The sequence below is a fragment of the Algibacter ulvanivorans genome, from assembly GCF_048381495.1.
In the GTDB taxonomy this organism is placed as follows: Bacteria; Bacteroidota; Bacteroidia; order Flavobacteriales; family Flavobacteriaceae; genus Algibacter_B; species Algibacter_B ulvanivorans.
On the sequence record NZ_JBLWGD010000007.1, the window covers coordinates 1 to 57671 of the forward strand.

Sequence of the window (57671 nt, forward strand, 5' to 3'; positions counted from 1 at the left end):
TATACTTACTCTTATTATATAGTTTAAAACATGCCTCTAAACCGCGTTAGGGATTGAACGGCATGTTTGAGCTCCCCGACCTTAGGAGGGTGCGAGTAGTGAAAGCCCGACCCTCGAGGGAACGCCCTTAATTTATTTTATATAATATTACTTTAATATATTTTGACCTTGCTCTATAAAAAGAAATCCCATACCAATCCAAAACGGATTGAAAAATCGCGATATGGGTAATTTGGTGCTGAGTAATATTTATATCCTGTTAAAGCGGCATTAAAATGTTCTGCCTTTAAATAGATTCTTGTTTGACGGATTTTTGCATTTAAAAAGAAATCTAATCGAGAAAAGCTTCCGTATTCTTTTTCGTTTTGCACATAAAATTCTGCTAACAATGGACTGTAGGCATCCATATAATATTTATTAAAGTAATTTATGGTTATTCCTGTTTGTAAATAAAGGGCTTTTTTAAATAAATGACTAGAATAGTATATAGTGTTTCTGGTATTTAATTCTGGTACATTTAATGTGTTATTCTTATCGTCTACTTTTTGATATAGAAATGTGTTATTTAATGCAAATTTACCAAAGGTTATCTCGTTTTGTAGTTTTGCTCTTAAATAGGTTATGGTACTATTATTTTGAAATGGCTCTACTTGTAAGGTTGTTTCGTTTTCTTTAAAGTATACATAATTATTAATGGTAGAGTAATCGACCGTAATGTTTGCTAGTTTTTTATATTTTATTTTAAAGGCTATTTGCTGCGTTTCTATATTATTAAAAACATTTTGCCAGTTATAATTTGTATAATCGCTTTGGTATAATAATGTATTATAATTTGGAACTTTAGAACTGTGATTTATGGATGCCGAGGCTGCTATATCATTACTTAAATTAAAAACAGCATTTGCTTTAAGGTAATTACCATCAAAATTACCTGATATGTTTGCTCCTAGCTCTCCAAATAACCGAAAACCTTTATAGCGTTTACTATACTTACCGCCTACTGCAAAAACATTACCTTTTAATCTGTTAACTATAGTGTTTCCGTTTAAAACTACTAATTTATTATACCCGTAGTTGTAATTGGTATTATTTACATTTAATTGAAAGTTTCCTAGTACATTATTAAAATAATCGACTTGTACTTCATTATAAAAGTTTTCTAATGTTGTTCTATCTTTTAAACCACGGTTTCTAAATGCGTCGCCAAAAAAAGTTGTTGCTGCGGTGCTTTGGCTATATTCATAATATTTATCTTCGAAAGACATAATATGTTTTACACTTAACCTACTTTTTGATGTAGAGTCGTTTAGTGTTTGCGGCAGGTATTTTTCGACTACTTTATTATATATATTATAACCATGGTCTAAATAAAAGCGTTTTCCTTTTAAAATACTTTCGGCATTTTCAAAATTAACTTCTAGAATAGATCGGTCTATAAATTCATCATCACCAGACTCAAAATTTTCTACACTTATATCTTGTAACCCGCCATTTTCTTGATTTAATAAATCTTGTGTTACAATATGTCCTCTGGCTTGATAGCGTTTGTTTTTTGATATATAATTAGATGTAAACCTAAAATTACCTGAGCTTGTTAAAATATTTTGGTAATTACCTAAAGAACGCAAGCCTTTATAGGCAATTGAAAAATTAAACTGAGGTGTTGTATTTATTGTAAAAAAAGAATCGGCTAATTGCCCCTGCTCGAAGGCGGTTTTAAAAAACAACTCTGTTAATGGTGTTGGCACATGGTAATAATTAATATCTTCTATTTCCATATAATTAAAATGCCTTGCTCTTGCCCCAAACAATGGCATAGATGTAGTGTTTTCAAAATTATAAGTTAAACTATTATAGGTTTGGCCTAAGTTAGAAAACGGTATTAATCCAAAATTATCTTTACGTAAATAGTTAAACTTATATTCTTTTTGAATGGTTAATGTGGTATCTAAATACGTAGTATCTCTTTTATGAGAAATTATTAAATAGTCTTGAATTTTAGCATCTGGGTTTTTTAAGTTTTTTATACCTGTTGACTCTTTTGATTGTCTACGTAATGAATCTTGAGTACTGTTACTACCTAAACTCCCTGTTCTAAATTCTCTTTGAGGAAGCACTTGAGCCGATATATTTATAGCAAAAAGAAAAAGACTTATAAGTAAAAAGGTTAACGATGCCTTATTATTTTTGTTTCTTGTATTTATCTTAAAAGATTCTGTCATATTTAAACTGTAGGTAAATTGGGAATTTTAAACCATTATGTTTTCTGTGGCAAAAGTAATTATTTGAACGTAAAGTGTTATTAAATATTTTAAATAAAGAAAGTTTGATGAAAATTACCTATGTAATACTCCGTTAACACCAATAATACCAAAGTACTCTTTTAATTTAGCTAGTATTAACGCTAATACCTTTCTTAACTGCTACACATTACAACATAGATGTCTGTTATAAAAAAACATTTAACGACCTATACTGCTTTATTATTTATACCTTTTATATTTGTTTTTATTTATGTTAAAATTAAACTACTCGAACTACAAATTAGAATGCGGTACAGATGAAGCTGGCCGAGGTTGTTTAGCTGGGCCTGTTACAGCTGCTGCTGTTATTTTACCAGATGATTTTAAAAATTCTGTTTTAAACGACTCTAAACAAGTAAGCGAAAAAAAGAGAGCTTTTTTAAAACCTATTATTGAAAAACAAGCTTTATGCTTTGGTGTTGCTCATGTTTTTCAGGAAAAAATAGACGAAATTAATATTTTAAATGCCTCGATTTTAGCCATGCATCAATCTATAAATAATTTAAAAAAAACGCCCGAGTTTATAATTGTTGATGGTAATAAGTTTAAACCATATAATAATATTCCTTTTGAAACTATAATAAAAGGAGATGGTAAGTTTTTAAGTATTGCTGCTGCCTCTATTCTTGCCAAAACCTATAGAGATTTATACATGAATACCATACATGATGAATACCCAATGTATAATTGGAAAAAAAACAAAGGCTACCCAACAAAAGAACATAGAGCTGCTATTAAAAAATATGGCATAACAAAATACCACAGAAAATCGTTTAGACTATTACCTGAACAATTAAAGTTAGACTTATAGGTAGAAACCTGTAAGTTTTTATATTTGTATAAATTAATTCTATCCATGAGATTTTTTTGCTTTTCCCTCCTGCTTATATTTACATTTAGCTGTTCAAAATCTAAATACACTTACACCTCTCTTGTAGATTTTGTTCCTGAAAATACTTCGATAATTATTAAAACTTCTAACCTTGAAAGTTTTAAAAACAGTATTAACAATAATGATTTAATACAAAAACTACTAAAAACAACAACGTACCGCAATTTAGAAAAAAAGCTTTCGTTTTTAAAAACCTTAAAACCGACAAATCATGTTTTGTTATGTTTTTCTGAAGATAATAATGATAGCCTTCATTATACCATAATAGCAAAACTAAATACTAACTTGTTTAATACCGACTCGCTACCTAATTATACCGAAGAGTTACTTTCTTATAAAAACAAATCTATTATAAAATCTACCATTAATAATAACATATTATATAGCACAGTAATAGATAGTACATTTTTTGCATCATCATCTAAAAACATTGTTGATCATGCTTTTAATAACAAAACCAATACTGATGAACTAAAAAAAATTTATAAAACTTTAAACAACAGCAAAACTTTTTCGGTAATTACTAAACCTAACAATACCTTTATACACTCTGTTTTTATTGAAGATTCGCTTTCGCTTAACATGTTTTCTCAATACTTAGCCATTGATATTGAGTTAAACCAAAACGAAACTTACTTTAATGGTATTACCAAAGCAACAGACTCGACAGAAAGCCTTATTAATGTTTTTAAGAACACAACACCTCAAATTAATCAAATACAAAACATTACACCTTCTAATAGTGATGGCTTTTTAAGTTTTACGTTTAACAACTTTGCCGTTTTAAAAAACAACCTTTCTAATTTTAATAAAAAAAACACTCCGGTTAGTAATACCTCAATTTTTAATGATATAGTTGAAGTTGGTGTTATTTACGAAAACGAAAACCAAGCTATAGTTTTAAACTCTACCGATGTTATTGCTACTAAAGATGCTCTTATAGGCGAACAAACCATAAACGATACATATAGAGAAATTAATATATACAATTATAGCACGCCCTCTTTATTTGCCAAAACGTTTACACCTTTAATAACTTACAACAAAAGTAATTTATACTGTATTTTAGACCATTATTTTGTTTTTGCAAATAATAGTGAAATGCTTCAAAACATTATTGCCAACTACCAAAACAAAACCACATTAGGCAACAATTTATATTTTAACAATGTTAAGAAAAATTTAAGTGATGCTTCGTCTCTCTTACAAATTACTAATGCTTCGACATTAAAGTACATTTTAAATAAAAATATAGAAGCTAACACTAACTACAATTTAAAAGATTACAACACTTCGGCCATTCAATTTATTTACGACAATAATTTTTCTCATGTAAATGGAGTCATTAAAAAAAATAAAAAACAGGCTGCCTTAAATTCGGTTTCAGAAGAATTAAATATAAAGCTAGATAAAGACATTTTAAACACCCCACAATTTGTTAAAAACCATATTACAAATAAAAAGGAAATTGTTGTTCAAGACATTAACAACAACCTGTACTTAATTTCTAATAAAGGTAAAATACTATGGAAAAAACAGTTAAAAGGCCCAATATTAGGCAAAATTGAACAAATAGACATTTACAAAAACGGAAGACTACAATTAGCTTTCGCAACACCTAACCAAGTTTATGTTTTAGATAGAAATGGCAAAGAAGTTAAACCCTTTGCATTAAAATTTAACGATAAAATTACCCAACCACTTGCAGTTTTTGATTACGATAATCGTAAAAAATATAGATTTTTAGTCACTCAAGGAAAACACGTTTTAATGTACGATGTAAAAGGTAAAATAGTAAAAGGCTTTACTTTTAAAACAGCTAACAACACTATAATATCTCAACCAAAACATTTTAGAATTGGTAGCAAAGATTATATCACTATAAAAACAAGCAATAAACTTTATATTTTAGATCGATTAGGAAAAACTAGAGTTAAGCCAAAACAGACGTTTAAATATTCTAACCAACCTGTATTTTTATACAACAATACATTTACAACCACTACTGCTACTGGTAATTTGGTTTCAATAGATTCTAAAGGAAATATTTCTTCTAAAAACTTAAACCTAACCAATAATCATTACATAAAAACGACTAGCAAAACTTTAGTTACACAAAATGAAAACAAACTATCTATTAAAAACAAAACTACGCAGCTAGATTATGGAGGTTACACCGAACCTAAAATTTTCTACCTCAACAATAAAATTTATGTTACCACGACAGATTTACAGTCGCACAAAGTATATTTATTTGATAGTCAATCAAAGTTAATTCCAAACTTTCCTGTATACGGTAACTCAAGCATAGAGTTAAATAATATAGATCAAGATAAAAGCCTAGAATTTGTAACTAAAGGCGACAGCAATTCAATTATATTATACCAAATTAATTAGAAATAAACCTTGCAAGACCATACACTTAAAATTTATTTAATATTTTAATAGTACATTTTTGCCGATAAAAAAGTAATCTCTATCTTTAAGGCAGCTATTAATCAAACAATTACAAATGCACCCGTCTTTATATCGCAAAAAAAACCTAAGCTTTTGTATGGTTTTTAACTTCTATTTACTACTTATTATAATGCATCGTAAACAAGTCTAATTTTTAAATTTACTACCATGAAAACTAAAATACTACTTTTAATTATCACCTTATGTATTAGTTTATCATCTGTTAGTCAAAGCTTATGTAGTGCTTATTACCCGTTTGAAGAAGGCACAAAATTTGAAATTACCAACTACAACAAAAAAGGAAAAAAAGAAGGTGTTGTTAAATACGAAGTAACCCATATTACAAATAATGTTGCTACCGTAAAAACGGTAATTTACGATGAGAAAGACAAAGAAATAACAACGACAAATTACAAAATAACCTGCCAGGGCAATAGCATTTCAATTGATTTTAAATCATTAATGAATCCGGATATGTTTAAACAATATAAAGATATGAAAACGGATATAACAGGCACGAACATAGAACTACCAAATGATTTAGAAGTTGGGCAATCGTTAAAAGACGCTAACATGAAAATGGCCATAGATATGGGAGGCATAAAAATGAACACGACTATAGATATGCTAAACAGAAAGGTAAACAAACAAGAAACTATAACTACTCCTACTGGAACTTACAAGTGTTTTGTATTAAGCTACGATAGCCAAATGAAAATGGGCATGAAAATGTCTTTTAAATTTAAAGAATGGATAGCCAAAGGTATTGGCATGGTAAGAAACGAATCTTACAATAAAAACGGCAAACTTATGGGATACTCAGAGCTTACAAGCTTTACAAAATAAACCACAAAAAATTGGCTTTTAACCGCCAAACACAAGTCCTCGAATCTTATGAGCGTCAAAAATATAATATTTTGGCGCTCTATTTTTTTAGGATATTTTAAAAACAATTCAAGTTAATTTAATAGTATTGCAAACTTAATAAAACCAATATGATTTCAAGAAAAAACGCTTCTATTTCAAAATTCATTATTCATAAAGTTGGTAATAAATTTAACGACACCAAAAATGCTTTTTCAGAAAAACTAGTCGATTTTGATGAACCTAGTTACGATTTAATGCTACCCTTTTTATTAAGACCCTTTGGAAGCGTGGTACAAAGTTATAGGTTTAACCACCATGCCAACATAACTTTAAACGAAATTAATAGCTATTGCACACAAATGTTTAATGATGAAGAGGCTTTTGTAGATGTTTCTAAACATATAGTCATGCATTTATTCGAGCAATCTAACTCGGCGCAAATAAAAACTGGCGATGTATTAATAGTCATGTTTGAAGGCATTGAGTTTAGAGACATGACAACCAACGCTATTGGTATTTTTAAGATAGAAAGTAAAGTTAACTTTTTTCAAACCTATTTAGAAAATAATAGCTACGATGTTTTGGTGCAAAAGGGTATTAGCTCTAAAAAAGTAGACAAAGGCTGTTTAATTTTAAACCAAAGCGATACCGAAGGTCATATTATTTTAAGTGTAGATAATAATAGTTATGATGCCCAATACTGGATTAACCATTTTCTAAATATTAAATATGCCGATGATGCTAATAACCACACCCAACAATATATTGAGCTTTGTAAAGAATTCTCGACCGAGGTTTTAAAACCCAATTACGGCGCCAAAGAACAAAATACTTTTTTAGCACAAACCATCGATTTTTTTAAAGAAAACGAAATTGTTAATGTAGAGCGCTTTAAAGAAGAACTTTTTGAAGACGAAAAACACATTCGAGAATTTGAAAATTACAAAAAAGAATATGAAGGCGAACAAAACCTTGTTTTAAGAAACCAATTTGATGTTGCCGAAGCTGTTGTTACCAAAGCCAAACGTAAAATAAAAACAGATATTAAACTAGATACCAATATCCAGATTAAACTAGATATTGATGCTCCAGATGCTTCAAGCGAATATTTAGAACGCGGTTACGACGAAGAAAAGAAAATGCATTACTACAAAGTATTTTTTAATGAAGAAGATTAGTTTATTTACATAAAACAATTTATACTTTTCTATGTTAACCTAACAAACGTTTTATTTTGCCTTAATAATGGTTTGCTGAATTGCTTTTAAGTCTTTTTGATTTGGAACATGCTTTGATTGCTTTATTAAAACTCCTGCTTTTAATGATGGGAATATAAACTTTACCCTTCTAATCATTTTTTTACCAGGAAACATAATATCATTTTCGGCTGCAAAAATTGTTATTGGTGTTTGTATATTACTAGCTTTCTTTTTTGAGATAATGGGTAAAGGCGAAAAATCCATATTACAATACTTAAAAGTACTGGCTAAAAACGTTTTTGCAAAATGGTCGTATTCTGAAAAAAGAGCATCCATAACTTTTACTACCATTTTTGTATTATTTGTTTTTATAAACTTTTTTAATGGTATAAAAATTTTCCACAAATTTAAAAACGGATTGCCATTAACAATGTAAACAGGCGCTATTAAAAATGCTTGCTTTATTGGCGTTTCATTAAACTCTAGTGTTTTTAAACTTATTAATCCACCAAACGAAAACCCTACTAAAGTAACCTCTTTTAATCGCAATTTCACTATAAGCTCTATAAGCCATTTACCATAATCTAAAGTCTTCATATTAAGCCTGTTTTCGTCACTTTTATTAGGCTGTGCCAAAACATCTACAGCATAAACGCAATAGTGCTTAGATAAATCTGAAAACGACTCTAGAATAAGAGGCGCACACCCTCCTGTGCCATGTATTAATATTAAAGGTGGCAAATTGTTATTACCAGTTATAATAATATTTGTGTTACCAAATTTTGTTTCTATTAACCTTTCTGAATAGTTTATACCTAATGCTTCTAACTTTTTGTTATAAAAGTTTAATATTTCTTGTTTTCCTTCTTCTGATTTAAAAAACATAAAAGTTCGTTTTTTGATTGATAAAATATAACTAATTGATGATAACTACATTGCCACGTTTCCGTCCAGTTTCAATATAAGTATGTGCATTAATAATTTGCTGTATGGTATATGTTTTGTCTATAATAGTGCGTACATTCTTTAATTTAAATAAAACAACTAGCTCGTCTAACAACTTTTTTAAATCTTCTTGTTTACGAATTCCTGTTGCCGAAAACTTAACCTTTTTTGATGATACTATAGCATACCATAATACAGAACAACTTAATACTGGCGACATAAAAACACCATTAAATGTTAATATACTTTTACACTTTTTGTATGATGATTTCCCAACGGCATCAAAAATAAAATCATAATATTCACCCGATTTGGTAAAATCCTTTTTTTTGTAGTTTATTACAAAATCTGCACCTAACGATTTTACTAATTCTGTGTTTGAAGCACTACATACCCCTGTAACCTTAGCGCCTAGTACTTTTGCTAATTGAACCGCTGCAGTACCTAGACTTCCTGACGCTCCATTTATAAGTATATGTTGGCCTTCTTTCAGTTTTCCTACATCTTTAAAAAAACTATATGACGTTAAAAAACCATCGCAAATTGGGGCTGCCTCTTGGTGTGTAATATTATTTGGCTTTTTTGCTATTACAGCATCTTCTTGTATACAAACAAATTCTGCATTTGTACCATTAGCAAACAAAACCTCTCCAAAAACCTCATCGTTTACATTAAATTTAGAAACTTTATTGCCTACTCTTTCTACAATACCAGAAAATCCAGTTCCTAAAGTTTTATTTTTAGGCTTAAAAAGCCCTAAAAACAGTCTTCCAAACTTTGGTGTTCCCTTACGCATTAAAACATCTGCATGAGTAACCGAAGAGGCTTTTATTTTCACTAAAACTTCATTTGCTTTAGGTATTGGTTTTTTAGCATCGACAACTTTAATAACATTGGGCTTTCCATAAGTATTATATATTGCTGCTTTCATAATTATAAATATTTACAGCAAAGTTGGTTACAAACAAAAAACTATAAGTTCGTGTTTAATAATCAGAACTAATTTTCATTGCCATTTTTAGCTTTTAAAAAGGCATTAGCTCGTTTAATTTGTTCTTCTAAATCCCATTCAAAATTAAATCGAGGTTTTAATTTTTTATCTTTAACAGCTTGGCGCATCATGGGTAAATACTTTAGCCTAATATTATTAGATTTTTAAATGTAATAATATTTCTAATTAAATGGCGATCCAATTACATGAAAAACCAAATCGAAAATAACATGACATGCTATTGCAACCAAAAGCCCCCGCTTCCAAAAAACCCAACCAAATGTTATACCTGTAATTAAATTACCTACCATAGTTACGGTTATGGAAAACAAAGTAAGGTTAACAAAATTTTTAGAAAAAGGAATATGTATTAAACCAAAGCATATAGCCGATACCATAATGCCTACCCAAACCATTGCATTAGAAGGGGTGGCTGCTTTTTTTACAAACTGAATTACCGCAATTATTAACGACATTAAACCTAGTCTAAACATTATTTCTTCGGTAATTCCGGCCGAAAATGAAACAAATACATAAAAAGGTTTTGATGGTCTTGCCATTTTACCTGTAACTGGATAAAATGCTTTCTGTAACTCAAATAAACCTAATAATATTACAGCTACTACTATTGCTAATATTATACTAGACAAAAAAGGGTTTAAACCAATAAGTGTTCTTACCTTTTTTTGAGAAAATATTCTAGCAATTATTGGAGCTCCTAAGTTTGTTTTTGATGAAATCCATAAACCTACAATGACTAAAAAAACACCTAAAACTAAACTACTAACACCTGTATTAACTATGTCTGTAAATATCGAATTATTTAAATGCACATTGTTTACACCAGCTTCAACACTTAACCTTTTTACTTCTCTACTAAACGGAATGTTTAATACAGCCCCTATTATAAATAAAATAAGAATAGTTATGGCTACGTGCCAACGATACGCTTTCTTTTCTTTATTATTTTGCTTTATATGTGTTTTAAATAAGATGTTAAAAACATTCATTATATAAACAGGTGTTTATTCATTTTAATTTACTCGCAATTCGTATTTAACTCTTGATAATTGGCCACATAGGTTGTTGGTATATTTTGTACTTCATCAATTTTAATACATGTTAACTCTGGATTTCTATCGATTCTTAAATCTATAAGTTCTAAATTATTACTAACATCAAAACTTGTAAAGTTATTACTTGAAACATATAAATGCGATAGTTTACTATTATTTTCTAGGTTTAATGCTGTTAAATGGTTATCTGAAATTAATAAGGTTTCCAGCAAAGTATTTGCACTTATATCTATTGTTGTTAATAGGTTTGTTGTTAATAAAATATGCTGCAAGTTTATAGCCTGATTAATGTTTATAGATTTCAAATCGTTATTACTCATATGCAAAATTTCTAAACTCGCATTTGGAATATTAATGCTTTCTAGGAAATTTGACGATAAATCTAAGTCTTTTAAATGCGTAGCTTGCTCTAAACCAGTTATAGATGTAAGCAAGTTTGATTGAATATCGAAAAATATTAAATTAGAATTAGCACTAATATCTATATTTTTAATATTATTTCCTGTTAGGTACAAAGTATCTAACTTAGTATTTAAGCTTAAATCTACTTCTGTTATATTATGCATTACGGCCGATAAATAGGTAATATTAGTAAACCCTTCTACACCTGTTAAGTTTGAAATTTCTCCAGCAGTTGTACTTATATTTAAATTTAAACGCGATACGCTTTCGGCATCGGACCGTAACATTTTTTTATTTACAACACCATCTGTATCTATACCTTGTTCTATTAATATTGTTTCGAAATGAGCATCAGGAATACTCAAATAATCATTCTGGATTGGTGCTGAATTGTCGTCATTGTTTGAGCACGAAACAACTAACAGAGTTGCTGCTGTAAATACTGTACTTAAAATTTTAATATGTTTCATAATTATTATTTTATTAAATTATAACTAAATGTTTAATCCTTTTTACTAATACTTTTCGAATACTAATGCTTCCTTGTACTCTCCTACAAACGCTGCTCCTTCTCTAAAAAACACCATTCTGTTTTCAGACAATTCTGCTAAAGCAAAATACCTAATAGATACGCCTCCAGCTGTTCCTTCTTCATTAGAAAAACCTCTTGAAAACCTTAAATAAATGGTATATCCTTGAAAGCCATCCATGTATAGCAATTCGCCATCAAAAATTTCAGTATCGGCAGTAAAAACGCCATCATTATTGGTTCCAAAACAACGTTCTTCGCCTAAATTTACACTAAATTGATTGTTTGATTTATGAAAGGTATACAAATCGTCGGCTAGACATGGTAGTTCAATTTCTAAATGATAATTAGGGTCATGAAAGTCGTTAATAAACTCGGTAATACGCCATGATTTCTCTGAATCTCCATGAATTATTGAAAGGTTAGACTCTTCAAACAACGGAATACTAGCATTTTTAATATCATTATCATCAGAACTACAACTGGTATAGCCCAAAAAAATAATACATACAAAAAAGAGCTTTGTAATTAATTTGTGATTTTTCATTTGATTGATTGATTGATGAATTATAGTAATTTAATTATTATTCGTTTTTTTAGTTTTATACTCTAAAGCTGCTCCAATAGCTACACCTAAAACAAACCACAATTGTATATTTGATGTTAAATATCCAATAATACAGCCAAGAATAATTCCTAAACCTAATTTTGTTCCTTTTTTATTCATTTTTTAATGTTTTCAACAAAAGCTAGAATATTAAATCTACCATATAGGATAAAGCCCAAATAATTATTTTGATAATAAATTGATACATTGTAGTACTTCCTTTTTTATCAAAAATATTTTAATGCAGTTTAGTAATAGTTCTGCTTTTAAAATCGGAACTAATTATTATAATTTTTAAGGAAAGTATTTGGTGTTATGCCTTCTATCTTTTTAAAAAATGTATTAAAAACAGTTTTAGAGTTAAAACCACTATCATAAGCTACTGCCATAATGGTAAGCTCTTTATTTTCCTGTAAAACAACGCGTTTTTTAAATTCTTTTAACCTAAAAGTATTTATATACTCTGAAAAATTTTTATTAAAACCTTGGTTTAATAACTGCGACATATAATTGGTAGGAATTTCTAGGTACGATGCTAAATCTTTTAATGATAAATCTGGGTTTAAATATAACTTATAGTCTACCATTATTTTTTCTAATTCCTTTACGTACTTATTAATTTCTTCTGTTTTAAGTAAAGATTGCTTGTAGCGTTTTTGCGGTGTATAGCTATTATTATCACTAATAGCCTGAGTCATTATTTTTTTAAACCGTTTATGGTTTCTAATAGGTTTTAAAATGGGGTCTGTATTTAAAAGTAAGATTATAGGCAACCTATTATTAAAAGCTTGCTCTACATAATCTATTGCTTTTTCATGATTATCTAATAACACATGAATCAATATTAAAAACATTAAAGCTTTATCCATAACTTCAGAAGAAAGGTGTTCTTCTAGTTCTTTCAACTTAACATTATAAACAGAAGTATTTCCTAACATGGCGTAACTCATGGCTTCTCCCCCTAATTTTGTAAGATCTTTTATAGATGCACCTTTTAGGCTATTAAAGTGTTTTAATGCCTCATTGGGTTGGTTAGACATTAATAAACATTTGCCAATAAATATTTGCGGAAAAGGTAAGGTAGCATTTAACTCTAACGCTTTTTGTAAATAAGGTAGCGCTTTATTATAACTCTGTTGAAGATAATACAAATACCCTTTGTAATGATGATTCATTGCAGAAAAAGGATCTAATTCTAGGGCTTTATTCACATAATTATGGGCAGATTCTAGCTTGCCTTCTACCGTTAAATAATTTGAAATTGTTAAATAAATATCATCAGCTGGTTGAATATCTAAGGCTTTATTAGCGTGTTTATAGGCTTTTTTTAAATCCCAATTTTGCCAACAAGCAATCCAAGATAAGTTTAATTGACTTCTTGATGAGTTAGGGTCTAGCTCTAAACCTTTTTGCAAATAAGGTTGTGCCTTTTGGAATGCCTCATAGGCAGGTAACAAACTCATTCCGCCCATAAATGCATAGGCTTGATTAATATCTAAATAAGGATTAGGAAAGTTTGGTTCTTTTTCAATAATTGTTTTAAAAATTGAAATGGCTTTTAAAACACTTTCATAATCTAATTTCATTAAATAATACCTGCCTTTTAAGTAGGCTTTATAATTTTCTGTTGAAATATTTAATGGTTCTACAAGCTTATCCTCTATTTCTATATGACCAATGTGTTCGCGTAATTTTTCTGCTATAAAAAGACTAATTTCATCTTGAACAGCAAATACATCTTCAAGTTTCCTATCGAAAGTTTCAGACCAAAAATGAAAATCGGCTACAGTATCAATCATCTGTACTGTAATTCTCATTTTGTTGCGCGATAATCGTACACTTCCTTCAATAAAAATAGAAACCCCTAGTTTATCTTTAATTTCTTGTGGTTTTACTTTTCTATTCTTAAAATAAAATGAAGATGTACGAGAAGTAACCGATAGCTCTTTTATTTTTGCTAGCGCATTTATAACCTCTTCGGTTAATCCATCACAGAAATACTCAGTTTCAATATTACTGCTTATATTAACAAAGGGCAGTACGGCTATTGATTTAGAATTCATTTTTAATTATTTTATTTAATGATAAATAATAATTTAAATCATCAACAAAATTATAATCACAGAATAAATACGCCTTTTTACATATCAAAACAATGCTATTTAAAAAGGTATTTTTACTTTTACTTTAAAACATTTCTGCTTCAAAAAGATTAGTAAAATGTTTTATTAGCTTTTCTTTAACTTCGGTTTCGTTAACTTCCTTTTTTCCTAATTCTACATTTAAAGAAGTTACTGCTTTGCCCTTAATACCACAAGGTATCATTAAATCGAAATAACCTAAATCGGCATTTACATTTAAAGCAAACCCATGCATCGTTACCCAACGACTTGCCCGCACTCCCATAGCACATATTTTACGTGCAAACGGTGTTCCTACATCTAACCACACACCTGTTTCGCCAGGACTACGCTCGGCTTTTAAACCATATTCTGCCAGAGTTAAAATTATCATCTCTTCTAGAAAACGTAAGTACTTATGTATGTCTGTAAAAAAATTATCTAAATCTAAAATAGGATAGCCAACAATTTGTCCAGGCCCATGATATGTAATATCACCCCCTCGATTTACTTTATAAAACGTAGCATTTTTAGCTTTTAATTGTGTTTCGTCTACTAACAAATTTGTTATATCGCCACTTTTACCTAATGTATACACATGCGGATGCTCTACAAATAAAAAGTAGTTTTTAGTTTCTAAACCAGCAGCTTCTCTCCTGTTTTTAATTTTAGAATCTACTATAGCTTTAAACAAATTTTCTTGGTAATCCCACGTTTGCTTATAGTCTTTTAAGCCTAAATCTTGAAGTTCTATTTTTTTATTCATAGACAGCAAAATTACGACATTTTTAGGTTTTAATTTTTAGGGTTGTTAAGTATTACCAATGCAGCAATTACTCCTGGAACCCAACCACAAAGCCATAACAAAAAAACAATAACAATGGAGCCACACCCTTTATCTATAACAGCCAAAGGAGGACAAATAATAGAAAGCAAAACTCTAAAAAAACTCATGTATTTGATTTGATTTTAATTGATTGATGTAGTTATATGACGAAAAATTAATCCATTTGTTACACTTAGCATTAAATATTATAAATTAATACACTTTCCGTCTAATAACGCTTAAAAAAATCGTAAATCTATGGAGTAAAATAGGAAATCAAATGTTTATCTTTGTGCCTTAAAATTTCACATAGTATTTATAACATGTCACAATTATCTGAACAAGAACTTGTAAGAAGAGAAAAATTAGCAAAATTACGTAATTTAGGTATAAACCCTTACCCAGCAGATTTATATCCTGTTAAGGACACATCTAAATCTATAAAAAAAGACTTTAAGGAAGAAAAAAAAGTTGTAATTGCAGGTAGACTAATGTCTAGACGTATACAAGGTAGTGCTAGTTTTGCCGAGTTACAAGATGCCGAAGGCCGAATTCAAGTATATTTTAATAGAGATGAAATTTGTTCTGGAGACGACAAAAGCAAATACAATGATATTTATAAAAAACTACTAGATATTGGTGATTTTATTGGTGTTGAAGGCGAATTATTTACCACTAAAGTTGGCGAAAAAAGTGTTAGAGTTAAAAACTTTACTTTATTAAGCAAAGCTCTAAAACCACTACCATTACCAAGAACCGATGCCGAAGGTAAAGTACATGACGCTTTTACAGACCCAGAGCAACGTTACAGACAACGCTATGCCGATTTGGTTGTAAACCCTCAAGTTAAAGATGTATTTGTTAAACGTACTAAGTTGTTTAACGCTATGCGCCAGTTTTTTAACGACTCTGGTTATTTTGAAGTAGAAACACCTGTTTTACAACCTATTCCTGGTGGTGCAGCTGCTAGACCATTTATTACACACCACAACGCTTTAGATATACCGTTGTATATGAGAATTGCTAACGAATTATATCTTAAAAGACTAATTGTTGGTGGTTTTGATGGTGTTTACGAGTTTTCTAAAAACTTTAGAAACGAAGGGATGGACAGAACGCATAACCCAGAATTTACAGCCATGGAAATTTATGTGGCTTACAAAGATTACAACTGGATGATGGATTTCTGCGAACGTCTATTAGAACATTGTGCTATTGCAGTAAACGGCACTACTAAAGTTACTTTTGGCGAACATGAAATAGATTTTAAAGCGCCTTATGCCAGAGTTACCATGGCAGACTCTATAAAACATTTTACTGGGTTTGACATTACTGGAAAAACCGAAGATGAAATAAGACAAGCGGCTAAAGACTTAGGTATTGAAGTTGACGATACCATGGGCAAAGGAAAATTAATTGATGAAATTTTTGGTGAAAAATGCGAAGGTAACTACATACAACCTACTTACATAACAGATTACCCTAAAGAAATGAGTCCTTTATGTAAAGAGCACAGAGACAACCCAGAACTTACAGAACGTTTCGAGCTTATGGTTTGCGGTAAAGAAATTGCAAATGCGTATTCTGAACTTAACGACCCTATAGACCAACGCGAACGTTTTGAACACCAATTAAAACTCGCAGCTAAAGGTGATGACGAAGCTACAGAGTTTATAGACCATGATTTTTTACGTGCTTTAGAGTATGGCATGCCTCCAACATCGGGCATGGGTATAGGTATGGATAGATTAATTATGTTTTTAACCAACAACCAATCTATACAAGAAGTTTTATTTTTTCCGCAAATGCGACCAGAAAAAAAACCTTTAGCTATTAGTGATGATGCTAAAGCTGTTTTAGAAATTTTGAAAAAAGCAAAAAATTTAGAACTTGTAGATTTAAAAAGCCAATCTGGTTTATCTAATAAAAAATGGGATAAATCTATTAAAGAGTTAACTAAAAATACACTTGCAAAAGTGGAAAAAACAGACAATGGTTTGTTTGTTAGCGCTGTATAATTTTTATAAAAACACAAAACATTAAAAAGCCAGTAATTTAAAATTACTGGCTTTTTTTAAAACTAACCAAACTAAATTTATTAACTAAACTCGGTACAAATATCAGTTATTTAATAACTTAAATAATAGCTTTTGTGAATGTTTAACACTACACATTAATATTTTAAAATTTCTTTAAGAATTAAGGATACAAAATGTTAATTTTTTAAGGAAAGTAACATAAAACATTTTGGTTTATTTAAGTATACGGTTTAAATAATTATGGTATTCATCAAAGGTATTTAAGTTACCATGCCCGCCACCTTCCATGGTTACAAATGTTGTTTTACCTTTGGGCGAAGCTGCAAATAGCTTTTGTGCCGATGCGTATGGCACCACTTTATCATGAGTACCATGCAGCATTAAAACAGGGCATTTTACAGCCTTTATATATTTATAACTTAACAACTTATATTTTAATATTTTTTTTACAGGAAACACAGGAAACCTAGACTGCGCAACATCTAAAATACTGTAATAAGGTGTTTCTAAAATAAGGTGTTTGGGGTTGTTTTTATAACTTATATAAGTAGCAATTCCAGAACCTAAAGAACGGCCGTAAACCATAATATTTTTTTCGTTGTAATGATCCTTTAAATAATCGTAGCAATACTGCGCATCATGGTACAAGGCCTTTTCACTAAGTTTGCCTTTACTTTTTCCGTATGTTCTATAATCCATGACCAAAACATTATATTGCTTTTCAACAAAGTACTCGGCTAAATTGCCCCAACGCGATAAATTGCCTGCATTACCATGAAAAAATAAAATAACACCTTTAGGGTTTTCAATTTTAAAATGAATGGCATTTATAACCGTATCTGCATCCGTTTTAAAAAACAACTCTTCAAAAGGATATGTAAAATTATAAACATAATCTTGCTCTAATACCGTTGGTAAAAACAATAATTTTTCTTGAAAAGCATATAGTAAAGTTCCAACCATAAAATATAAAGTCATTAAAACAAAAACTGTTTTTTTAAGCTTTTGTTTTAATTGGTTTCGAGCTGTGTTTAACATGAATACTAGTTGTTGATAAATCGATTTTTTGAGGTTTGCTATTTAAAATATCATGAATCATTTTGTGGTACGATTCAAAATTATTTAAATCTTTATGCCCGCCTCCAATAACAGTATAAAGCTTAGTAAGTTTTGGATTTACTTTCGATAATTTAATACTGGTTTTGTAAGGAATTAATTTATCATTAGTACCATGAATAATATGAATAGGGCACTTTACATACTTTAACCATTTATAAGTTGGCAATGGGTATTTTATAAGTAAAGACAAAGGCATAAAAGGCGCATAACGCGCTGTAACCTTTGTTAAACTATAATATGGCGCATCTAAAATTAACATTTTAGGATTATTCATTGAAGCCAGTTTAGCTGCAAATCCAGAACCCAAAGAGCGCCCATACAAAACAATGTTTTCTTCAAGAGTCTGTTCCTTAATTTTATTATAAACAACCTGTAAATCTCGTTTTATAGCCTTTTGCGATCGTCTGCCAGTACTTTTTCCAAACCCTCTATAATCAACCATAAGTACATTATAACCATGCCTTGTAAAATCTACTGCAAATTTACCCCAACCTTTTATGCTTTTAGAGTTTCCTTTTAGGTACAATACAACACCTCTAGGCTTACTTTTAGGTTTAAACAAAACACCATTTATAGTAGCACCATCTCTAGTCTCTAAATTATGCTCAACAATATTTTGGTTTTCGTAATAAAACTCAAAATCTTTAGGTAGTTTTTCGGGCTTAAATAACATGTAATCTTGTAAATAATACAAGGCTATACTTATTACCACATAAGCAATTAATACAATAATTAAAATATGTATCCAATAAGACATAAGCTATAACTAATTACTAAATATACAATAATTGAAATAATTGTCTAAAAAAAATATACTATCAAAAAAAACAAACACTTGTATAATTAACAAATACATAATCAATAATTATTTAAACTTTACCTATTTTTACGCGATGCAAAAAAAAGGATTACTTATTTTACTATGTTTATTAAGTTTTAATATAAACGCTCAAGAAAAAGACAGTTTGCTTTATAAAAATGGCATAAACAACCCTAGTATCCTATCAACCCATCATTTTGGTATATTTAGCTCTAGAATAAACACCAATTTTAAATACACACCACCCCAAAAAACCACCTTAGCGCTAAATTACACTAGCGGAAATAATTTTCATCCATTTGTTGAAGCCTACTTTCCAAAAGACCCCGTAATTAGAGAACAACTAAGCCAAGTAAAATGGCACGATCGAAGGTTCGAGTTTATAGATCAAGAAATAACGCCGGCCAATTATTTAAACATTGTTATAGATGCCATTATAAAAGAGTTTAGAGCAACTATTAACATTCCCATAAATACTCAACACGAAATAGGCGTTACACTTAGGTCGTATTTAATAACCAAAGGCAAACACCCATTCTCGTTATTTACAAGCGACGAAAGTATAGAATGGTTTCACAGCAATGTTGCTGGTGGCGAAGACCCATTTGGCAGGCGATATTATGGCTTAAACCAAGTAAATTTTAAATATCAAGACCGTAATGGCAACACCTTAGAGCTAAACAATAACGATTTTTTTATAGGCGGTTTAGAGTTTAGCCACTATTACTACCCCAAACTATCAATAAATAAAACCAAAAACATATACTTAAACTTTGGCACCCATTTAGGCTGGAACACCTCTAAACACAATGCTTCTATAGATGTTGGTATATCTGCAAATGCCATTAAAAAGCTAACATTAAAAAACAATTACGAGCTCAATTTCGCTTTAGGCATTAACACCTTAGCAAAAAACACCATAAACTTTAAAAACGTAATAGACCTAGGAAACGCCCCATTTTTAACAAGTTTTGAAGGCGAAGCAGAAATTACCAAACGCACAAAAAAAGGCAATTATAATGCCTTTGGTATAAATTACCACATACAATCGCGTTACAATAAAAAAGCCGAAAGCGGCTACTACAAACTATTAGGCAAATGGCGCGAAATAAACGGCGGATGGCAAAACGGTGTATACACCCTATACGAACCATTATCTAGCTGGAATTTTATATACACATACGGCACACCAAAATACCTACTATCGCTTTTTGTAAAAGAAGATTTAGAGGTAAACAACGCACCAGATTTCCAAACAGGCATCAGTTTAAAAATACCAATTTCAAAATAATTTTTTGGGCGTTACCACAAGGGTCGGGCTTTCACTACTCGCTGCCTCCTAACGTCGGCGAGCTCAAACACACCGTTCAATCCCTAACGCAAAACCGTTTTCTATTATAAATTAAACAATGTTAATATGTCGTTAAAATTCATATCAACATTAAACCCTTTTTAAATTTCAAAGTCCAAGAAACAAACGCAACAAAAAAACAATTAAAAAATGAAAAAAATAATAGTAATCGCCTTAGCACTTGTAAGCCTACAAGCTATAGCACAAGAAAACAAAAAAGAAAAGCGCAACAAAAGAGAAATGGCAAATAAAATGATGTTGCTTCCTGCAGAAGATATTGCCGCCAATAAAACAAAAAAAATGACATTGCATTTAGATTTAAACGAATCTCAGCAAGCAAAAATTTACAAAATAAATTTAGAAAACGCCACCAAAATGAAAACCATAATGGCAGAGCGTAAAGCAAAAAAAGAAAGCGGAGAAGCTAAAAAACCCACACCAGAACAACGCTTAAAAATGCAAAATGCAAAGCTAGACCATAAAATTGCTATGAAAGCAAAAATGAAAGACATTTTAAATGCCGAGCAATTTGCAAAATGGGAAAAAATTCAACACAGAAAAGGCAAGCACAAAAAAAAGCGTATAGAAAAGGAAGGCAAAAAAAGGTTAGAAAAACATAAAGAATAAAAAAATTAGTTGGTTAATTTGATTATAGTTTAGTTGATTGGAAACGCATCCCAAAGTTTTGGGATGCGTTTTATTTTTACAAGGTTTTTGCAACCATATTAACAGCATTAATTGTAAAATCTAAATCTTCATAACTTAAAGCATCTGTAATAAACCAGGTTTCAAAAGCACTAGGCGCAATATACACACCAGCGTTAAGCATACCATGAAAGAATTTTTTAAAAGTATCGTTATTACCTTTAGCAGCAGTATCAAAATCTACAACCTCGGCCTCATCAAAATGAACCGAAATCATAGAACCAACTCTATTTATAGTATACGTAATATTATTATTGTTTAAAACCGTAGCAATTCCTTTATGTAAATAAGCGGTTTTCTCTTCCAATCTTTTAAACACATCTATATCTGTATTCAGTTCAGTAAGCATGGCTAAACCAGCAGCCATAGCCAAAGGGTTACCACTTAAAGTTCCTGCTTGATAAACAGGCCCTAAAGGCGCTAAAAAATTCATAATCTCGTTTCTAGCAGCAAAAGCCCCTACAGGCAAACCGCCACCAATAACTTTTCCAAAACAAACAATATCTGCATTAATATTAAATAGCTCTTGTGCTCCGCCTTTAGCTAAGCGAAACCCCGTCATAACCTCATCAAACACCAACAATATATTATGAGCATTACACACAGCTCTTAAGTCTTCTAAAAAATTATTTTTTGTAGGCACACACCCCATATTTCCAGCAACAGGCTCTATAATAATACAAGCTATTTCATCTTTATTAGCTTCTATTAAAGCCTTTACATTTTCAATATCATTATACTTAGCCAACAAAGTATCTTTTGCAGTTCCTTTAGTTACTCCTGGGCTATTAGGCGTTCCAAAAGTACTTGCTCCGCTTCCTGCCTGAATTAAAAACGAATCGGAATGCCCATGATAACAACCTGCAAACTTTATAATTTTATCTTTTCCTGTATATCCTCTAGCCAAACGTACAGCACTCATACAAGCTTCGGTTCCAGAGTTTACAAATCGTATTTTATCAATATTAGGCACCATAGAAACTGCTAACTCGGCTATTTGAGTTTCAATTTCGGTTGGCATACCAAACGATGTTCCTTTTTTAGCTTTGTCTACAACAGCATTAACAACAGGTTTATGGGCATGTCCTAAAATCATAGGTCCCCAAGAGTTTATATAGTCAATTAATCTATTTCCATCTTCATCATACAAATACGCTCCTTTTGCTTCTTTTACAAAAATTGGGGTTCCGCCTACGCCTTTAAACGCTCTAACAGGCGAATTTACGCCACCAGGAATTACTTTTTCTGCCTCAGCGAATAATGCGCTGCTTCTTTTATAAATCATATAAATTATTTTTTTGATGATGGTTTTACCACTAACTCTTGCCCTATACTTAAAGCTGTATCGTTTAAACCATTTAAATTTTGAAGTTCTTTTACTGTAATATTATACTTTCTTGAAATAGAATATAAAGTATCGCCTTTAACAACCGTATAGGTAGTTCGGGTTTTGGTTACCGCATCTTCATATTTAGTGTAACGATCTCCTAAAACCTCTTTATCGAACTTATACAACTTATAGCGTTCTATTAAACTAATAAGTTTTTGAGGGTATTTTTTATCGGTTGCATATCCGGCAGCTCTTAGCCCTTTTGCCCATCCTTTATAATCTTCTTGTTTAAGATTAAAAAGTTTTGAGTAGCGTTTACGTTCTGTTAAAAATAAAGAATGATCTCTAAACGAATACTTAGCATCTTTATATTTTCTAAAACATTCCTGTTTCTCATCGTCGTCATGATATATTTTTTTCCCAGTCCAGCCATGACATTTTATTCCAAAATGGTTATTAGCTTCTACCGATAATCTCCCCTTACCCGAGCCAGACTCTAGAATACCTTGAGCCAAGGTAATACTTGCTGGTATACCATACAAACTCATTTCTTGTTGTGCAGTAGCTTTATGCGTATCTATATAACGTTCTGTATTATTAGCATAAACTTTAGGTGTTGTTTTTTTATTTTCTACGCTTTCGGTTTTTGTTTGTGTTTTTTTAGTTACTACGCTTTTCTTTGCTTTACAGCTAAACATGAAAACCGATACACATAATATGATAATTATTCTATTCATTAACTTAAATAATTATTGGTAAATTTTTCTTTTTTAAAATCATATTCATACCCGAAATGCCCTGCAAACCTCCCGTATGAATAGCCAAAATTTTAGAACCTTCGGGAAAATATCCTTTTTCAATTAAATTTATAATTCCAAACATCATTTTACCTGTATAAACAGGATCTAGGGCCACTTGATATTGACTTTTAAACTGATTGATAAACGAGACAAGTTCTTCATTTATTTTAGCATATCCGCCAAAATGATAGTCTGTTATTAATTTCCAATTATTTTGTGTTGCAAATTTACTAATATCTTCTTGTAAAAAGTCACCTTTTAAAGCAGGAAAACCTAAAACTTGTTGACTGGGTTTTAAACAATTTATAAGACCAGAAATTGTGCCCCCAGTTCCTACGGGGCAACAAACATAATTAAAACTCTTATCGCTATCTGTTAAAATTTCTTCGCACCCCTTTACAGCAAAGGTATTGGTTCCGCCTTCTGGAATTAAATAAAATACGCCAAACTCTTTTTTTAAAGCATTTATAAAGATTTCTGACGCTTTATTTCTATATACTTGCCGTGATACAAATTTAAATTTCATACCACATTTTTTAGCAAAACTTAATGTTGAATTATTTGCTATTTCGCCCTCCAACTCCTCGCCACGAATAACACCAATAGTGTTAAAACCCATAATGTTACCAGCTGAAGCTACGGCTGCAATATGATTAGAAAATGCACCTCCAAAAGTTAATAATGTTTGCGCCTTATTTTTTTTAGCTTCAAGAATATTATATTTTAACTTTCTATATTTATTTCCAGATACAAATGGGTGTATTTTATCCTCTCTTTTAATAAAAAGTTCGACCGATTTATTAGTTAAATAAATTTTTTGATTAATACTATTTTCAAGCTTAAATTTCATAGTAGCGAAGATACTTTAAAAAAGCCCATATCGAACGGTTTTCTATATAATCTAAATTGGCTTGATTAGCATAAGCCTCTCTCTCAAACGAAATGTTTCTATATGCATTTTTCCAGTTTTTATACTGCAATAACCGTATTAAAAACTCTAATAAATAACAAAAATAAAACGGTATAATTAAAGTTTCTAACTGCTGCTTTAAATGAATTTTTTCATGATTAATTAAAACTTTATTTTCTTTTAAAGCTACTGTTTTTAAAAAAATAAAAGGAAATAAAGTCATTCCTGTATAACCTCTAGGCACAAAATATTTTGAAATAAAAATCATGTTAATAGCAACTCAAAAATCAATCCAAATTACATTATCTTTGCTTAAGATGAAAAAAAAGATACCTATTGAAGATGGCGATTACTATTTAACCCCCGAAGGTTATCGTTGTTTTACAGAACAATACCACCTAAAACGCGGATATTGTTGCGAAAGTGGTTGTAGACATTGCCCTTATGGATACAACAAAGCTACAAACTCAATAAAAAAATAGATTTACGCATACATGAATACTTTAACATACTTGGTATGATTATTGATGTTAAAACTACAAGCGGTAAGCTAAAAAAATAAGGCTGTTATAAAGAACTTATACAGCTAAACCATTAAAAAAATTGTACTATGAAAAAATTTTTAAATTCCCTGCCACTTTTAGCGCTTCTAATTATAGTATCCTCATGCAGCTCGGTTAGAGTTGCCGCAGACTACGACAAAGAAGCAACATTTAATAATTACAAAACCTTTGCTTTTTTTAAAACTGGCATTGATAAAGCCGAAATTAGCGATTTAGATAAACGTAGAATTCTTCGTGCTATAGAAACCGAACTTTTAGCTAAAGGTTTTACAAAATCTGAAAAGCCAGATATACTTGTTAGCTTATTTACAAAATCGCAGCAACGTGTAGATGTTTACAACAATTCCTGGGGCATGGGCGGCTGGGGTTGGGGTGGTTTTGGTCCTGGTTGGGGTTGGGGTTGGAATCAACAACCTAGTGTTTCAACCAGTACACAAGGTCATTTGTATATAGACTTAATTGATGCCAACAAAAAAGAATTAGTTTGGCAAGGCATGGGAACTGGTTATTTAAGCAAAAACATGGAAAAGAAAGAAGCTAGAATAAAGGAATTTGTATCTAAAATTATGGAAAAATACCCTCCTGGCGCTCAAAACTAATCGCCTCTAAAAATAGCTTTTAAGAAATTTAATAAAAACAGACAACTTAAATACGTTGTCTGTTTTTTTATACCCTCTTATCTTATTATACAAAACATTCAATATTAAAAATTAGCAGGTTTTATAATTGAATTAAAAAACTTTCCTCCATTATAATTTGAAAGAACCTTTAAAATATCTTTATTTTAATGAATTATTCGTATTTTTATTGAGGATTTATATAAAAAAATTATCAATGTCGGATTTATTTGAATCAAACGAAATACTACAAAAGCTACCTGAGCATCTAAAACAGTTTATAAAACCTCAAAACTACGAGGACTATTCTGCTATTGATCAAGCTGTTTGGCGCTACGTTATGCGAAAAAATGTCGATTTTTTAAGTAAAGTAGCTCACAGTTCTTATCTAGACGGCTTAAAACAAACAGGTATTTCTATTGACAATATTCCTAACATGTACGGCATGAACCGTATTTTAAAAGATATTGGTTGGGCTGCCGTTGCGGTTGATGGGTTTATTCCACCAAATGCCTTTATGGAATTTCAAGCTTATAATATTTTAGTAATTGCTAGCGATATTAGGCAACTAGAACATATTGAATATACACCTGCTCCAGATATTATACACGAAGGCGCAGGACATGCGCCAATTATTGCAAACCCAGAATATGCCGAATACCTAAGGCGATTTGGAGAAATTGGTTGCAAAGCCATATCCTCTTCTAAAGACTACCAACTTTACGAGGCTGTTAGGCATTTATCAATTATTAAAGAGGCACCAAACTCTTCTGAAAAAGATATTGCTTTAGCAGAAAAAGCGGTTGAAGATTTACAACAAAACATGGGAGCTCCTAGCGAAATGGCTTTAATTAGAAACTTACATTGGTGGACTGTCGAGTACGGACTAATTGGAACTATTGAAAACCCCAAAATATATGGAGCCGGCTTACTATCGTCCATAGGTGAAAGCGCTTGGTGTATGACAAATGAGGTTGAAAAACTACCTTACAATATTAATGCTACTTACAAAGATTTTGATATTACAAAACCTCAGCCTCAACTTTTTGTAACTCCTAATTTTGCTCATTTAAGTTTAATTCTAGAGGAGTTTGCTAATACTATGTCGTTACGCAAAGGTGGTTTATCTGGTGTAAACAAACTAATAGAATCTAACGCTCTAGGAACTATCGAGTTAAGCACAGGCTTACAAATTTCGGGCATTTTAAGTAATGTTATAGAACACGAGGGAAAACCCATTTACATACAAACTACTGGAAAAACAGCCCTTGCCTACCGCGAAAAAGAATTGGTTGGCCATGGTACATCTACGCATTTAGAAGGTTTTGGATCGCCCATTGGTAAACTTAAAGGCATAAATATAGCTATTGAAGATATGAGCCCTCGAGATTTGGCTGCATATCATATTTATGAAGAAAAAATTGTAACTCTAGAGTTTGAAGGTGGCATAGTTGTTTCTGGTGAAATTATTACGGGTAAACGTAACCTACAAGGAAAAATAATTTTAATTAGTTTTAAAAATTGTACAGTTACACATAATAATACCGTTTTATTTAAACCCGATTGGGGTAATTATGATATGGCTGTTGGTAAAGACATTGTTTCTGCTTTTTCTGGGGTTGCCGACTTAAATAGTTTTGATTTAATTACACACAAAACATCATCGAACACTATTCATGTTAAAAAATCTGAAAAACGTTTAGCTTTAGAAAGTTTATACCAACAAGTTAGAGATTATAGAGAAGGTACCAATAAAACTATTTCTAGAACTAAAGTTTTAGAAGAACTTATTGATAAACACACAAACGATTGGTTATTACCTGTAGAACTTTATGAGTTGGCGCATTTAGGCAACGAATTAGAGTTGTGCGAAAAAATACTATCTCATTTAGAAGGCATAAAACAAAACAATCCTAAATTAGGTCGTTTAATTGATGATGGATTAGAAATTATTCAATCTAAAATTAACATATAATTTTAAAATCATACTGTAACCTACAACAAAACTAATCGAGACTTTTAAACGGTTTTCGTATTCAAAATCTATTACCTAAACCGTTTTAAAGTCTTTTTTGTAAACTTACTTAAAACCAATTTACCGCTGGTTTCTGCACGTTCAGACAAAAGTTCGTCCCAATTATCGGTTCCTTTCCAGAATACTTTTTTCATTTCTTTTAAAGCATCAGCATTGTATCCTGCAAGCTTTTCAGCTAAAATTTTAACAGCTTCATCTAAAGCTTCAGTAGTTTCAAAAACCTCAGAGTACAAACCTTTTTCTTTGGCAAATTCAGTTGTAAAAAAAGTTTCGGCATCTATAGTCATTTGCGACATCGCCGTTACACCAATTTTTCTAGAAACTGCTGGCTCTATTACAAATGGGCCAATACCAATACTTAATTCGCTTAATCGTATAGAGGCATATTGCGTTGCCAAACAATAATCTGTAGCTGCAGCCAAGCCAACACCACCGCCAACGGTTTTACCTTGTACGCGCCCAATTATTAATTTAGGGCATTTACGCATGGCGTTAATAACATTTGCAAAACCCAAGAAAAATTGTTTTCCAGAAGTTTGGTTATCTATAGCTATTATTTCGTTAAAACTGGCTCCGGCACAAAAGGTTCTATTACCTCCACTTTTTAGTACAATAACTTTAACATCGTCATTTTTTCCTGCATCAGTAATAGTTTGTTCTAATTTTAATAAAACATCACTAGGCATGGAGTTTCTATTTGGATGAAAAAACTCTACAAAACCAACATTATTTTGAATAGTAAGTGATACGTAAGCTTCCATAAACTCTTTATTTTTTAAAAATGAAATATACACAAAAATTAATGTATTTAACCTTAAACACTAGGTTTAGTTCATTAAATAATGATTAATTTTAAAGAAAAACAACCCATGAGAATTTTAAGTTATTTTTTTAAAAGTCATAAAAATGAAATTAAAGATTTTATTAAAAGAGGCGCTGTTATTATTGATGTACGTACAGAACGCGAATGGAACAAAGGGCATTTACCCAATGCTATTCTTATTCCTTTAAGCGATTTAAAAAACCATATTGAAGAAATAAAACTAATTAAAAAGCCAGTTATTGCGTATTGTAAAAGTGGTGCCCGCTCTGCAAGAGCGACTAAACTTTTAAAGTTTTATAAAATTGAAGCCATTAATGGTGGTGGTTATGCCTATTTAAGTAGGCTTTTATAAGGCAATGTTTTGTAACGCATCATAACTTGTTATTGGTGTTTGGTTAAATTGTAAAGTCCATCCCATAGAATTTGTTAAAATATAAAATTTAGCCAACTCGCTAATAAGTCTGTTTTTAGCATTTGCTTTTAAATCTGATTTTTCAATTTTATTTAATAAAGATTTATTTATAGTTCTTTTAATCTCATTATAATCTTTAGCATCAAAAGGGTTTAAATAATCTGCTTGTATATCATAATACTCTAAATCTGGATTTATTTTAATGTCTTCATCAGGTATTTCTATAATTTTAAGTATTTTATTGGTTTGATCTATTTCAAATTTAATTTTACTTAAATCGTAAGCCACAGTAACCTCTGCATTAACAACAATTAGTGCCTTTTTTTCTGCAGAAAACAAATCGCCAAACATAGCTTTAGAATTTTTATAGTTAAAAACTTCGCTAAAATGCCCCTCTGTTACAATAAGTTTACCTACGTGGTTTATTTGTTCTTGAATTAGTGCCGAGTTTTCTTTAAGTAGGGTTTTATTGTTCTTTTTATCGCCACAATATTTAAAAGTGAATAATACAACCAAGGTAATTATTACACCGAATAGAATTTTTCGCATGTACTAATTTAAAAATTAAATAAGACTTTAGGTTGGTTAATTCGTTAAATTTAAAGCAAAAAAAAACATCAGTTTCCTTCGACATAAGAAGTCTAACCAATGTATTTTTACTAAACTAAACTAACACTACAAATATACACACAACCAGCAATACCTAGATTAACCAAAGGTTAAACAATGTTTAAATTAAGTTATTGCGTTTTGCTTTTTGTACAGCCTCTAATTTATTGTGTACTTGAAGTTTTTTATATATGTTTTCAATGTGTTTTCTTACTGTGCCTACAGAAAGAATTAAATTACTCGCAATTAAATTATAACTTAAGCCTTTACTTAAGTGCTCTAAAACCTCAACTTCTCTTGGCGTTAGCTTAATGTTTTCCTGTGCTTTAACATTATCTATACCTAACGGGTTTCTAAGTAGTTTTAAGGTTTTTAAAGCTATTGATGGGTGCATAGCTGCACCACCATTTAAAGTTTCTATTATGCCTTTATGCAAATTTCCAGCATTAACTTCTTTAAGTAAATAGCCATCTGCACCAGCTTTTATTGCATTAAAAATGTTCTCGTCGTTATCAAAAACAGTTAACATTATTATTTTAATATGCGGGTACTTTTGTTTTATAATTTGTGTTGTTTCAATACCATTTAAAACAGGCATTTCAATATCCATTAAAATTATATCTATATTATGGTTGCTTTGGAGTTTTTCTAATAAATCTGAACCATTTAGGGCAGAAATTCTAACCTTTAAGTCTTCAAAAAAAGATAATTTTTCTTCAACAGTTTTTATTAAAAAAGTATTATCGTCTGCAATGGCTATTTTTATTTTCATAAATACGTATTTACGCCTTTAATACTACAATAATCTTAGTGCCTTTATTTAAAACACTTTCTATATTAAAATTGGCATTAATATCTCTGGCTCTTTTTTTCATATTATTAAGTCCGTTACCGCTTTCTTCTGCTTCAACAAAACCCTTACCATTATCTTCTATTTCTATTTTAATTTGTGCCTTTGTTTTATAAATATTAACAGAAACCTTGTTTGCGTTTGAGTATTTTATAGCATTATTAATGGCTTCTTGTATTATTCTGTACACATTCATACCTATTAACGATGTAAACTCTAAATTTTTAGAGAGGCTTTTATCTATATTAAAACTAAAGGTAATGGTGTTTAAAGCTGCTCCTGCTTTATCAATAAAGTTTGAGATGCGAGTTTCTAAATCTTCTAAAGAAATAGCATTTTTATTCATGGCCCAAATGGTATCTCTAAGCTCGTAAATAGTATCTTTAGTAAAGGTGCTTATTCCGGAGAGTTTACTTGTTAGCTTTTCGTTTTTTATTTTAAAACCATATTGTAAATTTTCGATTGATGAGATAATAAAAGTGAGTTGTGCGCCTATATTATCATGCAAATCTCTAGATATTCTTAAGCGTTGGTCTTGCAATCTATTTTGAGTTTCTATTTTTATTAATGCTTCTTTAAGTTCGCTTTCCTTTTTTAATTGCTGATTTTTTAACTTTTGCTGCTTAAAAAACAAATATCCTAAAGCAGAAATAACTATTGCTAAAATGCACAAACCTAATATTTGGGTATTCTTTTTATTTAGACGAAGTTCTTTTTCGGCTATATCTGCCCGTTGAGATAATATTTGCTTTTCTTTCTTTTCTGTTTGATACTCAATTTCTAACTCTGCTACTTTACTGTTTGTTTGAATATTTAATACACTATCTTTAAATTTCGAATAATCTTTATAATATTTTAAAGCTTGTTTTGTATTATTTTTAGCTTCGTAATATTGCGAATAATTAAATAGTGCGGTTTCTATATCTACCGATGTTTTATATTGTTTGGCATAAAAATAGGCACTATCTATATATTTTTTTGATGCCAAAACTCTATTATTTTCTATTAAAACTTGGGCTATATTATTATAACTTGCTCCTAAACCAGCTAAATTTCCAATAGTTTTTTCTATTCTGGCAGACTTGTTAAAATAATACAATGCCGAGTCTATTTCTTGAAGATAATAATATACAGCGCCAACATTATTGGCAGACTCTGCAATTCCTTTTTTATCGTTTAGCTTTTCCTCTATATTTAAAGAATATTGAAAATAATTTAATGCTTTATCTAGGTTACCATCGTTAGCATAAATAATTGCTATATTATTATAAGCCTGAGACATTCCTTTATTATCGTTTAAAAGCTCAAATGTTTTTTTTGCGATTAAATGATACTCGATAGCCTTATCATTAATTCCTAAATAACTATATACAAGTCCAATATTATTAGTTACTGTTGCTATTTTATTTTCGTTAAAGACGGCCTCATAGATACTTAAGGCTTTTAAATATACTTTTAAGGCTTCCTCGTAAAGCCCTAATTGCCTATTACAAGCACCTATATTATTGTAGGCGCTTGCCATAATTATTGAGTCTTTGGTTATAGACAAGCTCTCTAATGAGTAAGTTTTTGCTTTATCAAACTTACCCAAATCTCTATAAACCAAACCCAGATAATTTTTAGCTAAGCTAACCTCTGGAGTGCTATTATTTTTAACAGCTATATTAAGTGCTTTTTCTAAAACAGCTATAGCCTTTTCGGGCTCTTGTTTATAACTATTAATAGCAGAATCTATAAGATTTTTTGCAGATTCTTGAGAATAAGAAAAACAACAAATAATAATGAACAAAATAGAAATAAACTTTTGCTTCATAAGAAAAATGATTACTTATCAAATATTAATTTTTGAATTAAAAGCAGCTCTTTATTTATTTTAAAAACTCTATGTATAAGTATTTGAAGAAAATTATCTGATAACACTATTCTTCCTTCTATAAATTTAGATTTACTTATTTCATGCTCGTAATTAAGCAATAGCCTCATGAAGCTTTCTTGACCCTTTTTCTTAATTAAATAAATACCAAAACATGCCTTTATAACTAACATACTAAGAGTAAATACGGTTAAAAAAATAATTATGCTAAAAATATCAAACACCATAATAGTAAAATTTAAAGGTTTGATGTGTAGGTGAAAATTGTTTATAAAAAAAACACCAATTACTAACTCCTTTTAAGATTAGAGAAATTGGTGCTTTTTGATATGAACTGATTAATAGCATTCTAAAACTACAATTAAATGTTTTATGTTATTAAAATTTTCGATTAAGTGTGATAAAAAAAGATTAAGCGTAATAATCTGATTACCACGCCTAATCAAACAAATCTCAACAACAAGATTTATTTTTTAAGATTGTAAGCGTATATATTATTGTTGTTTGCTAAGTAGTAAAGATAGCCTCCAAAATCATCAACTTCGTAGGTTGGTTTTTTATCTTTAAGCACAATTTCTTTTTCTACAGCACCAGAATCTTTATTAACTTTTACTAAACCAACACCATCATTTAATTTTGTTAAAATAAATTGTGCATGTTCTGTTGCTGCTGTTGCCGTAAATCGCTTTACCATTTCGTTAAACGATGCCGTACCAATAGCTGCAAACATATCGGCTTCGCGTTTTTTTTGTGCTCCATACTGGTTGTACTGTCCCAAATAGTTTTTATTGGCACCTGCTTTTGCGCTTGCATCCATTGCCATAGTTGTAGAAGCTACCGTCATTGCTGCCAATGCTACCACCGCAAATGCACTTTTACCTGGAGAACGGAAATATTCATGAAATTTTTGAGACCCATCAAAATCTAACATCATTAAGTTTTGACTGGATGATAATAACAAACCTCCATTTCTAACATCAATACTTGTTGGATATTCCTTTTCCTCTAATTTATAACTACCTAACGTACTTATGTCTCCAGAGTTTTCGTTTATTGCAATTATTTCGTTACCTGTACTTATTAAGTAACGGCTATGTGCTTCATCATAAGTACTTGTAACTGTTTTTGCCTTTTTGTACTTAATAGGCTTACTCCATATTGAAGCTCCTGTTTCTAGATTAATAATATCGGCATCGCTATCTGTAATATATATCATACCTTGTTTTGTTAATGCCATGGTGTGTATATTCTCGCCTGTTTTTAATGGTTTTTTAAATAATGGTTTTCCATCAAAAGACACTTTGTTTATTCCGCCTTCTCCTACTCCAAATAAAATACCATCGTCCATGATATAAAAATGCTGCACATACCCTTTTGTTTTTGGTGCTTTTTCCCATAAATCTTCGCCTGTAGCAGAAGACAAAAAAGAGATATTACTCTGCGCTTTAGCGGCTGCTAGTTTACCCAACCCTTTTTTTCCAGAATCTGCCACATCGCTAACTATAGCCAGCCCTTTATCTGTAACTTCAAAATTAGACACTACACCTTTAAGCTTTTTACCTTCACTCCAAACTTGGCTACCTGTAGCGCTAATTTTATGTATAACGTGATTTTTACCTTTACCCTGTACAGCATACATAGATTTACCATCTTTTGCAGGAATTACATAAGCTACATTTTTAATATCGACAACCCAACTTTCTGTTCCTGTATTAATATCTATTTTGTACACGCCTTTAAATGTTGGTAAAATAACACCATTATCTATAATAGTTGGGCTTCCTGTTAAGGTGTTGGTTCCTTTTAAATTAAAGCGCTTCACTTCGTTTCCTGTAGCCATATCGTATATACCTACAGCTTGAACAAATTTTTCTTTTGATGTGCGCTGTCCAGAAACAATAAGCTTGTTTTCTGGCAATAATAATGTTGGTCTGCCAGCGGCTTTCCATCCGTTTGCTTTAGTATCGAATAATCGTTTACCAGACACAATATCTATAACACTTTGTTTTGCTGCTATGCCTCCAAAACCTGCTTGCCCAACCATTACGTAAGGTGAATTTGGTACAATATAAATTTCTTCTTCTTTTACTTTTCCATAATCATCGAAATTAAACAATAAACCGTCTTTACCTGGTTTAATACCCGCAAGCCCCTTACCGTGAGTTATTAATAAAACTCCCGAGCTTGTTACTGTCATTTTTTCAATTTTACCACCAATTTCATAATTAAAATCTGGTGCTTCTGCTTTTTGCGCATTTAGCATTATAGTTGATGCTAAAAGGAAAACAAATATTTTTATATCTCTCATTGTTGAATATTGTTTTGTTAATAATAACAATAGAGTTGCATGAAAGAAACACACAACTCTATTAAAAAAAACTACAAGGTTTGTTTGGTTAAGTTAAATGATCCGTTGGCGATATCTTTAATAGATCCGTCTCCGTTTACATTTTTACACTTAAAACTAAAAGTGCCTTTAACTTTTGAGTCTGTTTCTTCAGAAATAGATATAGAACCTACTTTGGTATCATCATAAGGTGCTTGCCAAATTTCGGTTGTAGAAGCTGTTGGGTTATTTAAGTTCACATCGGTTTCGGTATAAGATGCCGTAACACCACCTAAATTAGCCCCTGTAATATCGTAAGTTCCTTCTCCTGTGTAGCCAAAAATGGTAATAGCAAAAGCATTTCCATCGCTATTTGAAGCAATTATAACTAAATTGTTAACACCGCCAGCTGTTGCTATTGTTGCTGAAGATGAAATTTCCATAGATTGATACGAGGTTCCATCCACACTCGACTTTAATGTACCTGAAGCAGCATCGCCTCCGCTACCTCCATCGTCGCTTTTTGAACACGAATTGAATGTTAATAATGATCCCACCATTACTAATACCATAAATTGTTTTAAATGTCTCATTGTTGAATTATTTATTGATTAATAGTTCAACAAAACTGCAACATTAACAAAGCGAAATCAATACGATGAATTACGTATATTTAAAATACAATATGCGAAAATTGGGCTTGAAGTGTTGCTTTTTTAACTTCAAGATTTTTAAGAAACCTTTGGTGTGCTTGAGATTTTGCATTAAATGGCTTATGCTGAAGTCCTTTTTGAATAGTCTCGATAGTTTCCATCATTTTAAATGCATGATTAGAAAGCCATACTAATTTAAAAGCATTCCAGATATAATTAATGGCTGTTGTGTTTGGATGAATCATATCTTGTTTATAAAAACGATAATCGCGAAGCTCGTCCATCATAATTTCGAACGAAGGAAAATAAAACGATTGCTTATTTAAAACCTGATGAATAGCCGTTATTAAATGCGACTTACTTTGTGTATTCTCTATAAACCCATCTTTAGTATGACGAATTGGAGATACCGTAAATATTACTGAAGCATTTTTATTTACACCACTAATTAAACTTAAAATGCTTTTTAACGATTTAGTAATTGCTTGTACTGTTAACAATTCTTTTTTAAATTGTTTTTGCGGCACCTTATGGCAGTTAGCAACAATATCTTGGGTTTGTGTATTGCGGTAAACCCAAGATGTTCCTAATGTTATAATAATATGCGAAGCTGTTTTTAATTTTAAAGCCAGCACATCTTTTTGTTTGTTTAAATGACTTACTAATTCTTTTTTTGAAGTATTGCTTAGTTTTGAATGTACCTTAAAACAATGCCATTTTTCGTTATGGTTAAACACATCTTTTTCAGAAAAACAATCTTCCTCAATAGCTTTTAAAATTAAATTTTCGATAGCTACCGGATGAAATAATATTCCAAAAGGGTTTATTGTATTTTTAAACTTAAAATAATTAAACTTACCGCCTATATTTTCAGAAAAACAAGACCCTAAAAACAAGATTTCAGAATTGTAATCTATAAGATTATTGTCTTGCTTTTTTAATGGTATTTTAGTGAGCAAATTCAATTATTATTGTGCATTAATTTTAATAACCCAATTAAGAAAATACAAGCTATATTTTATATTAAATTAGCTAATATAGTTTTTACTTTCGCTTAAAGCATTTTCTATACCATCAGGGTTTTTGCCTCCTGCGGTTGCAAAAAATGGTTGTCCGCCACCGCCGCCTTGAATATGTTTACCAAGTTCTCTAACAACTTGCCCTGCGTTTAATCCTTTACTAGACACGAGTTCTTTTGATATATAACACGACAATAAAGCTTTTCCGTTTTGTTCTGTAGCAAATAATAAAAATAGATTATCGAATTGGTTTCCTAGCTCGAAAGCTAAATCTTTTAACCCGCCAGCATCTAAATCTAGTTTTTTAGCTAAAAACTGCACTCCATTTATATTTTCTAACTCGCTTTTAAGTTCGCTTTTAATATGTTTTGCCTTATCTTTTAATAAGGTTTCTATTTGCTTTTTTAAATTTGTATTGTCTTCTTGTAAGTTTTTAAGTGCTTTAACAGGCTCTTTAGCGTTATTTAATAGCGATTTCATATCAAAATAAGCTTGATTATTATCTTGATAAAAATCTCTTACTGCTTTATTTGTTATAGCTTCTATTCTTCTTATACCTGCTGCTACAGCACCTTCAGATACAATTTTAAAATGCCAAATATCGGCTGTATTTTTTACGTGTATGCCGCCACAAAGCTCTATAGATTGCCCAAAACGAATGGTTCTAACCGTATCGCCATACTTTTCGCCAAATAACGCCATAGCGCCATCTGCAACTGCTTGTTCCATAGGAACTTTTCTATTTTCTTCTAACGGTAATTTACCTTCTATTCTAGCATTTACAAAATCTTCTACGTCTTTTAATTGATCGGCAGTAACTTTAGAAAAATGAGAAAAATCAAAACGCAACGCGTTTGGTTTTACTAAAGATCCTTTTTGTTCTACATGATTACCTAAAACAGTTCTTAAAGCTTGATGTAATAAGTGCGTAGCTGTATGGTTACTTGATGTTAACTCTCTGTGCTCATTACTTACTATCGCTTTAAAATTTTCGTTTAGGTGGTTTGGTAAGTTTTTAGCAAAATGAATAATTACGTTGTTTTCTTTTTTGGTATCTATTATGTATACCACATCGCCATGTGTATCCTCTAAAAATCCTTTATCGCCAATTTGCCCTCCTCCTTCTGGATAAAACGGAGTTAAATTAAACACTAATTGATACATGTCTCCATCTTTTTTAGAGGTTACCTTTCTGTATCTGGTTAGTTTTACGTTGGCTTCTAAAGTATCGTATCCTATAAATTCTTCTTCGGCATCTTCTATTAAAATAGTCCAATCGTCAGTAGACATTTCACTAGCTGCTCGAGATCGATTTTTTTGTTTCTGCAACTCTTCATTAAAACCTTTTTCATCTAGTTTTAACGTTTTTTCAGAAAGGATTAATGCTGTTAAATCTATTGGAAACCCGTAAGTATCATATAATTCAAAAGCTTTTTCTCCTGAAACGGTATCGCCTTTTGTTTCGTCTACAATTCTGTTTAGTAAAACCAAACCTTGATCTAGAGTTCTTAAAAAAGATTGTTCTTCTTCTTTTATAACGTTTTCAATTAATTGTTTTTGAGCTTTCAACTCTGGGAATGCTTGCCCCATTTGCTTACTCAATACATCTACCAGCCTATAAATAAAAGGTTCTTTTTTGTTTAAAAAGGTAAATCCATATCGAACAGCACGACGTAAAATTCTTCTAATTACATAGCCAGCTCCAGTATTGCTAGGCAATTGGCCATCGGCTATAGAAAATGCAACGGCTCGAACATGATCTGCAATAACACGTATAGCAATATCTGTTTTTTCGTTTTTACTGTAATTTGTATTTGTTATAGTTTCAATCTCTCGAATTAACGGTGTAAAAACATCGGTATCGTAATTAGATTGCACACCTTGAAGCACCATGCACAAACGCTCAAAGCCCATTCCTGTATCAATATGTTTATTTGGCAAAACTTCTAGCGTCCCATTTGCTTTTCGGTTGTATTGCATGAATACCAAGTTCCAAATTTCTACAACCTGTGGATGGTCTTCGTTTACCAAGGTTTTTCCAGAAACTTTAGCTTTTTCTTCTGCCGATCTAATATCTACATGTATTTCGCTACAAGGGCCACAAGGACCTTGATCGCCCATTTCCCAGAAATTATCTTTTTTATTACCCTTTAAAATACGGTCTTCAGAGATATACTGTTTCCAAATATCAAAGGCTTCGGTATCCATTTCAAGATTATCAGCATCATTACTTCCTTCAAAAACAGTTACATATAATATATCTTTATCAATACCAAAAACTTCGGTTAATAGCTCCCAAGCCCAAGCTATAGCTTCTTTTTTAAAGTAATCGCCAAAACTCCAGTTACCTAACATTTCAAATAATGTATGGTGATAAGTATCGTACCCTACCTCATCTAAATCGTTATGCTTACCAGAAACCCTTAAACATTTTTGCGAATCGGCAAGACGATTATTTTTTGGCGTTCCGTTACCTAAAAAATATTCTTTAAATGGCACCATACCTGCATTAACAAACATTAATGTAGGGTCGTCCTTTAAAACCATTGGCGAAGATGGCACTATGCTATGTTTCTTATCTTCAAAGAAACTTAAAAATTTTGATCGTACTTCTTGTGACTTCATGTATTGATATTGAGCATCTTGTTTCTTAAAAATTAATTTTAATAAGAAACATTTTTTTATATTTACTCTCCAAAATTATTTAAAATTAAGGAGTTCGAGCACCTATAATTAAATTAATAGCATATTTCTATTAAAATAATTTTGTAGGTTTGCTCGTTTACATAATTTATACAACACTTTTGGTTGTATAAATTTAGTTGCAAAAATAGTATAATTTAAGAAATGAGTAAGGTAAAATATTACTACGATAAAGAAACACTTTCTTATCGCAAAATAGAGCGTAAAAAACGAACTACATTTAAATATGCTAGTATTTTTATTTTAGCAGCTGCTTTTTTTGCTTTTATTTTTGTTTTTATTGCCAGCCAGTATGTTGAATCGCCCAAAGAACGCGCTTTAAAAAGAGAGCTACAAAACACCCAATTACAGTTTGAATTATTAAATAAAAAAATGGAACATGCTGAAACTGTTTTAGCTAATGTTGCAGATAGAGATAATAATATTTATCGCGTTTATTTTGAAGCAAATCCTATACCTGAAGAACAACGTAAAGCTGGTTTTGGAGGTATTAATAGATATAAAAACCTAGAAGGCTTTGATAATTCTAAACTAATTATAGAAAGCAACAAACGTTTAGATGTTTTACAGAAACAAATTGTAGTACAATCTAAATCGTTAGACGAAATAGCTATTCTTGCAGAAGAGAAAGAAAAATTACTAGCCGCTATTCCTGCTATACAACCTGTAAGCAATGAAGATTTAACGCGAATGGCCTCTGGTTATGGTATGCGATCGGATCCCTTTACTAAAGTTAGAAAAATGCATTGGGGCATGGATTTTACTGCGCCTAGAGGTACACCAATTTACGCTACTGGCGATGGTGTTGTAGAACGTGCAGATAGTAACTCTTCTGGTTACGGTAAACATATTAGAATAAACCACGGTTACGGCTATACAAGTTTATATGCCCATTTATATAAATATAATGTTAGAAAAAACCAAAAAGTAAAACGAGGCGACCTAATAGGCTTTGTTGGAAGTACTGGACGCTCGGAAGCCCCTCATTTACATTACGAAATATTTAAAGATGGAGACAGAATTAACCCTATAAACTTTTATTACGGTAGCTTAACAGCCGAAGAATTTAACAAACTATTGGAGCACGCTTCTTTAGAAAATCAATCTCTCGATTAATGCATATAGATTTACCAGAAAAAAGATATTATGGTATTGGCGAAGTAGCCAAAGCTTTTGGTGTAAATACCTCTTTAATACGTTTCTGGGAAAAAGAGTTCGATGTACTAAAGCCAAAAAAAAATGCGAAAGGTAACCGTAAGTTTACACCAGAAGACATAAAAAACCTTAAGTTTATATATCATCTTGTTAAAGAACGTGGCTTTACGCTAGAAGGCGCAAAAACGCATTTAAAAGAAGAAAAAAAGCAGGCGCTAAATAATTTTGAAATTATAAGTAAACTTGAAGACATTAAAAACCAACTTATAAAAATAAAGCAACATTTATAAAAGTTACAATGCCTTTTAATTTTTGAAACCATTTTTACAAAAAATCCTTCAATACCAGTAACTTTTGCACAAAACATGTGTCTTACCAATAAGAAATAAAACAAACCATTAAATAATATTATCATGAAAAAATTTTTACCATTAATAATTATAGCCATAATTGTTTTAGGAATTTATTCTTGGGCTAAAGGATTTAATAATACTGCTGTAGAATATGAAGCCGATGCAAAAACAGCGTGGTCTAATGTAGAGAGTGCTTACCAACGTCGTGCCGATTTAATACCAAACCTTGTTGCTACAGTTAAAGGTTATGCTGCTCATGAAAAAGAAACGCTAGAAGGTGTAATAAAAGCAAGATCTGAAGCCACAAAAACTACTATTGATGCAGGCAACTTAACACCAGAAAAAATGGCTCAATTTCAACAAGCACAACAAGGTTTAAGCGGTGCGCTATCTAAATTATTAGTAACTGTAGAGCGTTATCCAGATTTAAAAGCCGATAAAAGTTTCCTTGAATTACAATCGCAACTTGAAGGCACAGAAAACAGAATTAATGTTGAACGCAACCGTTATAACGAAGCCGTAAACAAATACGATATATTTACTACAAAATTTCCAGGAAAACTATTAGCTGGCTTATTTGGATTTGAAGAAATGGCAAGATTTAAAAGTGCTGCTGGTAGTGAAAACGCACCTAAAGTAGAGTTTTAAAAAATGTCTAAAGTAGAAGATTTTTTAACTGCTAAAGAAGAACAAGATATTGTTGAAGCCATTCGTATTGCAGAACTTAATACTTCTGGCGAAATTCGTGTACATATAGAAAAAACCTGCCAAGGCAATGCTACAAACCGTGCCCTAAATGTTTTTCACACACTAAAAATGGGCAATACTAAGCTTCAAAACGCAGTATTAATTTACTTAGCCATTCAAGATAAAACTTTTGTTATTTATGGAGATGAAGGTATAAATAATGTCGTTGAAAAAAACTTTTGGGACAGCACCAAAAACCTTATGCAATCGTATTTTAAACAAGGTAAATTTAAAGCAGGATTAGTTGAAGGTATTATAAAATCTGGAGAGCAACTTAAAACATATTTTCCATATACAGACTCTGACTCTAACGAGTTAACCAATGAAATTTCTAAAGGATAGCTTATTTAATATGCAGTTATTAGTATTCGGTATACAATCACTTTTTAACTCCAAAAAGTATTTTTATTTTTTAATACTTAGCTTGGTATTTAATGTTGTACACGCGCAATACAATATTCCTGAAAAACCAGAATTCCAAACAAGTGTTTACGATTATGTTAATTTGCTTTCCGCTTCACAAAAAAACAATTTAGAACGAAAACTTATAAAATATTCCGATACAACTTCTACTCAAATTGTTATTGCTATTATTAATTCTACTAACGGAGAAAACATAAGTTACTTAGGGGCTAAATGGGGGCAAAAATGGGGCATTGGGCAAGAAAAAAAAGATAACGGTATTTTAATTTTATTAGCTCACGCTGATAGAAAAATTGCTATAAATACAGGCTACGGCGTAGAACACCTGTTAACCGATGCCTTATCTAAACGTATTATAGAACGCGATATTATTCCTTATTTTAAACAAAATGATTATTCTGGTGGTTTAAACAGAGGTGCCGATGCTATTTTCGAGGTGATGAATGGTGAGTATAAAGGCTCGCGACAAGCTAACCAAGGCAATTTCCCTATTGGTTTAGTTATCATATTCTTATTTATATTCATCATTATACTTATATCTATTTCTAAAAACCGCCGAGGCGGTGGCGGAAATCATGGAAACCGCTCTGATAGTAGAGATATCCTTGAAGCCATTATTTTAAGCAATATGGGACGTGGTAGTTACAGACGTGGTTCTTCAAGCGGCTGGGGCAGTAGTTCTGGTGGCGGGTGGTCTTCTGGTGGCGGCGGCTTTGGCGGCGGCTTTGGTGGCGGTGGTTTTGGCGGTGGTGGTGCTTCCGGTGGCTGGTAATGTATAATAATTATAACTTACTAACACCCTTAACTACATATAGTGACTGCCGCTTCTAATTTCTCCTTTAGATCCTAAACTATTAAATTTCCAACTAAAATTTAGCATAAAATACTGGCGTAAAACAGTACTTTGTGTATCTTCTATATAATCTTGTGTGGCTCGGCGTCTTGCATTTGTATTCTGATTTAACAAATCGTATACTTTTAAAGTAATTATTCCTTTTTCTTTTAAAACCGAATACGCGACACTTGCATTCCAGAACCATGCACTTTTCTGAAATCCATCGGCAATATTAGAATTATAATTATATGTTATATCATTACGCCACTCGAACCCTTTAGGTAAAAAATATGCGGTTTTTAAATCTAGATTATGCGAGGTAAAATTTCTATCGTCAAAAGCTTCAATATCATATTTACTATTTGTAATAGATAGTCTGTATCTTGGTTTAAACTCTAAAATATCTTTCCATGTATAATCTACACCTATATTAGGGTTAAAAACTAAACTTTTACTTGCATATTTTACACCGTTATTAAAATTAATGTTTTTTGAAAAACTAGACCAATTACCAACCCTTAACCTTATAGAATTTATAGAGTCTAGCTTAATATTTTTACTATAATTAAAGCCAAAAGACCCATTATTATTTCCGTTTACATTACTGTAAGTTGTAGTACGTTTTAAAGTTTCTGGGTCTATTATTGTTTTAGAAACAACCGCATTATTATTAGCAGACATGTTTCCATATACGTAAATACCTGTGCGTTCTTTCCAATTATAAGCATTAAAGCCAAAATATAATCTGTTTTCTTTTGTAGGTTCTAAATTAGGGTTTCCTATAACTGTATTAAGCGGGTTTGATACATCTTCAAAAGCTTGCATTTGCCTTAAGGCGGGCGGTCTATTAGTTAATCTATAACTTGCATAAATCGAAGCTTTTTTGCTAAAACGATAATTAAAGTTAGACCTAACTTCTATTGCATTAAAGTCTCTTTCAACATTAAATTGAGGCCTTAATCCGTCTTGATTTTTTAAAGTCCTAAATACATAATCCATACCAAATCTTGCCGATAACTTTTCATCTCTATAGCTTAATTGAACACCTGGCACGCTTTTCATGTCGGTATATTCAAAGTCTGTACTTAAAGCTTCATTAAATGTATTATATGTATTGGTTGTTTCATCAAAATCGAAAGTGCTTTTCTTATTATTGTCTTTATTATATTGATATTCGTACTCAAAATTAACAAAAAACGTTTTGGCTTTTATTGGTAACCTATACCTTACGTTAGATGAAAAATCATTACTTTCTCTACTATCATCTGTAAATTGATTTCTTATAATGGTTTCTGGCGCTGTACCAAAAACCTCGGATGTTGAGTTTATAAAATCGTCGCTTTCACTTTTATTTATACGATTATTAATATTAAACCTTAAAAATGCACCTTTAGTTCCAAACTTTTTTGTGGCACTTATTCTATTAGAAAAATTATTTAAATTATTCTCTACAAATGAATTTAAAATAGATTGGTTGGTAAGTTCTAGATCTTGATTTAAAGTTTCGTCCTCGCTTTCATAGTCTGTCGTTGTTTTAGAAACAGAAAATGAAGGCTTAATATTAACCATGAATGTTGTATCTATTTTTATTTCAAAATCTGTATTAAACGTATGGCTTTGAGTTTCGTTATTAGAACTTGATTGAGAATTTGAAAAATATCTAGAATCTGATAAAATGGTTTCACGTTGTGCAGACTTATCGTTTACAGAGTTACTGTTTGAGTAAAAGTAATCGGCTGCTAGCTCTGTTTTTTCACCAATATTATCGGCATAATTAGCGCCACCTAATTTAGACGTTGTTATGCCTTGTCCGCCACCAAACTGGCGGCCATTAATACTAAAAGAGCCATTACTGTTAAACGATCGCCTTCCGCCACTACCAAACATTTTTTCTATTTCGCCAAAACTAAACCCTGGCGAATTTATATTATTGCCTCCTACTAAAACACTAATTCGCTGGTCGTTATCAAAACGGTTAAACATGCCTGCAAATTCATTTCTTTTATTAGTACCAATACCCGCTGCAACTCTACCAAAAACGCCTTTATTGTTTTCTTCTTTTATCGTTAAATTTATGGTTTTATTTTCTGTATCGCCTTCTTCTCCAGTAAATGCTTGGCTTTTCGTTTTTGTATCTACAACTTGAATTTTTTCAATGATATCTTTAGTTAAATTTTTTGTAGTAATAGAAGGATCGTTTCCAAAAAATGGTTTTCCGTTAACTAAAATTTTATTTACTTCTTTTCCGTTAACTTTTATGGCTCCATTATCATCAATTTCAACCCCTGGTAATTGTTTTAATAAATCTTCAACATTTGCGTCTTTTTTAGTTTTAAAAGAACTTACATTAAACTCTAAAGTATCCTTTTTAATAGTAACTGGCGCAGAGGTTTTAATAATTACTTCTTCTAGAGCATCGCTACTAATTTTAAGTTTAATATCTTCTAAAGATTTTGTTTTTTTATTAATAGCAATAGTTTTTTTATATGTTTGATATCCTACATAAGATACTAAAAGGTCTAGACTTTCGTCTGAAGTTGCATCTTCCAACTCAAAACCACCGTCTTTATCTGATATGGTATAGGTAACTAAACTACTGTCGTTTTTACGTTGTAAATACACAGTTGCAGCTTCTAAAGGTGTGAGATCTTCGTCTGAAACTATTTTACCAGTAATTTTAAAATCTTTTGATTGACTGAAAGAAAAAAAGCAACCCAATAGAGTTGCAACAAAAATTAATTTGCGCATTTGATTTTTTTGATTGATGTAACTTAGGGATAGTTACTTAAATTCAAATAACGAAATTAACTAGTTGCTTTCTTAATTTTCTTAAAAAAGACTTAAATTTAAGCTAATTTTTGCGGTTATCTGTTAAATCGTCCAGATACATTACCTTCAACAATGCGGCTAACCTCATCAATAGTAGTATAATTAACATCGCCTACATAGGTGTGTTTTAAGGCACATGCCGCACTTGCAAACTCCATAGATTTAGTATCATTAAAATGCTGTAAACCATATATTAATCCAGCTGCAAAAGCATCGCCAGTTCCTATGCGGTCTACAATGTGAGTAATATCAAAATCTTGAGTTTCATAAAACTTTTTACCGTTCCACATTCTTGCTCTAATTTTATGCCACGAAGAGTTTATGGAGGTTCTTATTTTATCGAACACTTTAACTATTGATGGGAATTTTTTTATAAGCAATTTACTTGCTTCAATAAACTCGTCATTACTATAACCATAATTAGTTTCTAAAACTTCGTTCATTTCGTTTATACCTCCAATAAATATGGTTGAACAATGCAATAATTCTGTTAACGCCTCTTTGGGGTCTACCCCATATTTCCATAAACCGCTTCTGTAAGTTGGGTCGGCCGAGACCTGCATACCTTTTTTTCTTGCTAATTTTAGGCCTTCTTTTAGGGTATCAAAACTACCTTGGGTTAATGCTGGTGTTATGCCTGTCCAATGAAACCAACTACCATTTTCTAATGATTTTTCCCAATTAACCATACTTGGGTTAATTTCTGAAAAAGCAGAATGCGATCTATTATAAGAGATTTGACTGGGGCGCATTACTGCACCAACTTCTAGAAAATAAACACCTAATGGCCTATTAGATCTTACAATAGCTGTGGTGTCTAAATCAAATTTATTTAGATAAGCTAATGCTGTATTGCCAATAAAATCGTTAGAGATACATGTAATATGTTTTACACTACCACCAAAATTAGCAATAGAAATACCAACATTAAGCTCTGTACCTCCAAAATAAAACTCTACTGTATTTGATTGAATAAACTTTCTGTTCCCTCTTGGGGAAATACGCATTAGAACTTCGCCGAAGGTAATTATTTGACTCATAAAATTATTATTGGTTATTTAGCTAAGCTTAAAAATAACCAATAATAACGAAATAAAGAAACTATTATTGCATTTACTTTTTACGCATATATACACTTATAGGCACACCATTAAAGCCAAAATTTTCTCTTAATTTGTTTTCCAGAAAACGTTTATAAGGGTCTTTAACATACTGTGGCAAATTACAAAAAAATGCAAATTGTGGCTGTGGTGTTGGCAATTGCATAATGTATTTAATTTTTACAAACTTTGCCTTGTATGCTGGTGGTGGGTAATTTTCTATAATTGGTAAAAGCACCTCGTTAAGCTGGCTTGTTTTAATTTTTTTAGTTCGGTTTTTATAAACCTCGACTGCGGTTTCAATAGCTTTAAAAATACGTTGTTTTGTTAAGGCAGAAATAAAAACTATTGGCACATCGGTAAAGGGTTCCATTTGCTTTTTAATAGCTTTTTCGTATTCTTTCATAGATTTATGGTCTTTTTCTACTAAATCCCATTTGTTAACAAGAACGACGATGCCTTTTCTATTACGTTCGGCCAGCCAAAAAATGTTTTGTACTTGACCATCAAAACCACGATTGGCATCTAAAACTAACAAACACACATCGGCATGCTCTATAGCTCGTACACTTCGCATAACGGAGTAAAACTCTAAATCTTCCTTTACTTTAGATTTTCGTCTTATTCCTGCGGTATCAACCAAATTAAATTCAAATCCAAAACGGTTGTATTTAGTATCTATAGCATCGCGAGTGGTGCCTGCTATATCTGTAACGATATACCTATCTTCTCCAATAAGAGCATTTATAAATGACGATTTTCCTGCATTTGGGCGTCCAACAACTGCAAAACGTGGCAATTCTTCCTGAACAACGTCTTCTTTTTCTGGTAAAGCTTCTATTAAATCGTCTAATAATTCTCCTGTTCCGCTTCCGTTTATACTAGCAATGGTGTAATATTCTCCTAATCCTAAGGCATAAAATTCTACTGCATCTTCTGCTCGTTTTCCATTATCAACTTTATTTACAACAAGAAAAACTGGTTTATTAACTCTACGTAGTAGTTTAGCAACATCTTCATCCATACCTGTTACACCTGCTTCTACATCGACCATAAAAATAATAGCATCGGCTTCATCAATAGCAAGTTCAACTTGTTTATCAATTTCGGCTTCAAAAATATCGTCGCTACCTTTCACATAACCGCCAGTATCTATTAAAGAAAACTCTTTTCCGTTCCAATCACTCTTTCCATAATGGCGATCTCTGGTTACACCGCTTACAGCATCGACAATGGCTTCGCGTCGTTGTATTAAACGATTAAAAAAAGTAGATTTACCTACGTTTGGCCTTCCTACTATTGCTACTATATTACTCATATCCTATAAATTACGTTTTACACCTTATCCGATGCCTTTTTTATTTCTATCCGAAATATTCTGCAAAAATAGGAAATATACATCTAGTAAAGTTCTTTTTTATTTTAAATAAAAAACTGTATTTTACTATACAAAAATTAAAGTAGAAATGGCTTTAAGTAACGATATTGTTTTACGCCCAAGATTTAAATTGGAAATACCTAGGTATAATGAAGCCATTTTAAGTGATTTTGAAAACACTAAAACAACTCAAACAGACTTTATTGTTACTAGAGTTGACAACCATGTTTTTATAAAACTACCTAAAGAAAAACAAACCTTTTGGTCGCCGCAATTACATTTAGAAATAAATAAAACGAACGATAACTCTAGTACACTACACGGCTTGTTTGGACCTAATCCTACGGTTTGGACGCTTTTTATGTTTCTGCATTTTCTTATTGCTGCTTTATTTATTGGGTTTGGTATTTGGACGTATACTAATTGGTCTTTAAAACAAAGCTTTGCTATTCAAGCTAGCGTTACTCTTTTAATGGTTTTACTTTGGGTAACTTTATATTTTGCAGGAAGCATTGGTAAAGCATCAAGTACTAAAGATATGAGATTGCTTAACGATTTTATGAATAATATACTATATTATGAAATTAAAACAGCACCCTAAATTTATTTTTATTGTTGCAATTAGGTAACTAAGCCTCTAATTTTCTTTATTCACAAAAGTAAAATTTGAATAAAAATCTTCCCAAGCCCACCAAGCTGCCACATAAGCATATTTTGGTTTTTCTAAAACACTACCGTTGTTACCTACGCCTAAAATATTGTATTTAATACCTGTAGTTCTGTTTTTAATTACAAATGGTAATTGATTATCTAACACTTCAAAATTATTAGCATTATCAACTTTAAATGCATTAAAAAATCGTTTTGATTGGTTTCCTATTACTATATACTCTTGAGCTCCAATTTTTTTTATAACTACTTTATCTCGAAAATCTGAATGTTTAAAAATATGAACATTAACAAAATTATCGATAATGCCATATACATGCTCGCTAGGGTTTGGTTTATCTCCTTCTGAAACGGTATTATTATCTTCATCTGGTGGTAACCTATTAAATTTAATTGAATTGATTTTACTAGAATTTGATGCTGTCCCAGAAAACACTTTGGCATTAGGGAAGTATGATTTTACGGCTCCCCAAGTAGTTTCTAAAACGGGTATTGTGTTAAATTTTTTGTTTTTATTTTCGCCTTTTATCCCTTTTATTAACATTTGAGACCAAATAGATTCTGTTTCGTCATCCCAAGGTGTTAGATTGTCTTTGTACAAATATCCAGATGCTCTAAATATTTGTGTTCTGTGAAAAGCTAATGCACTTTTAGTAATTGGACAATAGGTAAACGCATATTTTCTTCCGTTATAATCTGCATTTATTACTTCGCTTTCAAAGGTGTAAGTATAGGGGTAAACAATTGCTTGTAATCCAAAATTAAGTACTCCAACTAACTCGCCATCACTTAAATTAATATTCTGTACGCTTTCAAAATTAGGGTTTATGGCTAATGGGTATAAGAAAAAATGCCCCCAAATATCGTTTTCATCTACAATCCAATCGCTTTTGGTTGAAGTGTTTTCAAATGAATCGTTATTACTACAATTAAGAATAAAAATTGAAATAAAAAAAACAAAGTACCTTCTCATAATGATTCTTTGTCGTTAAAATCTAAAAAACTTACATTTTTTTAAAATTGGTGCTTAATTATTATAACCAAATCGTTTTAATTGGTTTTGATTACTTCTCCAATTCTTATTTACTTTTACGTATAATTCGATATGAATTTGTTTACCAAAAAAAGTTTCTAAATCTTTTCTAGCTTCTACACCTACTCGTTTTAGGGCACTTCCTTTATGGCCAATAATTATTCCTTTTTGGGTTTCGCGCTCGACCATAATTACAGATCGTACTCTTATAATGTTTTCTTCTTCTAAAAACTCTTCGGTATCAACCTCTACAGCATAAGGGATTTCTTTTTTATAATGCATTAAAATTTTTTCGCGAATGGTTTCGTTTATAAAAAAACGCTCTGGCTTGTCTGTTAATTGATCTTTAGGATAAAATGGCGGCGATTCTGGTAGTAAGTCTAATATTCTATTAAATACTTCTTTTACATTAAAGCCTTCTAATGCCGATACAGGAAAAATTTCGGCATTTGGTACTTTTTGCGACCAACTTTGTACTTGATTTTCTAATTGTTCTTGATCGGACTTATCTATTTTATTAAGTAATAATAAAACAGGAATTTTAGAGTTTGTTATTTTATTAAAAAAGGCTTCGTCTTTCAATTCTTTTTCGCCAATTTCTACCATGTATATTAGTACATCGGCATCTTCAAAAGCCGATTTTACAAATCCCATCATAGATTCTTGAAGCTGGTATGCTGGTTTTATAATACCTGGTGTATCGCTTAACACAACCTGAAAATCATCGCCATTTACTATACCTAATATACGGTGCCTTGTTGTTTGTGCTTTCGAGGTTATAATTGAAAGTTTTTCTCCAATAAAAGCATTCATTAGTGTGGATTTTCCAACATTAGGATTTCCTATAATATTTACAAAACCTGCTTTATGACTCATAATTAAATTTATTATTAGTTGCAAAGTTACAACTTGAATATTTTATTACACCTAAAAATATAAAAACAAAAAAACAGGAAGCTAAGCTTCCTGTTTTTTTATATTAAAATAAGTAATTAATGTTTACTTTACTTCTAATAGCTCTACATCGAAAATTAAAGTTGAATTTGGTTTTATTGCTCCTCCTGGTCTTGGGTTAGCTCCGTAAGCAATATCGCTTGGTATAAAGAACTTATACTTTGCACCTTCTTTCATTAATTGTAAACCTTCTGTCCATCCTTTAATAACTTGTGTTACTCCAAATTCTGTTGGTTCTCCTCTGTCTACAGAACTATCAAACACAGTACCGTCAATTAAAGTACCATGGTAGTGTACTTTTACTTTTGATGCTGTAGTTGGTTTTTTACCTGTTCCTTCTTTTAAAATAATATATTGTAAACCGCTTTCTGTAGTTACAACACCGTCTTTATTTTTATTTTCAGCTAAAAATTTCTCGCCTTCTGCTTTATTTTGTGCAGCTTCTTCTTGACGTTTTGCAGCATCGGCTTGTTGTTTCTTTTGGAAATATGCTCTTACTACTTGTTGTGCTTTAGATTCTTCTAATAAAATATTTGTTGAGTCTGTAACGTTATTAAATCCTTGTACAAATAAATCGCTATCAAAATCATCGAAACTAGCTTTTACATTTCTAGCAACATCCATTCCTATTGCATAACTTACAGAATCTAATTCTGTTTCAATTGGTTTTTGAGTAGCTCCTTTTTGGTTACAAGAGGCTAAAAGTATAACCATAGTTACTAAACTTAAAAATTTCATTATTTTCATTGTTATTATTTTTTATTATTGCGCCAAATGTAACAAATTTATATAGAGTTTAAAAGAAAAATAAAAGTACTTGCTTTTGTTTACAATTAATACATTACTATTATTATAAAATAAGAAAAGCCACTAAAAAGTGGCTTTTCTTATATAGAGTATTAAAAATAATTATTTTCTAACTGCTTTAACAATGGCTAAAGCGGCTTTAACATCTTTTTCTAGTTTTGCGTAATCTTTATTAGCAATAATATCTTTAGATATTAATTTAGATCCCATACCAACACAGGTTACTCCAGCATCAAACCATCCTTTTAGGTTTTCTTCGGTTGGAGCAACTCCACCGGTTGGCATAATAGATGTCCATTGTTGTGGGCCTTTAATACCTTTAACAAATTGAGGGCCATAAATATCGCCAGGGAATAGTTTTACTATTTCGCAGCCTAACTCTTCGGCTCTTGTAATTTCTGTTAATGTACCACAGCCTGGAGACCATAATACTTTTCTTCTGTTACAAACTATTGCTATATCTTCTCGCAATACTGGAGTTACAATAAAATTTGCGCCTAAAGCCATGTATAATGATGCTTGGCCTGCATCGGTTACAGAGCCTACTCCCATAATCATGCCTGGTAATTCTGCTATTGCATATTTTGTAAGTTCGCCAAAAACTTCGTGAGCAAAATCGCCACGTGCAGTAAACTCCATTAAACGAGCTCCACCATCGTAACATGCTTTTAATACTTTTTTACTTAATTCTATATCGTTATGAAAAAACAAAGGAATCATTCCTGTATCTTTCATTGCTTGCGCTACTTCTAATCTTGAAAATTGTGCCATTATGTTTTTATTTTAGTTTAATTCCAATTTAATATTTTTTTAAAATCGTAAGCTTCGGGGTTGGGTAAATATGGCTTTGCCCTTTCATAGTCTTCTTCTTGAATATAAAAAAGATTATTAATAAACAATTGTGCCATATCGGAATTTATATCGACTAATCGTGGTTGAACTTTACCGTTTTCATCTTCAAAATCCTTTAGATATAAAGGACTAATATCTCCATTTGAATTTGCACTTACAATACAGCCTGTTATTCCCTGATCGAACAATTTCTTAACTCCTATACCCAATAGTGTGCATAATGTTAAATCGAAAGCTATAGGGTTACAGCATCGTAATTCGTAACCTAATTCTACGGGTCTAGATTTTACAACTATTCCTAACTTTTTTAACTTAATTTGAAGTAAGTAATTAAATATATGCGACTTACTTACGTTTCCTAATTCTGGATGCCCATGATCGTCATAGGTAAAATTAATACCTGAATTAATAATTTCGTCTTCATCCATAAAATGAAAAACACCTTCGCTAATTAAAGCCACTCCATACTCAACACCTTTTATTTTACATTTTACGATAGAAGATACAATCATGTTTATAAGCTTATCGAATGTAATTTTAGTTTTGTTAAACATTTCAGGAATAATCATCATTTGAAAATGACAAGCAGAAGCTATACCAAATGCTAAATGCCCAGCAGAACGCCCCATGGCAGATACTACAAACCAATTTTCGCTTGTACGAGCATCTTCATAAACTGTATTCCCAATACGAACACCTTGATCTTTTGCGGTATGGAAACCAAATGTTGGGTTTCTGTCTGGCAAAGGCAAATCGTTATCTATAGTTTTTGGCACATGAATATGTGCTACAGAAAGCTTTTGAGTATTAAGGTATTTGGTTAACCTATTGGCGGTAGATGCTGTATCGTCTCCGCCAATGGTTACCAATAATTTCACATTATTATTTTTAAAAAAATCTGCTTTAAAATCGCTGTCTTTTGGTTTAAACCTACTCATTATTAAAGTAGATCCGCCACGACTAAAAATACGATCGGCGTGATGAAAATCGAAAATTTTTACTTCTGGATTATCAGATAGCAACCCCTTATAGCCATGATGCACACCAATTACTTTATAGCCATCTTTCATAAAAGTTTTAGCCAAAGTACTTATAACGGTATTTATACCTGGTGCAGGACCACCACCACAAATAATTGCAATTGATTTTTCCATAATGTATACTAAATTAGGATATAAAAATGTATTCGATTTTATCTAGCAACACGACCAGATGCATCGCCGCCCATTAATTTTTCAACCTCGGCAACAGTTACTAAGTTAGCATCGCCTTTAATTGTGTGTTTTAAACAAGATGCTGCTACAGCAAAATCTAATGCGTTTTGATCGTTTTCTGGGTATTTTAATAATCCGTAAATTAAACCTCCCATGAAAGAATCTCCTCCTCCAACTCTATCAACTATATCGGTTATTTGATATTGGCGCGTTTCGTACATTTTTTTACCATCGTATAAAACACCAGCCCATGTATTGTGCGATGCAGAAATAGAACCTCTTAAAGTTGTAATTACCTTTTTAGCTCTCGGGAATTTTTCCATCATTTGTTGGCATACAGATAAGAAAGCTTCGGCTTTTACATCGTGTCCTTGAGTTTGTACTGTAATACCTTCTGGCTTAATACCAAAATGCATTTCGGCATCTTCTTCGTTACCTAAAACAATATCGCAGTAAGATGTTATTTCTGTCATTACTTTTTCTCTATGCGCATCATCGCAATATTTCCAAAGTTTAGCACGGTAATTTAAATCTGTAGAAATAGTAATACCTTTAGCACTTGCAGCTTTAACAGCTTCTAAACACACATCGGCAGCACCTTGCGAGATGGCTGGCGTAATACCTGTCCAGTGAAACCACTCGACACCTTCAAAAACCGCATCCCAATCAATCATTCCAGATTCAATTTCTGCAATTGCAGAATGAGCTCTGTCGTAAACTACTTTAGAACCTCTAGAAACAGCACCGGTTTCTAAAAAGTAAATCCCTAAACGATCACCACCCCAAACAATTTTATCTACACCTACGCCTCTTTTACGCATTTCCATCATGGCGCACTCACCAATATCGTTTTTTGGCAAACGTGTTACAAAATCGCATGATACTCCATAATTTGCTAAAGAAACTGCTACGTTTGATTCGCCTCCTCCATAAATAGCATCAAAGTTATTGGCTTGCGAAAATCTTAAAAATCCTTGTGGAGCTAATCTTAACATGATTTCTCCGAAAGTTACTACTTTACTCATCTTAACTGGTCTTATTTTAAAAATTTATTTTTTTGGTTAAACGTTTAACCAAATATCTAAAAATAAATCAAAACCTTCATTAATATTAGATTTTGATTAGAATATTTAATACACTAAATTTGCTTAAACGATTAAGCAAATATATAAAAAAATTGAACACCAAAAAGAAAACAACTATAAAAGATATTGCTAATGTTTTAAATATCTCTGCCGCAGCTGTTTCTAAAGCTCTTCGCGACGATTCTAGAATAAGCAAAAAAACTAAAAAAGCTGTAAAACAAGTTGCTAAAAATTTAAATTACCAACCTAACCATTTAGCTAGCGCTTTAAGGAAAGGAAAAAGCAATTTAGTAGGCGTTATTGTACCTAGAACAAATAGTAATTTTTTTTCTTCGGTTATTCAAAATATAGAGGAGGTTTTAAATAAAGAAGGTTATAACATAATTATAACCCAATCTAACGAATCGTTTAAAAAAGAATGCGATAGTATTGATACCCTACTTTTTACTCAGGTTGATGGCATAATTGCATCAATGGCTAATGAAACTATAAATTTAGACTATTTTGAAAAAGTTAAGGCTAAAGGTATTCCTTTAATATTATTTGATCGTGGTGAAAATGATTTAAATGTAGACTATATTGGTATTGATGACTATAATAGCAGCCATGTTATAGTTGAGCATCTTGTAAATCAGGGCCGTAAACGGATAGCGCATATTGGTGGGTATAAACATACCCGAATTTTTAATAATAGAATAAGGGGTTATGTTGATGCTTTACAAAAACATAATCTACCTTTAAACAATGAATTACTTATTGAATGTAGCCTTACTGCTGAAGATGGAAAGGAAAAAATGCTACAACTACTTGAATTAAATGAAAAACCAGATGCTGTTTATGTAGCTAGTGATCATGCTGCATTAGGTGCTTTACAAACATTAAAAGCTCAAAACATAAAAGTTCCTGAAGATATTGCTTTGGTAGGGTTTGGTAACGAGCCATTTACTGCTGTTGTTACACCATCTATTACAACCATTAACCAACATAGTGCAGAAATTGGCAAGCAAGCTGCGTTAACTTTTTTAGGTTACACCAAGAAAAAAACGATTAAACAGACTTTAAATAAAATAATTTTGAATGCTGAATTGGTAATACGAGAATCTTCAAAAAAATAATGAAGCGTTGCTATATTAATATAACAACGCTTAAAACTTCATTTTTAAAAGTATTATAATCTTATATTATATACCTAAACCTTGACCTCCACCTACTTGAATAGTTTCGGCTGTTAAGAAAGATGCATCATCACTTGCTAAAAAAGATATTACAGATGCTACATTTTCAGGCTGCCCCAATCTGCCTAGCATAATATTATTTTTCCATGAAGCAAAAACTTCTGGCTTTGTAGATTTTATTTGTTTGTGAAAATCGGTATCAATTGTACCTGGAGAAACAGCGTTTACTCTTATACCATATTCTGCTAAATCTTTTGCTAAAGCTCTTGTTATAGCATGAACTGCAGCTTTAGAGGTTCCGTAAATACCTGCGCCAGGTCCACCGGCATTCCATCCAGCAATTGAGGTATAGTTAATTATAGAAGCGTTTTCTCCTTTTTTAAGAAATGGAATTGCTGCTCTAGATGCAAAGAAAGTAGAATCAAGGTTTAAAGCCATTACAAATCTGTAAAACTCGGTTGTCATTTCTTCAAATCTAGATCTTCCTCCTAAACCTCCTGCATTATTAACAAGAAGGTCTATTTTCCCATATTTTTCTCCTATTGTATTAATGTTAGAAGTTACTGCTTCTTCGTTTGTAACATCAAAACCATAATACTCTGCTGAAATTCCTTCAGCTGTAAGTTCGGTGACTCTTTTGGCTCCGCCTTCATCATCAATACCATTTAATACAACAGTATAGCCGTCTTTACCTAATCTTTTTGCTACTTCAAAACCAATACCCCCCGTAGCTCCTGTTATTAATGCTACTTTTCCATTTGAATTACTCATACTTAATTAAATTTATTTAAAATTTTGGATTATTATTTATTCTCTAACTGGTCCTATCTTTTTTATTAAAACAAATATTGATAAGACACCAAGTATTACAGCAATACAAATTGCTATAAATGCTGGTGTATAAGAATTTGCTGTTATCTGACCTACAAACCAGTTCATAATCATTGGTGAAACAGCAGCTACCGTACCGGCTAACCCTGCTAAAGTACCTACAGAAGCGCCTCTAAATAAATCGCTCGAGATGGTTTGAATATTACCAATTGCAAACTGAAACCCGAATAAGGCTAAACCTGCTAGGTAAATAAATGTCATGAAATTATCTTGTCTTACAAACATTATAATTCCAACAAAAGCTATTAAAATTAAAAGCCCTCCTACTGTTATTGTTGCTTTTCTTGAAAAATCTACAGAACGTTTTTTCATTAATTCTCCAGCAAACATGCCGCCTAAAATACTTCCTACTGCTGCCATTAAATAAGAAATCCACATTGTGTTTGCTATCTCTTCTATACTTAATCCAAATTTACTATTTAAGTAAATTGGCATCCATCCAGCAAAAAACCACCATATTGGTTCTATAAAAAAACGGCAAGACAATACTCCCCAAGATTCTTTATAACTTAGTATTTTACCAACACTTAAACTTTTTACTGTCTTATTTTGAATTAATTCGTCTTTTTCTATTTTATCTGAAACAATTAGATTTCTTTCTTCTTCTGTAACCCAAGGGTGTTTTTCTGGGGTAGATTTGTTTAAAAATAACCACGGAATTACCCACAACATTCCTACAGCTCCTAATATGATATATGTGGTTTTCCATCCAAATTGAGTATAGAGAAAAACAATTACAAAAGGTGCTATAACATTACCTATTGATGCCCCGGCATTAAATATACCTTGAGCTGTAGCTCGCTCTTTTATTGGAAACCACTCGCCATTACTTTTAACAGCTCCTGGCCAGTTACCAGCTTCGCCAATTCCTAATAATCCTCTAAAAATTGATAAGGATACAATACCACTTGCAAAGGCATGAAAGGCAGATGCTACAGACCAAATTATAATAGAAACGGTAAACCCTAAACGTGTACCTATTGTATCATACAATTTTCCTGAAGCAAATTTCCCTATAGCATAACATGCCATAAATACGTTTAGCATAATGGCATAATCGGCCTTATCCATACCTAAATCTTCTCCCATTTCTGGCCACAATAGCGCAAAAGCTGTTCTATCTATATAGTTTATAACTGTTGCTATAAAAATTAATGTGATAATCCACCATCGTAAACCTTTAATCTTCATGTTTTAATGTTTTAGGTATGTTAATTTAGTTATGTTATGCTGTTTTAACGTTATAACAATATTGATATAAAACGCTAAAATGATTTTTCATTTTTTGTTTAGCCAATTCGGGGTCTTGCTTTTTTATGGCTTCATAAATTTCTGTATGCTCTTCAATTCCTATAACAGACAATCTTTTATCGCAAACATGATATTTTTCAAAATCCATA

The 57671-nt window shown here is 31.3% G+C and carries 55 protein-coding genes (1 of these 55 running past the window's edge); 18 read left to right on the forward strand and 37 right to left on the reverse strand.

Annotated elements, in window-relative coordinates; all coding sequences use genetic code 11:
- Positions 1-173: 173 nt before the first annotated feature.
- Positions 174-2222, reverse strand: coding sequence for a putative porin (locus ACNG5D_RS14680; RefSeq protein WP_418184285.1), 2049 nt, complete (start codon positions 2220-2222; stop codon positions 174-176).
- A gap of 292 nt (positions 2223-2514) precedes the next feature.
- Here ACNG5D_RS14680 and ACNG5D_RS14685 point away from each other — a divergent pair, with 292 nt between their 5' ends.
- From ACNG5D_RS14685 to ACNG5D_RS14700, 4 genes are all read left to right on the forward strand, one after another.
- Positions 2515-3114 carry a ribonuclease HII gene (locus ACNG5D_RS14685; protein ID WP_418184286.1) on the forward strand — a complete coding sequence of 200 codons (600 nt, stop codon included), beginning with the start codon at positions 2515-2517 and terminating at the stop codon, positions 3112-3114.
- Between the two features lie 45 nt (positions 3115-3159).
- On the forward strand, positions 3160-5592 hold the full coding sequence (locus tag ACNG5D_RS14690) for a ribonuclease HII (protein WP_418184287.1): 2433 nt from the start codon (positions 3160-3162) through the stop codon (positions 5590-5592).
- A gap of 228 nt (positions 5593-5820) precedes the next feature.
- Entirely contained in the window at positions 5821-6498 is a 678-nt protein-coding gene (locus ACNG5D_RS14695) for a TapB family protein (RefSeq protein ID WP_418184288.1), read from the forward strand.
- Between the two features lie 149 nt (positions 6499-6647).
- A complete protein-coding gene (locus tag ACNG5D_RS14700; protein ID WP_418184289.1) occupies positions 6648-7697 on the forward strand; it encodes a nucleoid-associated protein in 1050 nt (349 codons plus the stop codon).
- A 51-nt stretch (positions 7698-7748) separates the two neighbouring features.
- On the opposite strand, the gene ACNG5D_RS14705 is transcribed toward ACNG5D_RS14700, so the two are convergent.
- The 10 genes from ACNG5D_RS14705 to ACNG5D_RS14750 all read right to left on the reverse strand — a co-directional run bounded on the left by ACNG5D_RS14705 (position 7749) and on the right by ACNG5D_RS14750 (position 15342).
- On the reverse strand, positions 7749-8603 hold the full coding sequence (locus ACNG5D_RS14705) for an alpha/beta fold hydrolase (protein ID WP_418184290.1): 855 nt from the start codon (positions 8601-8603) through the stop codon (positions 7749-7751).
- A gap of 31 nt (positions 8604-8634) precedes the next feature.
- Positions 8635-9594 carry an NAD(P)-dependent alcohol dehydrogenase gene (locus tag ACNG5D_RS14710; protein WP_418184291.1) on the reverse strand — a complete coding sequence of 320 codons (960 nt, stop codon included), beginning with the start codon at positions 9592-9594 and terminating at the stop codon, positions 8635-8637.
- 68 nt (positions 9595-9662) lie between these two features.
- Positions 9663-9785 carry a hypothetical protein gene (locus ACNG5D_RS14715; protein WP_418184292.1) on the reverse strand — a complete coding sequence of 41 codons (123 nt, stop codon included), beginning with the start codon at positions 9783-9785 and terminating at the stop codon, positions 9663-9665.
- A 51-nt stretch (positions 9786-9836) separates the two neighbouring features.
- Positions 9837-10664, reverse strand: coding sequence for a CPBP family intramembrane glutamic endopeptidase (locus ACNG5D_RS14720; protein ID WP_418184293.1), 828 nt, complete (start codon positions 10662-10664; stop codon positions 9837-9839).
- Between the two features lie 29 nt (positions 10665-10693).
- Positions 10694-11602, reverse strand: a complete 909-nt coding sequence (locus ACNG5D_RS14725; RefSeq protein WP_418184294.1) for a leucine-rich repeat domain-containing protein — start codon at positions 11600-11602, stop codon at positions 10694-10696.
- 45 nt (positions 11603-11647) lie between these two features.
- On the reverse strand, positions 11648-12208 hold the full coding sequence (locus ACNG5D_RS14730; protein ID WP_418184295.1) for a hypothetical protein: 561 nt from the start codon (positions 12206-12208) through the stop codon (positions 11648-11650).
- Between the two features lie 30 nt (positions 12209-12238).
- Positions 12239-12388 (reverse strand): glycine zipper domain-containing protein, encoded by a 150-nt coding sequence (locus tag ACNG5D_RS14735; protein WP_418184296.1) that lies wholly within the window; start codon positions 12386-12388, stop codon positions 12239-12241.
- Between the two features lie 158 nt (positions 12389-12546).
- Positions 12547-14331 carry a helix-turn-helix domain-containing protein gene (locus ACNG5D_RS14740; RefSeq protein ID WP_418184297.1) on the reverse strand — a complete coding sequence of 595 codons (1785 nt, stop codon included), beginning with the start codon at positions 14329-14331 and terminating at the stop codon, positions 12547-12549.
- Between the two features lie 124 nt (positions 14332-14455).
- Positions 14456-15154, reverse strand: a complete 699-nt coding sequence (gene lipB, locus ACNG5D_RS14745; RefSeq protein ID WP_418184298.1) for a lipoyl(octanoyl) transferase LipB — start codon at positions 15152-15154, stop codon at positions 14456-14458.
- Positions 15155-15183: 29 nt separating this feature from the next.
- A complete protein-coding gene (locus ACNG5D_RS14750) occupies positions 15184-15342 on the reverse strand; it encodes a YqaE/Pmp3 family membrane protein (protein ID WP_418184299.1) in 159 nt (52 codons plus the stop codon).
- A 195-nt stretch (positions 15343-15537) separates the two neighbouring features.
- Between ACNG5D_RS14750 and lysS the strand changes: the two genes are divergently transcribed.
- The gene (gene lysS, locus ACNG5D_RS14755) at positions 15538-17232 is read left to right on the forward strand and encodes a lysine--tRNA ligase (RefSeq protein WP_418184300.1); all 1695 of its coding nucleotides are present in this window, start codon (positions 15538-15540) and stop codon (positions 17230-17232) included.
- A gap of 234 nt (positions 17233-17466) precedes the next feature.
- On the opposite strand, the gene ACNG5D_RS14760 is transcribed toward lysS, so the two are convergent.
- Positions 17467-18291 (reverse strand): alpha/beta hydrolase, encoded by an 825-nt coding sequence (locus ACNG5D_RS14760; protein ID WP_418184301.1) that lies wholly within the window; start codon positions 18289-18291, stop codon positions 17467-17469.
- Positions 18251-19129, reverse strand: coding sequence for an alpha/beta hydrolase (locus tag ACNG5D_RS14765; RefSeq protein ID WP_418184302.1), 879 nt, complete (start codon positions 19127-19129; stop codon positions 18251-18253). Before ACNG5D_RS14765 ends, ACNG5D_RS14760 begins: the two co-directional genes overlap by 41 nt.
- A 136-nt stretch (positions 19130-19265) precedes the next feature.
- Here ACNG5D_RS14765 and ACNG5D_RS14770 point away from each other — a divergent pair, with 136 nt between their 5' ends.
- Both ACNG5D_RS14770 and ACNG5D_RS14775 read left to right on the forward strand, forming a co-directional pair.
- Positions 19266-20483, forward strand: coding sequence for a hypothetical protein (locus ACNG5D_RS14770; RefSeq protein ID WP_418184303.1), 1218 nt, complete (start codon positions 19266-19268; stop codon positions 20481-20483).
- Between the two features lie 210 nt (positions 20484-20693).
- Positions 20694-21170: a hypothetical protein gene (locus tag ACNG5D_RS14775; RefSeq protein ID WP_418184304.1), complete on the forward strand. Its 477-nt coding sequence runs from the start codon at positions 20694-20696 to the stop codon at positions 21168-21170.
- Positions 21171-21246: 76 nt separating this feature from the next.
- Here ACNG5D_RS14775 and hemL read toward each other — a convergent pair whose 3' ends face one another.
- The 4 genes from hemL to ACNG5D_RS14795 are packed head-to-tail and all read right to left on the reverse strand — an operon-like array spanning position 21247 to position 24556.
- The gene (gene hemL / locus ACNG5D_RS14780) at positions 21247-22533 is read right to left on the reverse strand and encodes a glutamate-1-semialdehyde 2,1-aminomutase (protein WP_418184305.1); all 1287 of its coding nucleotides are present in this window, start codon (positions 22531-22533) and stop codon (positions 21247-21249) included.
- A 5-nt stretch (positions 22534-22538) separates the two neighbouring features.
- Complete coding sequence (locus ACNG5D_RS14785; protein ID WP_418184306.1) at positions 22539-23315, reverse strand: glucosaminidase domain-containing protein; 777 nt, start codon at positions 23313-23315, stop codon at positions 22539-22541.
- Positions 23316-23319: 4 nt separating this feature from the next.
- Positions 23320-24228, reverse strand: coding sequence for a 1-aminocyclopropane-1-carboxylate deaminase/D-cysteine desulfhydrase (locus ACNG5D_RS14790; RefSeq protein ID WP_418184307.1), 909 nt, complete (start codon positions 24226-24228; stop codon positions 23320-23322).
- The gene (locus ACNG5D_RS14795; protein WP_418184308.1) at positions 24218-24556 is read right to left on the reverse strand and encodes a hypothetical protein; all 339 of its coding nucleotides are present in this window, start codon (positions 24554-24556) and stop codon (positions 24218-24220) included. Before ACNG5D_RS14795 ends, ACNG5D_RS14790 begins: the two co-directional genes overlap by 11 nt.
- 49 nt (positions 24557-24605) lie before the next feature.
- Between ACNG5D_RS14795 and ACNG5D_RS14800 the strand changes: the two genes are divergently transcribed.
- The 3 genes from ACNG5D_RS14800 to ACNG5D_RS14810 all read left to right on the forward strand — a co-directional run bounded on the left by ACNG5D_RS14800 (position 24606) and on the right by ACNG5D_RS14810 (position 27443).
- Complete coding sequence (locus ACNG5D_RS14800) at positions 24606-24770, forward strand: DUF5522 domain-containing protein (RefSeq protein ID WP_418184309.1); 165 nt, start codon at positions 24606-24608, stop codon at positions 24768-24770.
- A gap of 128 nt (positions 24771-24898) precedes the next feature.
- The gene (locus tag ACNG5D_RS14805) at positions 24899-25450 is read left to right on the forward strand and encodes a DUF4136 domain-containing protein (protein WP_418184310.1); all 552 of its coding nucleotides are present in this window, start codon (positions 24899-24901) and stop codon (positions 25448-25450) included.
- Positions 25451-25685: 235 nt separating this feature from the next.
- Complete coding sequence (locus ACNG5D_RS14810) at positions 25686-27443, forward strand: aromatic amino acid hydroxylase (RefSeq protein ID WP_418184311.1); 1758 nt, start codon at positions 25686-25688, stop codon at positions 27441-27443.
- A gap of 71 nt (positions 27444-27514) precedes the next feature.
- On the opposite strand, the gene ACNG5D_RS14815 is transcribed toward ACNG5D_RS14810, so the two are convergent.
- Positions 27515-28264, reverse strand: a complete 750-nt coding sequence (locus ACNG5D_RS14815; RefSeq protein WP_418184312.1) for an enoyl-CoA hydratase/isomerase family protein — start codon at positions 28262-28264, stop codon at positions 27515-27517.
- Between the two features lie 81 nt (positions 28265-28345).
- On the opposite strand from ACNG5D_RS14815, the gene ACNG5D_RS14820 reads away from it, so the two are divergent.
- Positions 28346-28678, forward strand: coding sequence for a rhodanese-like domain-containing protein (locus tag ACNG5D_RS14820; protein ID WP_418184313.1), 333 nt, complete (start codon positions 28346-28348; stop codon positions 28676-28678).
- Here the strand turns inward: ACNG5D_RS14820 and ACNG5D_RS14825 are convergent.
- From ACNG5D_RS14825 to alaS, 7 genes are all read right to left on the reverse strand, one after another.
- The gene (locus ACNG5D_RS14825) at positions 28673-29287 is read right to left on the reverse strand and encodes a DUF4230 domain-containing protein (RefSeq protein ID WP_418184314.1); all 615 of its coding nucleotides are present in this window, start codon (positions 29285-29287) and stop codon (positions 28673-28675) included. The genes ACNG5D_RS14820 and ACNG5D_RS14825 overlap by 6 nt on opposite strands.
- A gap of 181 nt (positions 29288-29468) precedes the next feature.
- On the reverse strand, positions 29469-30119 hold the full coding sequence (locus tag ACNG5D_RS14830; RefSeq protein ID WP_418184315.1) for a response regulator: 651 nt from the start codon (positions 30117-30119) through the stop codon (positions 29469-29471).
- A gap of 10 nt (positions 30120-30129) precedes the next feature.
- On the reverse strand, positions 30130-32010 hold the full coding sequence (locus ACNG5D_RS14835) for a tetratricopeptide repeat-containing sensor histidine kinase (RefSeq protein WP_418184316.1): 1881 nt from the start codon (positions 32008-32010) through the stop codon (positions 30130-30132).
- Between the two features lie 526 nt (positions 32011-32536).
- Complete coding sequence (locus ACNG5D_RS14840) at positions 32537-34378, reverse strand: outer membrane protein assembly factor BamB family protein (RefSeq protein ID WP_418184317.1); 1842 nt, start codon at positions 34376-34378, stop codon at positions 32537-32539.
- 71 nt (positions 34379-34449) lie between these two features.
- The gene (locus ACNG5D_RS14845) at positions 34450-34989 is read right to left on the reverse strand and encodes a DUF6252 domain-containing protein (protein ID WP_418184318.1); all 540 of its coding nucleotides are present in this window, start codon (positions 34987-34989) and stop codon (positions 34450-34452) included.
- A gap of 80 nt (positions 34990-35069) precedes the next feature.
- Positions 35070-36014, reverse strand: coding sequence for a GSCFA domain-containing protein (locus tag ACNG5D_RS14850; RefSeq protein ID WP_418184319.1), 945 nt, complete (start codon positions 36012-36014; stop codon positions 35070-35072).
- Between the two features lie 63 nt (positions 36015-36077).
- Positions 36078-38693, reverse strand: coding sequence for an alanine--tRNA ligase (gene alaS, locus ACNG5D_RS14855; RefSeq protein ID WP_418184320.1), 2616 nt, complete (start codon positions 38691-38693; stop codon positions 36078-36080).
- Positions 38694-38915: 222 nt separating this feature from the next.
- Between alaS and ACNG5D_RS14860 the strand changes: the two genes are divergently transcribed.
- The 5 genes from ACNG5D_RS14860 to ACNG5D_RS14880 all read left to right on the forward strand — a co-directional run bounded on the left by ACNG5D_RS14860 (position 38916) and on the right by ACNG5D_RS14880 (position 42221).
- Entirely contained in the window at positions 38916-39887 is a 972-nt protein-coding gene (locus ACNG5D_RS14860; RefSeq protein ID WP_418184321.1) for a M23 family metallopeptidase, read from the forward strand.
- On the forward strand, positions 39887-40216 hold the full coding sequence (locus ACNG5D_RS14865) for a MerR family transcriptional regulator (RefSeq protein WP_418184322.1): 330 nt from the start codon (positions 39887-39889) through the stop codon (positions 40214-40216). The genes ACNG5D_RS14860 and ACNG5D_RS14865 overlap by 1 nt, the downstream gene beginning before the upstream one ends.
- A gap of 123 nt (positions 40217-40339) precedes the next feature.
- A complete protein-coding gene (locus ACNG5D_RS14870; protein WP_418184323.1) occupies positions 40340-40927 on the forward strand; it encodes a LemA family protein in 588 nt (195 codons plus the stop codon).
- Between the two features lie 3 nt (positions 40928-40930).
- On the forward strand, positions 40931-41368 hold the full coding sequence (locus ACNG5D_RS14875) for a TPM domain-containing protein (protein WP_418184324.1): 438 nt from the start codon (positions 40931-40933) through the stop codon (positions 41366-41368).
- 10 nt (positions 41369-41378) lie between these two features.
- Positions 41379-42221, forward strand: a complete 843-nt coding sequence (locus ACNG5D_RS14880) for a TPM domain-containing protein (RefSeq protein WP_418184445.1) — start codon at positions 41379-41381, stop codon at positions 42219-42221.
- A 33-nt stretch (positions 42222-42254) separates the two neighbouring features.
- Here ACNG5D_RS14880 and ACNG5D_RS14885 read toward each other — a convergent pair whose 3' ends face one another.
- The 3 genes from ACNG5D_RS14885 to der all read right to left on the reverse strand — a co-directional run bounded on the left by ACNG5D_RS14885 (position 42255) and on the right by der (position 47531).
- On the reverse strand, positions 42255-45032 hold the full coding sequence (locus ACNG5D_RS14885; protein ID WP_418184325.1) for an outer membrane beta-barrel protein: 2778 nt from the start codon (positions 45030-45032) through the stop codon (positions 42255-42257).
- A 116-nt stretch (positions 45033-45148) separates the two neighbouring features.
- Positions 45149-46153, reverse strand: coding sequence for a sugar kinase (locus ACNG5D_RS14890; protein ID WP_418184326.1), 1005 nt, complete (start codon positions 46151-46153; stop codon positions 45149-45151).
- Positions 46154-46226: 73 nt separating this feature from the next.
- Complete coding sequence (gene der, locus ACNG5D_RS14895) at positions 46227-47531, reverse strand: ribosome biogenesis GTPase Der (protein WP_418184327.1); 1305 nt, start codon at positions 47529-47531, stop codon at positions 46227-46229.
- A gap of 148 nt (positions 47532-47679) precedes the next feature.
- Here der and ACNG5D_RS14900 point away from each other — a divergent pair, with 148 nt between their 5' ends.
- Positions 47680-48192, forward strand: a complete 513-nt coding sequence (locus ACNG5D_RS14900) for a GTP-binding protein (protein ID WP_418184328.1) — start codon at positions 47680-47682, stop codon at positions 48190-48192.
- A gap of 36 nt (positions 48193-48228) precedes the next feature.
- Here ACNG5D_RS14900 and ACNG5D_RS14905 read toward each other — a convergent pair whose 3' ends face one another.
- From ACNG5D_RS14905 to ACNG5D_RS14930, 6 genes are all read right to left on the reverse strand, one after another.
- Entirely contained in the window at positions 48229-49233 is a 1005-nt protein-coding gene (locus ACNG5D_RS14905; RefSeq protein WP_418184329.1) for a DUF3179 domain-containing (seleno)protein, read from the reverse strand.
- Positions 49234-49287: 54 nt separating this feature from the next.
- Positions 49288-50169 (reverse strand): GTPase Era, encoded by an 882-nt coding sequence (gene era, locus ACNG5D_RS14910; RefSeq protein ID WP_418184330.1) that lies wholly within the window; start codon positions 50167-50169, stop codon positions 49288-49290.
- Between the two features lie 123 nt (positions 50170-50292).
- On the reverse strand, positions 50293-50994 hold the full coding sequence (locus ACNG5D_RS14915; protein ID WP_418184331.1) for an FKBP-type peptidyl-prolyl cis-trans isomerase: 702 nt from the start codon (positions 50992-50994) through the stop codon (positions 50293-50295).
- A 162-nt stretch (positions 50995-51156) separates the two neighbouring features.
- A complete protein-coding gene (locus ACNG5D_RS14920) occupies positions 51157-51825 on the reverse strand; it encodes a bifunctional 4-hydroxy-2-oxoglutarate aldolase/2-dehydro-3-deoxy-phosphogluconate aldolase (RefSeq protein ID WP_418184332.1) in 669 nt (222 codons plus the stop codon).
- Between the two features lie 17 nt (positions 51826-51842).
- Entirely contained in the window at positions 51843-53060 is a 1218-nt protein-coding gene (locus ACNG5D_RS14925) for a 6-phosphofructokinase (protein WP_418184333.1), read from the reverse strand.
- A 38-nt stretch (positions 53061-53098) separates the two neighbouring features.
- A complete protein-coding gene (locus ACNG5D_RS14930; RefSeq protein WP_418184334.1) occupies positions 53099-54145 on the reverse strand; it encodes a PfkB family carbohydrate kinase in 1047 nt (348 codons plus the stop codon).
- A gap of 152 nt (positions 54146-54297) precedes the next feature.
- Between ACNG5D_RS14930 and ACNG5D_RS14935 the strand changes: the two genes are divergently transcribed.
- The gene (locus ACNG5D_RS14935; protein WP_418184335.1) at positions 54298-55320 is read left to right on the forward strand and encodes a LacI family DNA-binding transcriptional regulator; all 1023 of its coding nucleotides are present in this window, start codon (positions 54298-54300) and stop codon (positions 55318-55320) included.
- A gap of 66 nt (positions 55321-55386) precedes the next feature.
- On the opposite strand, the gene ACNG5D_RS14940 is transcribed toward ACNG5D_RS14935, so the two are convergent.
- The 3 genes in view from ACNG5D_RS14940 to ACNG5D_RS14950 are tightly spaced (at most 36 nt apart) and all read right to left on the reverse strand, a layout consistent with a single transcriptional unit that may run on beyond the window.
- Complete coding sequence (locus ACNG5D_RS14940; RefSeq protein ID WP_418184336.1) at positions 55387-56151, reverse strand: SDR family NAD(P)-dependent oxidoreductase; 765 nt, start codon at positions 56149-56151, stop codon at positions 55387-55389.
- A 36-nt stretch (positions 56152-56187) separates the two neighbouring features.
- On the reverse strand, positions 56188-57462 hold the full coding sequence (locus ACNG5D_RS14945) for an MFS transporter (RefSeq protein WP_418184337.1): 1275 nt from the start codon (positions 57460-57462) through the stop codon (positions 56188-56190).
- Positions 57463-57496: 34 nt separating this feature from the next.
- Positions 57497-57671 carry the 3' end of a FadR/GntR family transcriptional regulator gene (locus tag ACNG5D_RS14950; protein WP_418184338.1) on the reverse strand. The gene runs 536 nt beyond the window's last position, so the window shows 175 of its 711 coding nt (coding positions 537-711); the start codon falls outside the window, past its right edge; the stop codon is at positions 57497-57499.

Coding starts and splice junctions, on each gene's coding strand:
- ACNG5D_RS14710 (WP_418184291.1), bottom strand. CDS start 9,594: ATGAAAGCAGCAATATATAATACTTATGGAAAGCCCAATGTTATTAAA.
- ACNG5D_RS14680 (WP_418184285.1), bottom strand. CDS start 2,222: ATGACAGAATCTTTTAAGATAAATACAAGAAACAAAAATAATAAGGCA.
- ACNG5D_RS14805 (WP_418184310.1), top strand. CDS start 24,899: ATGAAAAAATTTTTAAATTCCCTGCCACTTTTAGCGCTTCTAATTATA.
- ACNG5D_RS14690 (WP_418184287.1), top strand. CDS start 3,160: ATGAGATTTTTTTGCTTTTCCCTCCTGCTTATATTTACATTTAGCTGT.
- ACNG5D_RS14725 (WP_418184294.1), bottom strand. CDS start 11,602: ATGAAACATATTAAAATTTTAAGTACAGTATTTACAGCAGCAACTCTG.
- ACNG5D_RS14830 (WP_418184315.1), bottom strand. CDS start 30,119: ATGAAAATAAAAATAGCCATTGCAGACGATAATACTTTTTTAATAAAA.
- ACNG5D_RS14750 (WP_418184299.1), bottom strand. CDS start 15,342: ATGAGTTTTTTTAGAGTTTTGCTTTCTATTATTTGTCCTCCTTTGGCT.
- ACNG5D_RS14825 (WP_418184314.1), bottom strand. CDS start 29,287: ATGCGAAAAATTCTATTCGGTGTAATAATTACCTTGGTTGTATTATTC.
- ACNG5D_RS14915 (WP_418184331.1), bottom strand. CDS start 50,994: ATGAAAATAATGAAATTTTTAAGTTTAGTAACTATGGTTATACTTTTA.
- ACNG5D_RS14940 (WP_418184336.1), bottom strand. CDS start 56,151: ATGAGTAATTCAAATGGAAAAGTAGCATTAATAACAGGAGCTACGGGG.
- ACNG5D_RS14905 (WP_418184329.1), bottom strand. CDS start 49,233: ATGAGAAGGTACTTTGTTTTTTTTATTTCAATTTTTATTCTTAATTGT.
- era (WP_418184330.1), bottom strand. CDS start 50,169: ATGAGTCATAAAGCAGGTTTTGTAAATATTATAGGAAATCCTAATGTT.
- ACNG5D_RS14835 (WP_418184316.1), bottom strand. CDS start 32,010: ATGAAGCAAAAGTTTATTTCTATTTTGTTCATTATTATTTGTTGTTTT.
- lysS (WP_418184300.1), top strand. CDS start 15,538: ATGTCACAATTATCTGAACAAGAACTTGTAAGAAGAGAAAAATTAGCA.
- ACNG5D_RS14770 (WP_418184303.1), top strand. CDS start 19,266: ATGCAAAAAAAAGGATTACTTATTTTACTATGTTTATTAAGTTTTAAT.
- ACNG5D_RS14860 (WP_418184321.1), top strand. CDS start 38,916: ATGAGTAAGGTAAAATATTACTACGATAAAGAAACACTTTCTTATCGC.
- ACNG5D_RS14705 (WP_418184290.1), bottom strand. CDS start 8,603: ATGTTTTTTAAATCAGAAGAAGGAAAACAAGAAATATTAAACTTTTAT.
- ACNG5D_RS14880 (WP_418184445.1), top strand. CDS start 41,379: ATGCAGTTATTAGTATTCGGTATACAATCACTTTTTAACTCCAAAAAG.
- ACNG5D_RS14875 (WP_418184324.1), top strand. CDS start 40,931: ATGTCTAAAGTAGAAGATTTTTTAACTGCTAAAGAAGAACAAGATATT.
- ACNG5D_RS14920 (WP_418184332.1), bottom strand. CDS start 51,825: ATGGCACAATTTTCAAGATTAGAAGTAGCGCAAGCAATGAAAGATACA.
- ACNG5D_RS14740 (WP_418184297.1), bottom strand. CDS start 14,331: ATGAATTCTAAATCAATAGCCGTACTGCCCTTTGTTAATATAAGCAGT.
- alaS (WP_418184320.1), bottom strand. CDS start 38,693: ATGAAGTCACAAGAAGTACGATCAAAATTTTTAAGTTTCTTTGAAGAT.
- ACNG5D_RS14720 (WP_418184293.1), bottom strand. CDS start 10,664: ATGAATGTTTTTAACATCTTATTTAAAACACATATAAAGCAAAATAAT.
- ACNG5D_RS14730 (WP_418184295.1), bottom strand. CDS start 12,208: ATGAAAAATCACAAATTAATTACAAAGCTCTTTTTTGTATGTATTATT.
- ACNG5D_RS14760 (WP_418184301.1), bottom strand. CDS start 18,291: ATGTTAAACACAGCTCGAAACCAATTAAAACAAAAGCTTAAAAAAACA.
- ACNG5D_RS14925 (WP_418184333.1), bottom strand. CDS start 53,060: ATGGAAAAATCAATTGCAATTATTTGTGGTGGTGGTCCTGCACCAGGT.
- ACNG5D_RS14685 (WP_418184286.1), top strand. CDS start 2,515: ATGTTAAAATTAAACTACTCGAACTACAAATTAGAATGCGGTACAGAT.
- der (WP_418184327.1), bottom strand. CDS start 47,531: ATGAGTAATATAGTAGCAATAGTAGGAAGGCCAAACGTAGGTAAATCT.
- lipB (WP_418184298.1), bottom strand. CDS start 15,154: ATGAATAAAAAAATAGAACTTCAAGATTTAGGCTTAAAAGACTATAAG.
- ACNG5D_RS14845 (WP_418184318.1), bottom strand. CDS start 34,989: ATGAGACATTTAAAACAATTTATGGTATTAGTAATGGTGGGATCATTA.
- ACNG5D_RS14785 (WP_418184306.1), bottom strand. CDS start 23,315: ATGAATAGAATAATTATCATATTATGTGTATCGGTTTTCATGTTTAGC.
- ACNG5D_RS14945 (WP_418184337.1), bottom strand. CDS start 57,462: ATGAAGATTAAAGGTTTACGATGGTGGATTATCACATTAATTTTTATA.
- ACNG5D_RS14815 (WP_418184312.1), bottom strand. CDS start 28,264: ATGGAAGCTTACGTATCACTTACTATTCAAAATAATGTTGGTTTTGTA.
- ACNG5D_RS14840 (WP_418184317.1), bottom strand. CDS start 34,378: ATGAGAGATATAAAAATATTTGTTTTCCTTTTAGCATCAACTATAATG.
- ACNG5D_RS14820 (WP_418184313.1), top strand. CDS start 28,346: ATGATTAATTTTAAAGAAAAACAACCCATGAGAATTTTAAGTTATTTT.
- hemL (WP_418184305.1), bottom strand. CDS start 22,533: ATGATTTATAAAAGAAGCAGCGCATTATTCGCTGAGGCAGAAAAAGTA.
- ACNG5D_RS14930 (WP_418184334.1), bottom strand. CDS start 54,145: ATGAGTAAAGTAGTAACTTTCGGAGAAATCATGTTAAGATTAGCTCCA.
- ACNG5D_RS14775 (WP_418184304.1), top strand. CDS start 20,694: ATGAAAAAAATAATAGTAATCGCCTTAGCACTTGTAAGCCTACAAGCT.
- ACNG5D_RS14900 (WP_418184328.1), top strand. CDS start 47,680: ATGGCTTTAAGTAACGATATTGTTTTACGCCCAAGATTTAAATTGGAA.
- ACNG5D_RS14695 (WP_418184288.1), top strand. CDS start 5,821: ATGAAAACTAAAATACTACTTTTAATTATCACCTTATGTATTAGTTTA.
- ACNG5D_RS14790 (WP_418184307.1), bottom strand. CDS start 24,228: ATGAAATTTAAGCTTGAAAATAGTATTAATCAAAAAATTTATTTAACT.
- ACNG5D_RS14795 (WP_418184308.1), bottom strand. CDS start 24,556: ATGATTTTTATTTCAAAATATTTTGTGCCTAGAGGTTATACAGGAATG.
- ACNG5D_RS14700 (WP_418184289.1), top strand. CDS start 6,648: ATGATTTCAAGAAAAAACGCTTCTATTTCAAAATTCATTATTCATAAA.
- ACNG5D_RS14715 (WP_418184292.1), bottom strand. CDS start 9,785: ATGATGCGCCAAGCTGTTAAAGATAAAAAATTAAAACCTCGATTTAAT.
- ACNG5D_RS14800 (WP_418184309.1), top strand. CDS start 24,606: ATGAAAAAAAAGATACCTATTGAAGATGGCGATTACTATTTAACCCCC.
- ACNG5D_RS14890 (WP_418184326.1), bottom strand. CDS start 46,153: ATGAGTCAAATAATTACCTTCGGCGAAGTTCTAATGCGTATTTCCCCA.
- ACNG5D_RS14885 (WP_418184325.1), bottom strand. CDS start 45,032: ATGCGCAAATTAATTTTTGTTGCAACTCTATTGGGTTGCTTTTTTTCT.
- ACNG5D_RS14765 (WP_418184302.1), bottom strand. CDS start 19,129: ATGTCTTATTGGATACATATTTTAATTATTGTATTAATTGCTTATGTG.
- ACNG5D_RS14865 (WP_418184322.1), top strand. CDS start 39,887: ATGCATATAGATTTACCAGAAAAAAGATATTATGGTATTGGCGAAGTA.
- ACNG5D_RS14735 (WP_418184296.1), bottom strand. CDS start 12,388: ATGAATAAAAAAGGAACAAAATTAGGTTTAGGAATTATTCTTGGCTGT.
- ACNG5D_RS14810 (WP_418184311.1), top strand. CDS start 25,686: ATGTCGGATTTATTTGAATCAAACGAAATACTACAAAAGCTACCTGAG.
- ACNG5D_RS14870 (WP_418184323.1), top strand. CDS start 40,340: ATGAAAAAATTTTTACCATTAATAATTATAGCCATAATTGTTTTAGGA.